The sequence below is a fragment of the Streptomyces sp. 4N124 genome (assembly GCF_052245395.1).
GTDB lineage: Bacteria > Actinomycetota > Actinomycetes > Streptomycetales > Streptomycetaceae > Streptomyces.
In genome coordinates, this window is record NZ_JBQQBS010000001.1 from 339,766 (window position 1) to 397,436 (window position 57,671).

Below are 57,671 nucleotides of genomic sequence, written 5' to 3' on the forward strand. Positions count from 1 at the left end.
GCTGAACCCCGAACACGGCGTCGTGGAGGGCCGGTTCGCCTTCCTGGACGTCTCCCTGTCGGGTCGCTGGGGCGGACTGATCAGCGGGGACCGCGTGTCCGTCGACTTCTCGCCGTGCGACTGCGGCAGGCCCGGACCGGTCGTCCTGCCGGACATCCGGCGCTACGGCGACCTCGGCGGCGACGACAAGATCACCTGCGCCGCGACACTCGACTCCTATGTGCGGGGGATGATCCACGGATGACCACGACGACAAGGGCGAGTGGCACGACCGTGGTCCATGTCGTCCGCGGCGAAGTAGCCGAAGGCGGCCCGTTCATCGACCACGGACGCGGCCATACGGCCTTCAGCGCGCCGGCCCTCGACCTGAACCGCCTGGTATGGCCCCGCACCGAACCCGGCCCGGCCTTCGGCGTACCCAGCGCCGAGATCGTCGACCTGCTCGTGGAGACCGGCGACGCTCTGAAGACGGACCGGCAGGGCCTGCTCGCCGAGGCCCTGGAGTCGATGGTCCGGGTCAGCCCGCTCCCCGCGGAGGTGCTGGAACGCGCCTACGCCGTCCTGTGGCGCAGCTTCCAACCGCCCTCCCTGCGCGCCCAGATCGACCACGATCTCGGCGGCCCGGACGTGCTCGACGGCTGGCGGGAGGTGCGGTTGCCCGAGGGACGGCTCGCGTCCGTGCGCGCCTTCCCGCCGCGCCTGGTGCACGTCATCGCGGGCAACGCCCCCGGAGTGGCCGCCATGTCCGTCGTACGCGGCGCCCTCACCAAGGGCGTGAACCTGCTGAAGCTGCCCTCGAACGATCTGTTCACCGCGACCGCGATCCTGCGCACGATGGCGAAGGTGGCGCCCGGCCACCCGGTCGTGCGGTCGTTCTCCGCCGTGTACTGGCGGGGCGGCGACGCGACCGTGGAGAGCGTCCTGTTCCGCCCGCAGTTCTTCGACAAGCTCGTCGCCTGGGGCGGCGAGGCAACGATCCGTGGTGCCTTGCAGTACGTCGGCCCGGGCTTCGAGCTGGTCTCCTTCGATCCCAAGACGTCCATCTCGATGATCGGCCGCGAGGCCTTCGCGACCGAGGAGGCCCTGACGGAGGCTGCGGACGCCGCCGCGGCGGACGCCACGTTCTTCAACCAGCAGGCCTGCGTGGCCAGTCGCTTCCAGTTCGTGGAGGGCTCCGTCGAGGACGCCGACCGCTATGCCGCGCTGCTGTGCGAACGGCTCGGCGTCGCCCGGGAGTTCAGCTCGGTCGATGGACCGCGGGTGGCTGCCGAACTCCGTGAGGAGATCGACGTACTGCGGTCGATGGAGCCCGACTACCGGGTGTGGGGCGGCTATGACGGCCGGGGCCTGGTGATCCGCTCGCCCGAGCCGGTGGACTTCCACCCCGACGGCAAGATCGTGAATGTCGTCCCGGTCGCCGCGCTGTCGGATGCCGTCGCGCACGCCGGGGTCGCCACGCAGACCGTCGGTGTGTATCCGGACGCGCGCAAGGCGGAACTGCGGGACGCCCTCGCCTGCGCCGGAGTGCAGCGCGTGGTGTCACTGGGCCGGGCGGGCGGTATGCCGCCGGGGCTGTCGCATGACGGGTTCTATCCGTTGCAGCGGCTGATGCGGTGGGTGAACGACGAGTAGATCAGGCGGGTGTGAGGGCCGCTCATGGGGCCTCGATCTCATGGCGCAGGCGCCGCGTCCACGGATGCTCTTCGCCGAACACACGGAGGAAGACCGGCAGCAGTCGGGTGAGTCCGTCGCCACCGACGGAGGGGCGCATCAGCCGTGTGACGCGGTAGCGGTTCAGCAGGGTGTGCGGATGGTCCGGCCCCAGAGCGGCCGTGCGGTCGTGCAGCAGTTCCCTGAAGAGTCTGAGTGCCTCGCCGGGGTGGCCGGTGGCTTCGGTCCAGTGCGCGATGTTGTGGCGGCGGTCGTCGCCCGGAGCCATGTCGTTCAGACAGTGGTGTGCCGTGAGGACATAGCAGGGCGCGAGCAGGAATCCGGCGCCGAGGGGCGTCGTACCCTGGCTGAGGTCGACGGCGTAGTCCGTGCCGGGCATGCGCGCTCCTCAGGCCCGGTCCACGGTGACTGCTCACGCGCCAGCCTTCGCAGGGCTCGACCTGTGCCAGTGAGTCCTGTGCCATCGCCGACGCCGAGACGATCGCCTCGCACAACTCCGCGCGCCGCTCCTCGAGGGGCACGGTCCGGCGGGACCTGCTCCCGATCTGGCGTGAGCCCTTGGCGTCCAACTCGACCGTTTCGACCCGTACCACCGCGTCCGTCATGGAGCCCACCCCCGGGTTCAGCTCATCGCGCGAACGAGCCAGCGCGTTCCCAGGGTAGCCAGCGTCCCTCGCGCCGCGAAGGTGAACGACCGCAACGGCCTGGTCAGTTGGGCACACGGCCCGGCGCACGGTGTCCACGATGCGGGCGGTCCCCTTGACGCCGGTCCGGGGCGGATCGACACTCCAGTCAGGAATCCTAGTGAATCGGTAGGGAAAGATGGCGTGTGTCGAGTCGGTCACCAGCCCGGTGAGCCGTACACCCGCGCGGTCACCGCTGCTGACCTCCCGCCGCCACATCGATCTGCAGCGCGTGTGCAGCGCGATCGACCCGCTGGGCTGACCCGGGCCGCCGCGCTCGCCCCTGGCTCGCCCTTGTCCGTCCGCTGACGCCTTCCGCCGTACGTCCGTCCGTGCGCCCACCCCCGGGAGACTCATGTCCGTCACACCGCTCGCCGCCGTCCCCTCCGAGTCGTTCGCGCCCGTGTTCCGTGGCCGGATCGGGCGGGACGCGCGCAGTGGGCACTACGCCGTGCCGCGCCGCTATCGCCTCCATCTGTCGCCCGCCTGCCCGAACGGACTGCGGATCGCCGTCGTGCACAGCCTGCTCGGGCTCGACGCCGGCTGTCCGGTGACCTTGCTGACCGCCGTGCCCGACTGTCCCGACGGCGGACACTCCGCGCTGCGTCCGCTGTACGAGGCGAGCGCGCACCGGTATCAGGGCGCGGCCGTCGGGCCGGTGCTCAGCGATGACTGGTCCGGACGGATCGTGAGCACCCACGCCCCCGACATCACACGCGATCTGGCCCGGCACTTCGGCGCGGGCCGCCCCCCGCTGTACCCGCGCGGCGCGGACGCGGAGATCGACGCCGTGGAGCGCCTCTGTGCCCAGCGCATCGACGCCGCCGCCCAGCGCGCCGGACGCGCCGGGGCCGATCCGGTGGAAGGGGCCGCCGCCCTCCGCTCACTGCTGGCGGCCCTGAACTCCCTGGAGCACAGGCTCACCGTCGACCCGTACCTACTCGGGCACCAACTCACCGCCGCCGACGTCGAGTTGTGGGTCACCCTGGTCCAGCTCGACACGGTGCACCGCCACCACCTCGACGCCGCCGCCGTCCACCGCATCGCCGACCATCCCGCCCTGTGGTCCCACGCCCGCCGCCTGACCGGCCACCCGTCCTTCGCCCGCCACCTCGACCTCGACGCCATCACCCACCGCCACCACGCCCACTGCCAAGGCCTGGAAGCGGCCGGCGCAGCCGTACAGATCCTGGACTGGGCCGCCCACGCGGGTCAGGGCTGAACGCCTGCGGCGTCCGACAGTGGCGTGGTGGCGGAACGTCACCCTCCCCCGAAGGTGGCGTTCCGCCACCGCTCCCCCGGTGCCGGACAGTGGTCCGACCGTCCGTGAGGGGCGGTCATGTGCTGTCACCAGCACATGACCGCCGTATCCCCCGACCCCCACGTCGAGTGGAGGCGCACACGGACGAAGTAGCGGCGGCCCTTGACGAGCCGGACCTTGATGGCTGCGGTGTGCGGTGTGCCGCCGTCGTCCTGGCCGGAGAGGTAGCGGGGTTCGCCGTTCCGCTCCTCGAAGACCACGACGACGGTGTCGCTGTCGCCGAAGGTGCCCACGCTGTACTCGCGCGTCTCCGGCGGCTCGACGGTGAAGTCGGCCTGCTCGCCAGGGGCGAGGCGGAGCGGCGCCGAGCGGAAGGGCAGCAGCTCGGGTGGCTGCAGCACCTCGGCCGGCGGGTACCAGCGCAGGACGAACTCCTTGTCGGCGGGGGAGAGGCTGCCGGGCGGGTTCAGGCCCGCGCGGTACTGCTCCGGCTCCAGGATCAGCCCGTCCGGGAAGGGGTACTCCATGATCGACTGTGGATCCCAGACGGAGCCGTTGACCTCGTCCGGGTCGAGCTTGCGCAGGATGTTGAAGAAGGTCCTGTCGCGGCTCCAGAAGTTCGGCGGGCCCGCCAGATCGGCGTAGACGGCCTCGTCGTCCCAGTGGATGCCGGCGAACGGGTTCTGGTGCTCGTGCAGCATGCCGAGCGCGTGCCCGATCTCGTGCAGGGCCGTCCCGCGCTCCCCGGGCGCGGTCAGGTCCCAGCCGAAGTTCATGGTCCGCTCACCACGGCCGACCCGCAGCGCGTCCTTGCCGACGGTCGACCAGGACCCGTCACCGAGCTGGAACCCGATACGCAGCTCGGCCTCCGAGCGGTCCCCGACCTCCACGAAGTGGAGACCGATGCCCAGGTCCCGCCACTCCTGGAAGCACTCCCGCACGACGTCCTGCTGCTCCTTGGGGCCGACCCACGACACCCGGCGGCTCTCCCCGGTCCCCGGTACGGCAATGACGGAGCCGTCGCCGTCTCCGTCGAAGAAGTAGTAGTGCAGCACCGTGCCGTTGACCCACATCTGGCGACCGCTGATGAGCGCACTGAGCCGCTCGGCGGTCAGCCCCGGTGCGAAGACGGGAGCCGACTGCTGCGCGAGGGAGCAGTAGCGTGCGGTCATGCGATCAGGTTGCCGTCGACCGCCCCCGGGCGCCTGAGTCGAGGGCTACTCAAGTCCCCCTGTATCAGGTGTGAGTAACATTGCTCTTGTTCACGTGACGACTTACGAACGGGACGCGAAGACCCTTGAGCTGCCCTGGCCGTTCACCGGTCGGGAGAACGAACTGGAACTGATCCGCCGGTCCTTGGGCGCGAGCCGGCACGGCATCGTGGTGACGGGACCCGCGGGCTGTGGCAAGACCCGGCTCGTCACGGAGGCGGTCCGCGGCACCGACTGCGCCAAGGCGGCCGGCACGCCCGAGGCCCGGCACATCCCCTTCGCCGCGTTCGCACACCTGCTGCCCGAGACGGTCACCCTGCACAAGGCGGTCCAACTGCTCTCCGCCGTACGGACCCTGCTGGTCGACGACGCGCACCTCCTCGACGACGCCTCGGCGGCCCTGGTCCACCAGCTGGCGGTGCAGGGCCGCACCCGGCTGCTGGTCGTGGCCACGGACGACGTACCGGTGCCCGGCGCGGTGTCCCGGCTGTGGACCGGTGAGCTGCTGCCCCGCCTCACCCTGGAGCCGCTGCCGCACGAGGAGACGGACCGGCTGGCCGCCGCGGGCGCCGGCGGGCGACTGGAGCCGCTCACCGTGAACCGGCTGCACCGACTGTGCCGCGGCGACCTCCGGCTGCTGCGCGACCTGTCCGGTGCGCTGCGCGAACAGGGCTTGCTCACCGGGGTCCCGGGCTCGGACGAACGGGCCTGGCGCGGCCCGGTACCCCTGACCGCGACCGTGCGCGAACGCACCGCTCACGTCATCCACCGCAGCGACCCCGATGAGCGCGAGACCCTCGAACTCCTCGCCTTCGCCGACCCCCTGCCGCCGACCGCCGACGACTTCGACCTGCGCCTCCTCGAACGCCTGGAGACCGACGGCCTGATCGACATCGACGACCACGGCGCCGTACGACTCGCCCACCCCCTGCACGCCCCGGTGCTGCGGGCCGCGGCCGGCCGACTACGGGCCTGGCGGCTGGCCCGCACCCCGGACCAGTGCGGCCCGGCCCTCAAGGACGAGGCGGTCGAGCTGGCACGGCAGATCGACGAGGCCGACGTACGGACGCTGTGGGCACCCGTGGGGGAGTGGCTCATCGAGGAGGGGGAGCCGGTCCCCGCCGAGTACGCGGCCGTACGCGCGCGTGCCGTGCGGCTGCGCGGCGAACTGCGCGAGGCTGCGGCCTGGGCACGCGAGGGCCTGCGGGAATCGCCCGAGGATCCCTCCTGCCTCCTCGAACTCGCCCTCGCCGCCGCCCAGTCGGGCGAGGTGACGACAGCGCACGAGGCCCTCACCGAACCTGCGGCGCCGGGTGAGGCGGCGACCTGGCTAGCGGCGGCACGCGGCGACATCGACACCGCAGTCCGGTCGATCGCCGGGGACGACATGCTGGTCCTTTACGACGCGGTACGCCTCGGCGCTCCCGAAAAGGCCGCTTCCCGGCTGCCCACGGACAGCGTGTTCGCCGCCCACGCGGACGCGCTCACCCGCGGCGACGGACCGGCCCTGGACCGGGCCGCCGAACGCCTCCAGGAGCGCGGCCTCCTGCTCTTCGCCGCCGAGGCGCACGCCCAGGCCGCACGCTCCCACCGCGACCCACGCGCCGCCCGCACCTCCCGCACCCGCGCCGTCGCCCTGGCCCGCCGCTGCCAGGGCGCCCGCACCCCGGCCCTGTCCGGCCTCGTCCTCGGCGAACTCACCGCCCGCCAACGCCAGATCGTCACCCTCGCGGCAGCAGGCCTCACCAACCGCCAGATCGCAGACCACCTCACCCTCTCCATCCGCACAGTCGGCAACCACCTCTACAGCGCCTACGCCAGACTGGGCGCGAGCGACAGGGAGTCGTTGCCAAACTTGGTGGACGCTGAACCGGCGTGAGTGCAGCGCCCCATAAGGGTGCGGGGAACTGCGCGACAAGCCCCCACCGACCCGCAGCCAAAGAACAACCCACCAGCGGAGCTAAGCCGCCCCGAACGCCGAGAAAGCCCACCCCGTAGCCTGATGCACAGCATCCCCGGGCAGCGCCCCCCGAGCATCCCGCAGGGCTTCGGCCAGCGTCAGACCGACGCTCAGCCCCTTGTGCAAGGCGACCATAAGAGGCACAACCGCCGCGTCATTGACCGGCGCACTGCTCGCAACAACCCCGGCCGTCCCCAGCGGCAACAGCGCCGTGACCAGACCAAGGAGTTCATCCGCACCGACGGACGCCAGCCGCGCGGTGTCGCAGCTGGACAGGATGATCCGATACGGGCTGCGGTCCAGCCGTTCGAAGTCGTGCACGATGAGCGGCCCGTCGGCCATCCGCAGCGAGGAGAACAGCGGACTGTCCGCACGGAAGGTGCCGTGCGCCGCGATATGGGCCAGCGCCGCCCCGTCCAGTTCCTCCAGGACCCGCGGCACGCGCACGTGGTCGTGCTCCAGGACCGTCGACGTGCCGTACCGGTCGGCCAGTTCCGGCACTTCCGCACCGCCGGTGGCGAGCCCTGGTCCGCGCACCAGGACATGACGGCCACCCGGCGGTGGCTCGGTCTCCCGCGCCCGCAGCCAGCTGCTGGCCGACGGCGACACGCTGAGCACCCGCTCCCGCAGCGACGGCAGCAGCGCCCACGGCACCCGGTGCAGCCGGCCCGGCGGCACCACCACGACCGGGCCGGAGCCCAGATGCGCGGCAGCCGGGCCGAGCAGCAGCTCCTCCAGCCGCCGCCCCGCCGCCTCGACCACTGGCAGCCGGCCCTCCGCCCCCGGATGCGCCAGCCGCCGCAGCCCGGCCTGTACGTGCTCGGCCTCGACGACCGCGTCCGCGAGCAGCCCGGCCTCGTACCGCCTGACCCGCCCCTGTCCGCACAGCAGCACATGGACGCGTCCGTCGAGCACCACGAGTTCGACCAGCCGCACCTCGCCGAGCCGCTCCAGCAGCCGGGCCGGGTCGAAGGAGGACCCGTCGCCGGGCGCGTCGCCGCGGATGTGCAGGGTGCGGGAGCGGATCTCCCGTTCCAGCCGCCGCTGTTCACGCTCCAGAGCCGGAACGGGCCGGGCGTCCATGCGGGCGGCCTCCGCGCGTGCGGCGATCTCCCGGTAGGCGGTGAGGCCGCGTTGCAGCGTCGGGTCGGCGGGTGGCCGGGTGGGTGGCGCCGACAGCACGGTGGACCGCCAGCGTTCGCTCCACACCAGCAGCTGCCGCGGCCCGCCGGCGAGCAGACTCGCCTGCTGGGCGAGCGCGGCCAGCTCGGCGCCCTGCGCGGTGGCGCGGGCCCGCAACTCCGAGGCGCCGAGCGTCATCCGATGGTCGTCGAGTACGTCGAGACCGCGCCGGCACGCCTCCAGCACCCGTCGGCCGGAACCGGCGGCCTGCGCGCGCAGGGCCTGTGCCGCCCAGCCTGTCAGCCGCGCCAGCGGCGGCCCGCTGTGCCGGCTGCGGGCCGCGACGGTCAAGTGCCGTTCCGCGTCGGTCCGCCAGCCCAGCTCAAGGGCGATACGGCCCGCGAGCAGGGATGCCTCGGGCGCGGCCGGCGCGCCGAACGCGGCCAGCCGGTCCGCCACCGCGGCGGCGTCCGCGACGAGACGGCCCGAGGCCCGTCCGGCGGCCACCCGCGCCTCGATCAGCACCAGCCGGGCATGCGTCTCCCACCAGGTGCGCCGCTGCGCCGCGAACAGTCGTACGGCCAGATCCGCGCGGGCGATCGCGGTCTGCGGATCACCCGCGAGCCGTGCCGCGCGGGCGGCGGCCAGCAGCAGCTCCGCCTTCCGCGTGGACTGCCCGCCGATGCCGTCGAGCACCCCTATGGCCGTGTCGGCCTCGGCGAGCGCCTCGGGGGCGAGACCGGCCGCCATCAGGACCTCGCAGCGCCGGATGTTGAGCATGAACGTCGGCGTGCCGAGCTTCGCGTACCGCTCTTCGGCCTCGTCCAGGAGCCGTAGCGCGGCCGGCACGTCCCCCGACCGGAACGCGGCCAGCCCCCGGCTCTCCACCGCGTCCGCCTTGTCGTGCTCCTGGCCGGTGGTGTCCCACAGCGCCTCGGCGGCGGTGAAGTCGGCCTCGGCCCGCTCCACCGCGCCGAGCGCCAGATGCACGGTCGCCCGCAGCGTCAGCGCCCGCGCCGTCCAGATGACATCGTCGGCCTGCCGCAGCACGGGGATGGCCCGGCGTACGTCCTCCAGCGCCTCCCGGTGATGGCCCAGCACCCACCAGACGTAGGCCCGGCGGTACAGCACCCGCGCCCGGGTGAGTCCCGTGCCGCGCGCGACACCCCGCTCGAACGCCTCCAGGCCCTGCCGGGTGCTGCCCGCGTGGACGAGCGCCACGCCGAGGGTGCCCAGGACGTCGGCCTCCCGGTCGGCCGATCCGGCGCGTGCCGCCAGATCGCGGGCGCGCCGCAGATGCCGCAGGGCGATCCGCAGGTCGCCGAAGTCCCGCTGCCACATGCCGATCACATGGTGGGCGACACTGGCGTGCAGCGGTGAGGGATCGTCGGCGAGCACCTGTTCCGCCCGCGCCAGAGCCTCTTTGGGTGAGGCGAACACCATCGGCAGCAGTTCGAGAACCGAGTCGCTTCCCGCTGTCACCCAATGGATGGTAGTGGCCGCGGATACACGCCACACGGGTTTGGCGCTGTATCAAGCGACGGCTCAGTGACTCTGACTGACGACCGACGCCTCTGTGGGAGGGGACACGCGATGGCACCTCAGCGATTCCATGAGCAGTTCGACCAGATCCAGCGCTCCATGCCCGACGTGCCGCTGGCGATGGGGCCGGACGACTCCGCCGAGTTCTTCTACGAGAAGGGCGTCGTCCTCGCCCGCGACGGGGAGGAGGCCCGGGTCGTCGAGGAGACCGTGCGCACGCACTTCACCGAGGCCACCGGCCTCACCTCGGAGCGGGTGCGCCGGGCGGGCCCGGAGACCAACCGGTCCGGTATCACCCGCATCCAGGTCGGCGACCCCGGCCACGGGGACCGCCGCGGTGACCGTGCCGTCGCGGGCGCCCTGCGTGCCCTGCGGGGGGCGGAAGAGCGCACCGGGCGCAAGCTGGTCAGCCGTAACCATGTGGTGTCCACGACGGTCAACGCCTGCAATCCGGCGGAGCCCGTGCCCGCCCTGCTCAGCCAGACGCCCAACCCGTCCGCCGCCGAGGCGTCGTACGACCCGGACACGGCCGTCGGCGTGCTGGTCATCGACACCGGCTTGGTGCACGACTACCGCTCCTACCCGCTCATGGCGCATGTGCAGGGGGACGCCCAGATCAAGGAGTGCGACGAGAACGGAATCCTCCAGCAGTACGTCGGCCACGGCACGTTCATCGCCGGACTCGTCGCGGCCCTGTCGCCCAACACGGACATCGACGTCAGCAACACGCTCAACGACGCGGGCGCCATCCTGGAGTCAGAGTTCGGCGAGAAGCTCTTCGACGCCGTCGACCGGCATGGCTGGCCGGACATCATCAGCCTCTCCGCGGGCACGCCGAACGGCACCGCGACCGGGCTGCTCGGCGTGGAGAACTTCATGCAGGCACTGCGGAACCAGCCCCGCACCCTCCTCGTCGCCGCCGCCGGAAACAACGCCAGCGCCACGCCGTTCTGGCCCGCCGCCTACGCCGACCTGCCCGATTACCAGGACGTCGTGCTGTCGGTCGGCGCGCTGCGCAGCGACGGCGAGTTCGGCGCCTGCTTCACCAACCACGGTTCCTGGGTCAAGGTCTACGCCCCCGGCGAGCAACTGACGAGCCCGCTCATCGGCTTCGACGCTCCCGTGCCGTACGTGTACCAGCACACCACGTACGACGCCTGCCGGTTCGGCTTCTCCTACCTGTGCACCTGCGTGCACCCCCGCCACACCGGTGAACTGACCTCGGGTTCGGCCAAGCCCGACCAGGTGATGTTCGAGGGGTTCGCGCACTGGAGCGGGACCTCGTTCGCCACTCCCGTGGCCGCCGGTCTGGTCGCCGCCCATATGACCGCGCACAAGGAGGCCGACGCCCGCGCCGCCCGACGGCAGCTGCTCGCCGCGAACACCGAGTTCGCCGAGGTGCGCGGGGCGCACGTACCGGCGCTGCGTCCGTCGACCTGGCGCCCGGTTCCGGTCGTCCAGCACCCGGCAGGCGCATGACTGCCGGAACCGCCCCTTCCACGGCGTACCATGACGTGCCGTACACGAGGGGTGGGGCCGTGGACCGTGCAGATGTCGGCGCGCTCGTCCAGTCAGCCGTCGACGGCGACGCGGCGGCCTGGAAGGCGCTGGTGGAAGGGCTGAGCCCGCTGGTGTGGTCCGTCGTGCGCGCGCACCGGCTCTCCGACGCCGACGCGCACGAGGTGTACCAGACCGTGTGGTTCCGCTTCGCCCAGCATCTCGGACGCATCCGAGAGCCCCAGAAGGCAGGGGCGTGGCTGGCCAGCACCGCACGGCACGAGTCGCTGAAGGTGCTCAAGAGCTTGAGGCGGCTGACTCCCACGGACGACGCCCAGCTGCTGGACCGGGTCAGCGAGGACCGCACGCCCGAGCAGTCGGTCATCGACTCGGAGGACGCCGCGGCCCAGACCGAGCGCATCCGGCGGCTGTGGCAGGAGTTCGAGGAACTGGGCGAGCGCTGCAGGCAGTTGCTGCGGATGCTGATGGCCACACCGCCGCCCAGCTACCAGGAGGTGTCCGCCGCACTGGGCATCGCCGTGGGCAGCATCGGGCCGTTGCGCCAGCGCTGTCTGCGACGCCTGAGGGCCCGACTCGAGGGAGCGTTGTGAACGAGACCGACGACGAGCGCTTCGGCGACGAAGAAGGGCTGGAAGAAGGGCTGGACGAGGACCTGGCCGACGGCCTGCTGGACGAACTCCGCCAGGCCGCCGCGATCCTCGACCCCGTCCCGGCGGAACTGCGGTGCAGCGCCGTCGAGGCGTACGCGCTGCGCGACCTCGACGCCCGGCTGGCTGAGTTAACGTTCGACTCGCTGATCGACGCGATCCCGGTCAGAGGGGTCACGGACGCGCCGCGGATGCTGACCTTCCGCTCGGGGGACGTGACCGTCGACGTGGAGGTCACCGGGCAGGGGCTGCTGGGCCAGGTGCTGCCGCCGCAGTCGGCGAGCATCGAGGTGCTCAGCGGCCCGTCGGCCGCTCCGCCCACCACACTCACCTCCGACGACATGGGCCGCTTCACCAGCGACGCACCCCCGACCGGCCCGTTCGCCCTGAGGCTGCGGACCGGCGGCGAGGTCGTCGTCACGGAGTGGCTGCGGGCCTGACGGGGTGGGCGGGCGCGCCTCGGGAGAGTCAGGGAGCCGCCCGGCCGGCCGGGCGCGGGCGGGGTCGGGGCGCGATGCCCGGCACGCTCGGAACCGCCCGACTCACCACGCGCACGGCAGGGTCTGCGGCCCGCGGATCATCGTCTTGCGGCGCCAGACGACCTGGTCGGCGGGGACGGCGAGTCGCAGACCCGGCAGCCGGTCCAGCAGTGTGTCGATGAGCAGTTCGGTCTGCAGGCGGGCGAGGACGGCACCGGTGCAGTAGTGCGAGCCGTTGCCGAAGGCCAGGTGCGGGTTGGGGGCGCGGTCGAGGTCGATCCGGTTCGGCTCGGGGAAGACCTCCGGGTCGCGGTTGGCGGCCAGGTAGGAGACGTAGACGGCATCGCCCGCGGCGATGCGCCGGCCGCGCAACTCGACGTCCTCCAGGGCGATACGGGCCAGGCCGACGGAGCTGCGGTGCGGGATGTACCGCAGCAACTCGTCCAGGGCGGCGTCCCGTACCTCGGGCCTGCTGCGCACCCCCTCCATGAGCTCGGGCCGGGTGAGCAGCAGGTAGAGCATCTGGCCGCAGTTGTGGGTGACGGCCTCGCCGCCGATCTGCAGCGGACCGGCGAGGCCCACCGCCTCCGTCTCGCTGATCTCGCCGCGCCCGACGGCGGTGCCCAGCAGCGAGTACACATCGTCGCCCCCGCTGCCACCGCCGCGGATCGTCTCCGTGATCCAGGAGTACATGCCGTTCTTCGCACGATCGGCGGCCTCCGCGCCACCGGACGTGGAGATGATCTGCCGCGTCCAGGCGTGCACCTGCTCCCGGTCGGCGGCGGGTACGCCCATGACCTCGCTGACCAGGTTGATCGGGAAGGGCTCGAGCACCCGCTCGATGAGATCCGCGGGAGGCCCGTCCTGGACGACGCCGTCCACCAGGCCGTCGAGGATCTCCTGCGCCCGGGGCCGCAGCCGCTTCATCGCACCCACGGTGAACGCACCGGCGACTGCCTTGCGCAGCCGGTTGTGGTCGGGCTGGTCGGCGAAGGCGAGCGAACCCGGCCGGGGCTTGAAGTGCGGGGCCATCCGCGTCACCTGACGTTTCGTCACCTCCGCCCGGCCGAACCGCGGATCGTTGGTGATCATCTTCACGTCGTCGTAGCGAGTGGCCAGCCACGCCCACCCCTCGCCGTGCGGCAGCCGGATGCGGGTCAGCGGGCCCTCGCGCATGAGGTCCGCGAGAAACGGGTCGAACTCCGTCCCGTTCAGGTCGAGCGCGGGCCAGTCCCGTACCGGCGGCGGGGCCTGGTCGGTGAGCGTGGTGGTCGTCTCCTCGGTCATGCCCCCACCCTCACCGCCCCCGCCCCGTCTGTCGCGCGGGAGTGCTCCAGCCGGAGGGCCGAAGGGTCGGAGGGTCAGTGCGGCACGGCGTCGACGAGCCGCGCCAGCGCCGAGGCGAGCCGGGACAGCCCGCTCCCCGCAGGCCCGCCCGGCTCCGTCATGTACGTGTCCCGCCGGATCTCCACCATCAGTGCGCTCACCCGCGGCTCGGCCCGGTGGAACTCCAGCGGCACATACGTACCGCTGAACGGGCTGTCCAGTCCCACCTCCCCGAACGCCTCCCGGGCGGCGGCCACCAGCTCGGGCGGCGTGTGGAAGGAGTCGGTACCGAGACAGACGGGCGGCCGGGGCCCCGATCCGTGCAGCTCGTACGGCAGCGGGGCGCTGGGATAGGAGTGCACATCGATGATCACGGCCCGCCCGGCGGCCTCCAGCCGATCCGCCACGCAGTCCGTCATGGCTTGTGCGTACGGTCGGAAGTACGTGTCGATCAAGGGCTCGGGGTCGGTGCCGTCCGCCCGCAGCACACCCCGCTGAGTGGTCCGCGTATACACGGCACCCATCCCCACGGCGAGCATCTCCTCCCGCTCGTCCGGAAACCGCTCCGGATCGACGACCAGCCGGGAGAGCCGATTGACGAACCGCCAGGGCGTACCGGCGCACAACTCGGCCGCCGCGTCCGCGAGTTCAGCCGTGTACGCGTCGGTGATGCGATCGAGCTCCCGCTCCAGCGCGTCATCGTCCAGCACAATGCCCGAGCGCACGTCAGCCGGTATGTCCCGCGCCCCGTGCGGCACATGGAGGATCACGGGGGAGTCTTCGGCACCGGGCAGCAGCTCGAAGGAGGGCGGTGAGTGGCGGGACATCGGGAGACTCCTCACAAGCTGCGGGCATGCGTGCCGCCTGGGGCGGCACGGGTGGGCGCAGGCGGCACCCCGTCAGCGCCGGGCTGCGCGACCCACCCCGCACCCGGCACCGCGTACGGCTCCGCCCCGGCCGGGACACCGACCGGGGCGGAACGGAACACAAGCGGGCCGTAAAACCCCGCCCCTACGTCAGCTCAGCGACGCGAGCGTCTCGTTCCACGTCACGGACGGCCGCATCACCGCCGCGGCCTTCGCCGGGTCGGGCTGGTAGTAGCCACCGATGTCCGCCGGGTTGCCCTGCACCGCGTTCAGCTCCTCGACGATCTTCTGCTCGCTCGCGGCGAGCGTCTCCGCGAGCGACGCGAACGCCTTCGCCAGATCGGCGTCGTCGGTCTGCTTGGCCAGCTCCTGCGCCCAGTACAGGGACAGGTAGAAGTGGCTGCCGCGGTTGTCGATGCCGCCGACGCGACGGGTCGGGGACTTGTCCTCGTTGAGGAAGGTCGCCGTGGCGCGGTCGAGGGCGTCGGCGAGGACCTTCGCGCGGGAGTTACCGGTGAAGTCGGCGTACTGCTCCAGAGACGGCACCAGCGCGAAGAACTCGCCGAGCGAGTCCCAGCGCAGGTAGTTCTCCTTGACCAGCTGCTGGACGTGCTTCGGCGCGGAGCCGCCGGCGCCCGTCTCGAACAGGCCGCCACCCGCCATCAGCGGCACGACCGACAGCATCTTGGCGCTGGTGCCCAGCTCCAGGATCGGGAACAGGTCGGTGAGGTAGTCACGCAGGACGTTGCCCGTCACCGAGATCGTGTTCTCGCCGCGGCGGATGCGCTCCACCGACAGCTTGGTGGCCTCGACCGGGGCGAGGATGCGGATGTCCAGGCCCTCGGTGTCGTGCTCCGCCAGATACGCGTTGACCTTGGCGATCAGCTGCGCGTCGTGCGCGCGGGTCTCGTCCAGCCAGAACACCGCCGGGGCGCCGGTGGCGCGGGCGCGGGTGACGGCCAGCTTGACCCAGTCGCGGATCGGGGCGTCCTTGGTCTGGCAGGCGCGGAAGATGTCACCGGCGGAGACGGTCTGCTCGATGACGGCGTCGCCGTTCTGGTCGACCAGCCGGACCGTGCCGGTGACCGGGATCTCGAAGGTCTTGTCGTGGCTGCCGTACTCCTCGGCCTTCTGCGCCATGAGGCCGACGTTCGGGACGGAGCCCATGGTCGACGGGTCGTAGGCGCCGTTGGCGCGGCAGTCGTCGAGCACGGCCTGGTAGACACCGGCGTAGGAGGAGTCCGGCAGCACCGCGAGGGTGTCGGCCTCCTGGCCGTCGGGGCCCCACATGTGGCCGGAGGTGCGGATCATGGCCGGCATGGAGGCGTCGACGATGACGTCGGACGGCACGTGCAGGTTGGTGATGCCCTTGTCGGAGTCGACCATCGCCAGCTCCGGGCCCTCGGCGAGCTCGGCGTCGAAGGAGGCCTTGATCTCGGCGCCCTCGGGCAGGGACTCCAGGCCCTTGTAGATGCCGCCCAGACCGTCGTTCGGGGTCAGACCGGCGGCGGCGAGCTTGTCGCCGTACTGCGCGAACGTCTTCGGGAAGAAGGCGCGGACCACGTGGCCGAAGACGATCGGGTCGGAGACCTTCATCATCGTGGCCTTGAGGTGCACGGAGAACAGCACGCCCTCCGCCTTGGCCCGGGCGACCTGCGCGGTCAGGAACTCGCGCAGCGCGGCGACGCGCATCACGGAGGCGTCGACGACCTCGCCCTCGAGGACGGGTACGGACTCACGCAGAACGGTGGTGGAGCCGTCGTCGCCCTTGAGCTCGATACGGAGCGAACCGGCCTCGGAGATCACGACGGACTTCTCGGTGGACCGGAAGTCGTCGACGCCCATCGTCGCCACGTTCGTCTTGGAGTCGGAGCTCCAGGCGCCCATGCGGTGCGGGTGGGTCTTGGCGTAGTTCTTGACCGAGGCGGGGGCGCGGCGGTCGGAGTTGCCCTCACGCAGGACGGGGTTGACCGCGGAGCCCTTGATCTTGTCGTAGCGGGCCTGGATCTCCCGCTCCTCGTCGGTCTTCGGGTCGTCCGGGTAGGCCGGCAGCGCGTAGCCATGCGCCTGCAGCTCGGCGATCGCGGCCTTGAGCTGCGGGATGGACGCCGAGATGTTCGGCAGCTTGATGATGTTGGCCTCGGGCGTCTTGGCCAGCTCGCCCAGCTCGTGCAGGGCGTCCGGGATGCGCTGGTCCTCGGTGAGGTACTCCGGGAACACCGCGAGGATGCGGCCGGCCAGCGAGATGTCCCGCGTCTGAACGGCGACACCCGCCTGCGAGGCGTACGCCTGGACCACCGGCAGGAAGGAATACGTTGCCAGGGCCGGGGCCTCGTCAGTGTGCGTATAGATGATGGTCGAGTCAGTCACCGGGTGCTCCGCTCCACGTCTGCAACATTGCTCGACATCAAGATATCTCGTGGTCGACCTCGGCTCGACAGGGGTCCTCGCACGGTTTCGCGGATTCTGTGCATCTTCTGAGCGATCCCAAGCGTCTGATCTTGTGATCGTGCACCTTGATCGCACTTCGATCGCACTTCATCCGACGGCCGGACCTGACCACCCGGCCGCCCGAGCGAAAGCGGACCATGAGATATCGCAGCAGAGTGACCGCCCCGGCCGCCCTGATCGGCACCGCCGCGGCCCTGTCCGTCGGCGCCCAGGCGCACGCGGCCCCGGCAGCCACGGGCACGCCCGGCCCGGAGACGTTGGGGGACCCCGTCTACCCGAGCCTCGGTAACGACGGCTACCGCGTGTCGGCCTACCACCTCGACCTCGCCTACGACGCCACGACGAAGCTCGTCGACGCCACGGCCACCCTGAAGATCACCACCACCCAGGAGCTGACCCGCTTCTCCCTGGACGCCCTCGGCCTGGACATACGCACCGTCACCGTGGCCGGCCGCACGGCCGCCTTCGAGCAGGCCGACGAGAAGCTGCGGGTCACGCCCGCCCGGTGCCTGCCTGCGGGCAAGAAGGTCGCCGTCGCCGTGACGTACACGGCGGACCCGCGCCGCACCCTCGCGCACACGGCGTGGATCCCCACCCCGGACGGCTTCGCCGTCTGCCCCCAGCCGGACTCGGCACACACCGTCTTCCCGTGCAATGACCACCCCTCGGACAAGGCCGACTTCACCTTCCGCATCACCGTGCCGGACGGGCTGCGCGGCGTCGCCAGCGGCCGGCTCGTCCGCACCGAGAAGTTGGACGGCGGCCGGGCCGCGTACACGTACCGCTCTCGCTCGCCCATCGCCACCGAGGTCGTGCAGGTCACCGTCGGCGACTATCTGATCAAGGAACGCCAGGGGCCGCACGGGCTGCCGCTGCGGGACGTCGTCCCCGTCTCGCGGGCCACCGCGTTGGAACCGGCGCTCGCGCTCACGCCCAACCTGGTCGGCTGGCTCGAGGCCCGACTCGGCGCCTACCCCTTCGAGACGTACGGTCTGCTGCCGGTCAACGCCGACATCTCCGAACTCCCCGGTGGGTTCACCGGCCTGGAGACGCAGACCCTCACGGTGTACCGGCCGGGTTACCTCCTCCAGGAGGAGCCCAGGATCGGCTCGCACATGATGCACGAGCTGGTCCACTCCTACTTCGGCAACCTGGTCTCCCCGGCCACCTGGGCCGACCTGTGGATCAACGAGGGCCACGCCGACTTCTACGGGCTGCTCTACCGCTACGAGCGCGGCTGGCCGGACTCCATCGGCATGACCACGATGGAGGCCCGGATGAAGCACACCTACGCGCAGGGCGACCAGTGGCGCCGCGACTCGGGCCCGGTCGCCGCCCCGAACGCGGCCAACCTCTTCGACTCCCAGCGCTACCTCGGCGGCGTCCTCGTGCTCTACGCCCTGCGCAACGAGATCGGGGAGACCGCGTTCAACGCCGTGGAGCGCGCCTTCCTGGACCGCTTCCGCAACTCCTCGGCGTCCACGGACGACTACATCGCCCTCGCCTCGGAGGTCTCCGGCCGTGACCTGTCCGGCTTCCTGCGGGACTGGCTCTACGGCACGAAGACCCCGCGGATGTCCGGCCACCCCGACTGGACGGTGACCCCGCCGAGCTCGTCACTGCGGCGGCCGGAGAACCGGACGGACGGGCACCACGACAACTCGGCCACCCTGTAAGGAATCAGTCGAGTAAGGAATCAGCCGAGCCGGGCGGAGGGGATTTCGCCCGGCTCGACCACGATCTCCGCGCCGCGCTGCTGCGGAATCGACACCGCGCCCTGCTGCAGGGCCACCGTGCGGGTCGGGGAGGGGATGCGGATGCCCTCCTCGTGGTAGCGCTTGTGCAGGCGCTTGATGAACTCGTGCTTGATCCGGAACTGGTCGCTGAACTCGCCGACGCCCAGGATGATCGTGAACCCGATGCGCGAGTCGCCGAAGGTGTGGAAGCGCACCGCCGGCTCATGGTCCGGCATGGCGCCGGTGATCTCGGTCATCACCTCGGCGATCACCTCCATGGTGACCCGCTCCACGTGCTCCAGGTCGCTGTCGTAGGCGACCCCCGCCCCGAGCAGGATGGTCAGGTCCTGCTCGGGGCGGTTGTAATTGGTCATGTTCGTCCCCGCCAGCTGGCCGTTGGGGATGATGACCAGGTTGTTGGAGAGGTTGCGGACGGTGGTCTGCCGCCAGTTGATGTCGGTGACATAGCCCTCCTCGCCGCTGCTGAGGCGGATGTAGTCACCGGGCTGGACGGTCTTCGAGGCGAGGATGTGGATGCCCGCGAAGAGGTTGGCGAGCGTGTCCTGAAGCGCCAGGGCGACCGCGAGACCACCGACACCGAGGGCGGTGAGCAGCGGGGCTATGGAGATACCCAGCGTCTGCAGCACCACCAGGCAGCCGATCGCCATGACCACGACCCGGGTGATGTTGACGAAGATCGTCGCCGACCCGGCGACCCCGGAGCGGGCCTGGGTGACCGTGCGGATCAGGCCGGCGACCATCCGGGCCGCCGAGATCGTCACGACGAGGATCAGCAGAACGGTCAGGCCCTGGTTGACGTTGCGATGAACCGTCCTGGTGAGCGGCAGCGCCGCCGCCGCGGCCGCCGCGCCGGCCACCACCGCGGCCCACGGGACCACGGTCCGCAGCGCGGCGACGATGACCTCGTCGCCAGTCCAGCGGGTGCGGTCCGCGTGCTTGCCCAGCCAGCGCAGCAGCATCCGCAGCAGGAACGCCGCCAGCAGGCCCGCGGCCATCGCGATACCGGCGATGACCAAGTCGTGCATGGTGAGTTCGCGGTTCACCGGTCACCTCCGGTGAGAAGATCCGCGGGGACATTCCTCGCCGACAGCCGGATGTGAAGTCTCGTCACGTGGTCACCTGCTCGCTTCCGTGATGTGCGCCTCGCGCCGGACAGGTCCTTCGATGTCCGGCGCGAGGGCTCATCCTGCCGTATCGGGCACAGGAGTTCGTACCTGGACCGATGCCCGGATCGCGCAGCTCAGACGATTCCCTCGGCCAGTTCGGCCTGTTCCCGGTCGTCGCCGTAGGCCGCTGTGGTGGGCGTTCCGTACGAACGCCGGGCGACGAACCACCACACCGTGGCGAGGACGAGTACGACAGCGAGGGCGACGGAGGCGTAGTTCATTGTGTCGACCGTCACTGGAGACGACTGGGGCAGGCAGAACAGCACCGTCACACAGGCCACCCACGCCACCGCGGTCCAGCCGATGGGCCTGCTCCACCGGCCCAGGTTCCAGGGTCCGGGCTGGAAGCGGTCGCCCGCGCGCAGCCGCAGGAACACGGGGATGACGTAGGCGGGCGTGATGCCGATGACGTTGATGGCGGTGACCGCGCCGTACGCCGTCGCCGAGTACAGGGACGGCAGGGCGAGGACGCAGGCGACCGCCACCGACAGCCAGACGGCGGCGACCGGGGTCTGGGTGCGGCTGCTGACCTTGCGCCACAGCTGGGAGCCCGGCAGCGCGCGGTCCCGGCTGAACGCGAAGACCATGCGGCTGGCCGCGGCCACTTCCGCGTTGCCGCAGAACAGCTGGGCGACGATCACCACGAGCAGCAGGGCGCTCGCTCCGTCCGTGCCGAGGCCGTCGAGCAGGATCTGCGCGGGCGGCACGCCGGTCTCGCTGGCGCGTGTGGCGTCGTAGTCCTGGATGGCGAAGGTGAGGCCCGCGAGCAGCACGAAGCCCGCGATCCAGGAGACCCAGATGGCGCGCACGATGCCGCGGGCCGCCGACACCGAGGCGTTGGAGGTCTCCTCGGAGAGGTGGGCGGACGCGTCGTAGCCGGAGAAGGTGTACTGCGCGAGCAGCAGGCCGATCGCGGCGACGTAGACGGGGTTGGACCAGCCGGTGTCGTTGACGAACTCGGTGAAGACGAAGGACGGCGACTGGTGGTGGTCGGGGACGATGGCCAGCGCGCCGACGATGACCGCCACACCGGCGAGGTGCCACCACACGCTGATGGAGTTGAGGACACTGACCAGCCGGACGCCGAACAGGTTCAGCGTGGCGTGCAGCAGCAGGATCACCATGAAGATCAGGAACGTCTTCTCCGGCGTCGGCTCGAAGCCCCACTGGAGGTTCATGAACGCGCCGGTGAACAGGGCGGCCCCGTAGTCGATGCCGGCGATCGCGCCCAGCAGACCGAGCAGATTCAGCCAGCCCGTGTACCAGCCCCAGCGCCGGCCACCGAGCCGGTCGGCCATGTAGTACAGGGCGCCCGAGGTCGGGTACGCGCTCGTGACTTCCGCCAGCGCGAGTCCGACACACAGCACGAACAGGCCGACACCGGCCCAGCCCCACAGCATCACGGCGGGACCGCCGGCGCCCATGCCGAAGCCGTACAGGGTCATGCAGCCGGACAGGATCGAGATCACGGAGAAGCTGATGGCGAAGTTGCCGAAGCCGCCCATACGACGGGCGAGCACGGGGCGGTAGCCGAGTTCACGCAGGCGCTGTTCCTCGTCGTGGGGCGGGACGCCGGACGGAGCGGGGGTGCGGGACATGCGGAACCTACCTCCGGGAGAGGACGGGGTCAGGGGTGTGGGCGTAAGTCGTCCGCGGCCGACCGGGTGCGGGCGCGCGCCTGGAGGAAGACCTCCACCGCCTGGCTCCGGTCGCCCCCGTCGGAGGTGCGGTAGGCCCAGGGGACAGGCGTCCAGTACGGGCCCAGCGCGTCGAACACCCGGGCGGCGTCCGGGAACCGGAGCGCGCCCCACAGGGCGTGGGCAAGGTGGTTGAGGTCCAGCAGGGAGCGCTCGGCAGGACGGCTGAGTTCAAACCAGGAGCGGAACGCCTGGCGTGCCTCGCGGGTGGCGTCCTCCGCCACCCAGTGCAGATCGAGCGCGGCGTCCCGCCCACCCGAGCGGCGGTAGCGCTCCACCCGCACATACAGCGGCAGGACATGCAGCGCCGAGCCCGGCGGCGCCGAGTCCGCGGCCCAGTGCGCATACCCGGACGCCTCCGCCAGCCGCCCGTTGGCGCCGCGCCCGTAGAGGAACTGCAGCATCCGGTGGTGGGCCTCGCGGTTGTACGGGTCACGCTTGTCGGCCTCCGCGAGCAGCCCCCACGGGCCCGGCGGCAGCATCGGCTCGGGCGGTTCCCAGCGGTGCTCGGACCAGCGCCGGCCCCGGTCCAGCTGGGCCAGCGCCAGCAGGCACACCCAGGGGACCGGGTCGTGCGGTGCGGTGCGCGTCGCCGTCTCGCACGCCTGCCATGCCTCCTGCCACAGCTCGTGCGTACGGCGGTGCTCCTCCCGGTGTGCCCGCAGGGCGCGTTCCACGGTGACCCGGGCGTGCATCACGACGGCCGGGACGCTGTGCGGCTCCTCGGACAGCCAGGCCCGCACCACGTCGGTGCCGGCCGCCGCGGTCGCGAGGACCTGGGTGCGCTGCGTCCACTGCCACCACTCCCTGGTCTCCAGCAGGAGACCGCGCATCGCCATCCAGCGGCCGGTGCGCAGCTCCTGGAGGGTGGCGCGCAGCGCGGAGTCGTGGCCGGCGGGATCGTAGGCGGGGCGTGCTCCTTCTCTGGCCATCAGTCGCCCGTCCCCGGAAGAGGGCAGGTCGGGACGGCAGACTGGAGTAACAACAGCCCTCCTCCGGGCGGCAGTTGAGGAGTCGCGCGGTTCGGCGGTCACTATAGAGGCGGAGATTCCGCATCGCTGACGGTTTCGTGATCCTCTCGAACTCCATTGCGAGGATGGCCGGTTCACCATGGGTCGGCCCTGCTTGACGGGACGTGCGGAGCGGCGGCAGGCTGGCGCACGGTGATCGCCCAGCGCTTCGACGGGATTCGACGGGAGAGGTGCGATGACAGGTCCGGTCCTCGCCGTCGACCAGGGCACCTCCGGTACCAAGGCCCTGGTGATCTGCCCCGAACGCGGCGTCATCGGCACCGGCTTCGCCGCCGTACGACCCCGCCATCTGCCCGGCGGGCTGGTCGAGGTCGACCCCGGCGAGCTGTACGCCTCCGTCGTCGAGGCCGCGAGCGGCGCCCTGGCCGAGGCACGGGAGCCGGTCACCGCGCTGGGCCTGGCCAACCAGGGCGAGACCGTCCTCGCCTGGGACCCGGACACCGGCCGCCCGCTGACCGACGCGCTGGTCTGGCAGGACCGACGCGCCGAGAGCGTGTGCGCCGAACTCGCCGACCACGACGAGGAGTTGCGGGAGCTGACCGGGCTGCCGCTCGACCCGTACTTCGCCGCGCCCAAGATGGCGTGGATACGACGGCACCGGACCGCCGAGGGAGTCGTCACCACCTCCGACGCCTGGCTGGTGCACCGGCTCACCGGCGCGTACGTCACCGACGCGGCCACCGCGGGCCGCACCCAACTGCTCGACCTCGACCGCACGTCCTGGTCACCGCGCGCCCTCGACCTCTACGGGCTGTCGGACGAACGGCTCCCCGAAGTCGTCGACGTCGCCGGACCGGTGGGCACGACCACCGCCTTCGGCCACGCCATCCCGCTCACCGGCCTCGTCGTCGACCAGCAGGCCGCCCTGCTCGCCCAGCGGATCACCGAGCCCGGCGGCGCCAAGTGCACCTACGGCACCGGGGCGTTCCTGCTCGCCCACACCGGCGACACCCCGCGCCGGGGCACCTCCGGGCTGGTCAGCTGTGTCGCCTGGCGCCTCGGCGGACACACCAGCTACTGCCTCGACGGCCAGGTGTACACGGCCGCGTCCGCCGTACGCTGGCTCACCGACCTGGGCGTCATCAAGGGCGCCGCGGACCTTGATCCGGTGGGCGGTTCGGCGCCTGACAGCGGCGGCGTCACCTTCGTCCCGGCGCTGGCCGGACTCGCCGCCCCATGGTGGCGCGGCGACCTGCGCGGCTCGCTCACCGGACTCGGCCTCGACACCACCGCCGGGCACCTGGTGCGCGCCCTGTGTGAGGGCATCGCCGCGCAGGTCGCGCAACTCGCCGAGGCCGCCGCGCTCGATCTGGGCGAGTCCCTCTCGGTACTCCGCGTCGACGGCGGTCTGACCCGCTCCACCCTCCTCATGCAGACCCAGGCCGACCTGCTGCAACGCCCCGTCGAGGTGTCCGCCCTGCCGGACGCGACCGCGCTCGGCGTGGGCGCGCTGGCCCGGCTGGGCGCCGAACCGGGGCTGACAGTCGCCGAGGCGCTGCCCGACTGGAAACCGTCGGCCGTGTACGAGCCACAGATCAGCGCGGACGAGGCCGCCGAACGGCTCTCCGGGTTCCGCCGGGAAGTCGCGGCGCTGCTCGACCGGGGGCCGACGTGAGCCGATGCGCTCCGCGGGGGGTGGGGCGATGGGCCGTCGAGCGTCTGCGGGCGCGTTGTGGCTGGTCGCGCAGTTCCCCGCGCCCCTTCGGGCGCTGCCTGACGCCGGCGTCAGCGAGCAGAGCGCCCGCATGACCGGGCCGCTGCCCTCGCTGACCTACGACGTCGCGATCGTCGGCGCCGGTGTGGTCGGCTGCGCCATCGCCCGCGCACTAGCCCGCCACCCCCACCTCCGCGTCGCCCTCGTAGAGGCCCGGGACGACGTCGGCGACGCCACCTCGAAGGCCAACACCGCGATCCTGCACACCGGGTTCGACGCGGCGCCCGGCTCCCTCGAAGCCCGGCTCGTACGCGAGGGCTCCCGTCAACTCGCCGCGTACGCAGCCGAGTCCGGCATCCCCGTCGAAACGACCGGCGCCCTCCTCGTCGCCTGGGACCAGGAACAGCTCGCCGCGCTGCCCCGACTCGTCGAGAAGGCCGAACGCAACGACTACCACGCCACCCGCATCCTCGGCCCGACGGACCTCTACGAACGCGAACCGCACCTCGGCCCCGGCGCACTCGCCGCGCTGCACGTGCCCGGCGAGAGCATCATCTGCCCCTGGACGACGACACTCGCCTACGCCACCCAGGCCGTCCGGCACGGAGTAGACCTGCACCTCAACTGCCGTGTGGAGAACCTGAGCCGGCAGAACGACACGCACGTCCTCGGCACCGACCGGGGCACACTGAGCGCCCGTTGGCTGGTCAACGCGGCCGGACTGCACGCCGACACACTCGACCGGCAGCTCGGCCACGACGACTTCACCGTCACCCCGCGCCGCGGCCAGCTCATCGTCTTCGACAAGTTCGCCCGCGGCCTGGTCGGCCACATCCTGCTGCCCGTCCCCACAGCGCTGGGCAAGGGCGTGCTGGTCGCCCCCACCGTCTACGGCAACGTGCTCCTCGGCCCCACCGCCGAAGACTTGGACGACAAGGGAGCCACGCACTCCACCGCGGACGGGCTTCAGCTACTACGCGACAAGGGCCGCCGCATCCTGCCCGAACTGCTCGACGAGGAGATCACCGCCGTCTACGCCGGGCTGCGCGCCGCCACCGAGCACGACGACTACCGCATCCGTGCCTACGCAGGGCAGTCCTACGTCACGGTCGGCGGCATCCGCTCCACCGGCCTCACCGCCTCGCTCGCCATCGCCGCCCATGTCACCAAGTTGCTCACCGACATCGGCCTCGATCCGGGTCCGGCACGGGAGTTGGAGCCGGTGCGCATGCCGAACCTCGGCGAGGCCTTCCCCCGCCCGCACCAGCGGCCCGAACTCATCGCCGCCGACCCGGAGTACGGCACCCTCGTCTGCCACTGCGAGCGCGTCTCCCGAGGCGAGATCCGCGACGCCCTCGCCAGTACGATCCCGCCCCGCAGCATGGACGGACTGCGCCGCCGTACCCGGGCCAGGGCGGGCCGCTGCCAGGGCTTCTACTGCGGTGCGGCCGTACGGGCGCTGTTCGAGGGAGCCGGCGCATGACGTCCGAGCGCTGGATCGATGTCCTGGTCGTCGGCGCGGGCCCCGCCGGACTCGCGGCAGCCGCCCGTCTCACCGCCGCCGGCGTGGGCCACGTCGAGGTGCTGGAGCGCGAGCAGCAGGCGGGAGGCGTACCCCGGCACTGCGCGCACGGCGGCTTCGGCACGCTGCTGCATCCGCTGACCGGGCTGGCGTACGCCCGCCGGCTCACCGACGCCGCGACCAGAGCCGGAGCCGTCGTACGGACCGGAGTGACCGCCCTCGACTGGACCGGCCCGCTCACGCTCACCGCGGTCGGCCCGCACGGACCGGAGACGATCACCGCACGGGCGGTCGTGCTGGCCACCGGTGCCCGCGAACGCCCGCGCACCGCACGGCTGGTGCCCGGCACCCGGCCCGCCGGCGTCTACACCACCGGCGAACTCCAGCAGGCCGTCCACCTGTACCGGCAGCGGATCGGCACCCGGGCAGTCGTGGTCGGCGCGGAGGACGTCTCGTATGCCGCCGCCGACACCGTACGGGCCGCGGGAGCCGACGTCGTCGCCATGGTCGCGGAACTCCCGCGTGCCCAGACGGCCCCCGTCCGCGCCCAGGACGCCAGGCTCCGCCACGGCATCCCGCTCCTCACCGGCACCACGGTCACCGAACTCCTCGGCCACGGGCGCCTGTCCGGCGTCCGGGTACGCCACCGCGACGGCCGTACGGCCGTGCTGCCCGGCGACACGGTCGTGTTCACCGGTGACTTCGTACCCGACCACGAACTCGCCCGCCGCGGGGGAGTGCCGCTCGATCCCGGCACACGCGGGCCCGCCGTGGACGGGGCGCTGCGCACGGAGCGCCCGGGCGTGTTCGCCGTCGGCAGTGTGCTGCACCCCGTGGAGAGCGCGGGTACGGCGGCCCGCGAGGGTGCGCATGCGGCAATCGCCGTCCGGTCATGGCTCGCGGGCGAGGAGTGGGCCGAAGGCGTCCCCCTCGTGGTCGACCCGCCCCTGCGCTGGATCGCCCCGAACCGCGTCACCCCGGCCGACCGCCTCTCATACGTCCTGCGCGCGACGGCCCCGCTCATCCGCCCTACCCTGCACATCACGCAGGACGACCGCATCCTGTACCGAGCGGTCCTCCTGAACCGCCGACTGACCCTCACCGCACGCTGGACCCACCGGATCGACCCGAAGGGCGGCCCGGTGCGCGTGAGAGTCCGGTGAGGGCAGCGCCCCGAAGGGGCGCGGGGCTGTATCTATATGCGGCTCCGCCGCGTGGGCGCGACCAGCCACGACGAGCCCGCAGACGATCAACGACCCGTCATGGCGCTATCTCAGATGACCTTCATCCGCACCAGCGCCCCCAGCGTCAACGCCCCCGGCACGATCGGCACCCAGACGGTGATGATCCGGTACGCGAGCACCACAGCCGTGGCCACGGCGACCGGTCCGCCCGCCGCGACCAGGGCGACGATCAGCGCCGCCTCGACGGAACCGATGCCGCCGGGCGTCGGTATCAGCGCGACCGCGACCGTCGCCGCCAGATACGCGACCACCATGTACGCGGGCGGCACCGGCAGCCCCAACGCCAGCCCCACCGCGACCAGTCCGGCCGCCTGCAGGGCGGGGAAGGCGAGCGAGCCGCCCCACAGGGCCACCGCGCGCCAGGGCCGGGTGTGCACGGCCCTCGCCTCGCCCAGCGCGGTCCGCAGGAAGGTGAAGACGACGGTGCGCAGCTTCCGTACGAGCAGCAGGACCAGCAGCGCGACGGCGGCCACCACGCCGATGCCGATCAGCAACGGGCCCACCGCGCCTTCCGGCAGGAGCGAGCCGAGTTGCAGCGCGTGCGGGAAGGCGATCAGCAGGGCCGCCAGCATGCCCACACGGGCGATCGACTCCGCCAGCAGATAGAGGGCGACCGCGGCCGAGGAGCGGGCCAGCGGAACACCGCACACCGCCATGAACCGCAGATTGACCGCGCTCGCCCCGAGGCCGGTCGGCAGCAGGTGGTTGGCGGCGCCCGCCGCGAACTGCGTGGCCAGCAGCCGCCGTACCGGCAGCCGCTCGACGAGCGCGCCCTGCCGGGCGGCGGACGCGGCGACCCAGGTGCCGCAGGTGGCCGCGCCGGCGGCCAGCAGCCACGGCCACTCGGCATGGCGCAGATGTCCGAAGCCCGCCACGAGCACGGACCAGTGGCGCACGGCGACCCACAGCACGAGCGCGAGCGGGACCAGCATCAGTATCTGCCGGTACGGGAGGCGCTTGAGGCCTCGGGGAAGACGCACGACCATCACATCGTGAGAGGTTCTCCGCGCCAGGACAACGGCAGGTTGCGGGAGTGGGGACGGAGGCTGACACCCCGGGCACGGCCTCGCATCCGTTGTGTGCCCGGACGGTGCCGATAAGGCGTTGACCTCAAGGATGGTTGAGGTCCTACGGTCCCTCTCATGAGTATGGAGATCACAGCCTGGACACAGCTGCAGAGTGTCATGAGCGCCCAGCAGGAGCGCCGTCCCCTCGCCCGTGCGACGCTGCGCCGTATCGGCGCGTTCGCCCGCCCGCACCGTGTGCGCATCGTTCGCTTCGTGGGACTCGGGGTGGTCACGGCCCTGCTCGCCGTCGCCACACCCGTCCTGGCCGGCTACGTCGTGGACGCGATCGTGACGGGCGACGACGAGGGAACCGTCGTACGCCTCGCGCTCCTCATCGCGCTCATCGCGGTCGTCGAGGCGGTACTCGGCATCCTCGGCAGACGGTTGTCGGCGACGCTCGGGGAGGGGCTCATCCTCGATCTGCGGACGGCTGTGTTCGATCATGTGCAGCGCATGCCGGTCGCGTTCTTCACACGCACTCGTACGGGGGCGCTCGTCAGCCGTCTCAACAACGATGTGATCGGCGCGCAGCGGGCGTTCAGCAACACCCTGTCCGGCGTGGTCAGCAACCTGGTCACCCTCGTGCTCACGCTCGCCGTCATGCTCACCCTGTCCTGGCAGATCACGCTGCTCTCGCTCGTCCTGCTCCCGGTGTTCGTCGTCCCCGCTCGGCGGATGGGCAGCCGCATGGCCCGGATGCAGCGGGAGGCCGCGACGCTCAACGCGGCGATGGGCACCCGGATGACCGAGCGGTTCTCGGCGCCGGGTGCCACCCTGGTCAAGCTCTTCGGCCGCCCGGAGGAGGAGTCCGAGGAGTTCGCGGCCCGCGCCCGCCGGGTCCGGGACATCGGCGTACGGACGGCCACGGCGCAGTCGGCGTTCATCACCGCCCTCACCCTGGTGTCGGCCCTCGCACTCGCCCTCGTCTACGGCCTCGGCGGCTGGTTCGCCCTGCGCGGCACGCTGGAGCCGGGCGCCGTCGTCGCGCTGGCGCTGCTGCTGACCCGCCTCTACGCACCGCTGACCGCGCTCGCCGGCGCCCGCGTCGAGGTGATGAGCGCCCTGGTCAGCTTCGAGCGGGTCTTCGAAGTCCTCGACCTGAAGCCGCTGATCGAGGACAGACCGGACGCACGGCAGGTGCCCGACGGCCCGGTCGCCGTCGCCTTCGAGAACGTCCGCTTCGCCTACCCCTCCGCCGACAAGGTCTCCCTGGCCTCCCTGGAAGAAGTGGCATCGCTCGACACCCGCGGCGGCGACGAGGTCCTGCACGGCATTTCCTTCCGCGCCGAACCCGGCCAGACCGTCGCCCTCGTCGGCTCCTCCGGCGCCGGAAAGTCCACGATCGCCCAACTGCTGCCGCGCCTGTACGACGTCGACGAGGGCGCCGTACGCATCGGCGGCGTCGACGTCCGTGACCTGACCGCCGACTCCCTGCGCTCCACCCTCGGCATGGTCACGCAGGACGGCCACCTCTTCCACGACACCGTCCGCGCCAACCTCCTCCTGGCCGCCCCCACGGCGACCGAGGACGACCTGTGGGACGCCCTGCGCCGCGCCCGCCTGGCCGATCTCGTACGATCCCTTCCCGACGGCCTCGACACGGTCGTCGGCGAGCGTGGCTACCGCCTCTCCGGCGGCGAACGCCAGCGCATGACCATCGCGCGGCTCCTCCTGGCCCGCCAGCGCGTCGTCATCCTCGACGAAGCCACCGCCCACCTGGACAACACCTCCGAGGCCGCCGTCCAGGAGGCGTTGACGGAGGCACTGGAGGGCCGAACCGCCGTCGTCATCGCTCACCGGCTGTCCACGGTGCGGGCGGCGGACCTGATCCTGGTCGTCGAGGCGGGTCACATCGTGGAACGCGGCACGCACGAGCAACTGCTGGCTGAGGAGGGACGCTACGCGGAGCTGTACCGGACTCAGTTCGAGTCCGGTGATGTGACGCCCGTAGACGCAACCGATGATGTTGTAATGAGCGTCCAGCTGTAGTGCCACGCTGAGCAGGGGGACGAAACGATCATGGAGAACTTGCGGCCGGGCGATCCCGCGCAGGTCGGGGAGTACCGGTTGCTCCGACGGCTCGGGGCCGGGGGCATGGGACAGGTGTTCCTCGGCCGGTCGCAGCGGGGGCGCACGGTCGCCGTGAAGCTGGTCCATGCGCAGTTGGCGTACGACGCCGAGTTCCGCAGCCGGTTCCGCGCCGAGGTGGCGGCGGCGCGGCGGGTGGGCGGGGAGTGGACGGCTCCGGTCCTGGACGCCGACACCGAGGCGGAGACGCCCTGGGTCGCCACCGGGTATGTCGCCGGCCCCACATTGCACCAGGCGGTGACCGAGATCAGCGGGTCGCTGCCGGAGCGGTCGGTGTGGCACCTGGCCGCCGGTCTGGCGCGTGCGCTGCAGAGCATCCACGGCTGCGGACTGGTGCACCGGGACCTCAAGCCGTCGAACGTCATGCTGACGGTCAACGGACCCCGGGTGATCGACTTCGGTGTCGCCCGCGCGGCGGACGCCAGCGTGCTGACCCGCACCGGTGCGATGGTCGGCTCTCCCGGGTACATGTCGCCCGAGCAGATCCTGGGCGGCGAGATCACCGGGCTGAGCGACGTGTTCAGCCTCGGCCTGGTGCTGGTGTTCGCCGCTACAGGCCGACAGGCATTCGGCGGCCCGGACAGCGGCGCCCACGCGCTCATGCTGCGGGCGACCGAGGACGACCCGGACCTGGAGGGGATGCCCGAGCCGCTGGCCGAGTTGGTGGGACGGTGCCTCGCCAAGCAGCCCGGGGACCGGATCACGCTGGCCGAGATCGTGGCGACGGCAGACGCGGCCACTGCGGATGCCCCCTCGGACGCGTGGCTTCCGGGCGACCTGATCGCGGAACTCGGCCGGCACGCCGCCGGCCTCCTCGACCTCGAGGAGCCGCCGCCGACCCAGGTCGACACCCCGGCCGCGGGTCGGGGCGGGGACAACGTGCACGCCCTGCCGACCATGCAGGGCGGGCGCGTCCCGCCTCCGCCGCCGGGCACTCCGACGCCGGTACCGATGCCTCCGGTACCCACGCCGACCTCGACACCCATGCCGCCGATGCCGGCACCACGGATGACGGCGACCACACCGCAGATGCCGCCAGTACCGGGCGGCTTGCAGCCGGGCGGCCGTCGCAAGAGCCGGGTCGGCCCCGTGCTCATCGTGGCCGCCGTCGCCGTACTCGGCATCGTCCTGGCCGTGAACCTTCCCGGAGGGAACGAGAACTCGGCCAACTCGGGGGCGTCCGGGGCAGGTTCCTCCACGAAGTCCCCGAAGGCGTCCCCGGCCGACTACAAGGGCAAGTGGACCGGGAACGTGCGCGAGGGGGACGGCGGCCTCTACTCGATCAAGGTGAACTACACGGGCGGGAAGCTCAGCGATCAGGTGGCCACCGTCGAATACCCGTCGCTGCAGTGCAGCGGCCGATGGATCCTCACCATGGACACCGGGACCTCGGTACAGGTCCGAGAGGAAATCACCGAGGAGAGCAGCCCGTTGAACTGCGTCGACGAGGTCGACATCGTCCTGACCCCCTCGGAAGACGGCAGCCTGCGCTACAAGGTGACGAGTGTGGAGGACACCGGAACGCTGCAGCGCAGCAAGTGACGTCAGTCCGGCAGAGGCAGTGGAGGAAGCTGCTGGTACTCGGACCGGCCCCGGTTGAGTACGGAGATCGTCGCGGCGGTCAGCCATGGCACGGTCGGCCCGGCCAACCGCATCGGCTCCCACTGCTGGTAGTCGGTGAACAGCGCCCACTGTTCGAGCACGGGAAGAAAGCTGATGATCTCGTGGTGCCGCACCGTCACCCAACGGTTCTCGGCCGCGACATGCAGCAGCATGCGACGGTCGGTGAGAATCGCGCGGCAGGGGGAGAAGTCGCGCCATTGCGCCTGAGCCATCGCCTGCGCCCGGTTGCGGGCGCTGTTGTTGGCGAGCGCGTCGCCGACCAGCCCGGCGGCGACGAACATCGGTGACCCGAAGTAGAAGCCCGAGCGCTGGTTGTAGGTCACATTCGTGCCGTAGAAGCGCGAGTAGTCCGCCGATACGTCGCCGTACGCGATCTCACCCACTTCGAGCAGCACGCCTGGAGTGGGGATCGCGGCCAACTCTCCTCCGCTGCTCAGGTGCCGGTGCAGAGAACACGCGGCCTCCCAGCCCTGCTGGTGAAGGGCGTGCAACTGATCATCACCTGAATTCGGACGTGCCAATGCCCCTCGCCCCCCACTGCGACCCAGAACGGGTGGATCTCCGTTCGCCCTCATAATGCCAGGTGACGACGGATCGGGAGAACGAGCCGTTGTAAGGTGAGAAAACAGCCCTTGACCTGCAAAAGCAGGCAGGGAGCGAACTCAGGGAGTGCTGAATGCTGCGTACTCTGTTCAAATCCAAGATCCACCGGGCCACCGTCACCCAGGCCGACCTGCACTATGTGGGATCGGTGACCATCGACGCCGATCTGCTCGACGCCGCCGACCTGTTGCCCGGCGAGCTCGTCCATATCGTCGACATCACCAACGGCGCCCGGCTGGAGACGTACGTCATCGAGGGGGAGCGCGGCTCCGGGGTCGTCGGCATCAACGGGGCCGCCGCTCATCTCGTGCACCCCGGCGACCTGGTGATCATCATCAGTTACGCTCAGGTCTCCGACGCCGAGGCGCGGGCGCTGCGGCCGCGGGTCGTGCATGTGGACCGCGACAACAGGATCGTGGCCCTGGGCGCCGATCCCTCCGCACCGGTGCCGGGCTCCGACCAGGAGCGCAGCCCGCAGGCCGTACAGGCCTGACCGCGTCGGCCGCACATTTCGGACCAGGAGCGTGCCCATGAGCGAGATCGAGATCCGCGACGACCGGGCGGCGGGCCGCCTGGACGCCCTCGGCGGCGACGGCGAAGTCGTCGGCCACATCGAGTACTTCGTCCTCGAAGCGCCGGGGCGCGCCCTGGTCCCCGTGCACACCATCGTGGAACCGGCCCACGAGGGACAGGGCATCGCGGGCTCCCTGGCGCGCGAGCTGTACGCCATCGCCGAGCGCGAGGGCATCGCCGTGGCCCCGCTCTGCCCGTACGTCGTGAAGTGGGCGGAACGCCACCCCGAGGAGGCCCCGGCGGCCGACCCGGACCTGCTGCGGGCGGCGATGGACTGGCTGGCGGCCCACCCCGACCGATTCTGAGGCCCAGCACCTTGCTCGCACTCCTGCACACCTCACCCGTCCACATCCCCGTCTTCGACGCCCTGCGCGACGAGGACCACCCAGGCCTGGAGCTACGGCACTTCGTCGACGAGTCGCTCCTGGACCGCGCCCGCGCCGAAGGCCCCGAGGCGGTGGTGGACGACGTGCGTGCCGTCCTGCAGCGGGCCGCCGCCGACGGCGCCCGGGCCGTGCTGTGCACCTGCTCGACCCTCGGCGGCGTCGCCGAGTCGGCCGGCGCCGGGATCGGGGTGCCCGTGCTGCGCGGCGACCGTCAGATGGCGGCCGCCGCGGTGGCCACGGGGGCCCGGGTTGTCGTCCTCGGCACGGTGGAGAGCACATTCGGGCCCACCGTTTCGCTGATCGAGGAGGAGGCCCGCCGCGCCGGGCACCCCGTGGACGTACGGACCCGTCTGGTGGCGGACGCCTGGCGGCGCTTCGAAACGGGCGACCTGGACGGATACGCCCGACTGATCGCGACCACGGCCGACGAGGTCACGGACGCCGACGTGATCGTCCTCGCCCAGCCGTCCATGGCTCCGGCCCGGCAGCTGACGACGACCTCGGTCCCGGTCCTGTCCAGCCCCCGACCGGCCCTCGCGGCCGGGGCGGAGGCGGCGGGCCACCTGGCCCCGTCGGTTGACTCCGGCGAGTGAGTGGCCGTACCGCGCCCGGGTACGCGGGGGAGTAGTCCAGAGCCGACGTTTCACCACTGGCCGGAGGACACCATGACCAACCCGAACCCCGACCCCGTCCCCCCGGGCCCGACCCCGGGTCCCACGCCCGGCCCGGACCCTGCCCACCCCGAGCCACCACCGTCCCCGGTCCCGACACCGGAGCCCCCGCCGGTACCCGGCCCCCCTGCACCACCCCCGGGCCCACCACCGGGCCCCAGCCCGGTCCCCGGCCCGGACCCGTCCCCGGTCCCGCCGGGCCCAGAACCGGTACCAAACCCAGAACCGGGCCCACCACTGACGTGAGCAGGACAGACGAAAACGGTGGGCGACGCAAAACGCCGCCCACCGCAACGCCCCGTCAGGGGCGCGGGGAACTGCGCGACCAGCCCCCACGCCCCCGCACCCGCGAGCGAACCGAACCCTCGAACCGACTAGGCGGAAACCTCCGACCGATCCCCACCCCACAACGTGTGGAACGACCCCTCCCGATCGGTCCGCCGATACGTGTGAGCCCCAAAGAAGTCCCGCTGCCCCTGCGTAAGCGCCGCAGGCAACCGCTCAGCCCGCAACGCGTCGTAGTAGGCCAACGCCGCCGCAAACCCCGGCGTAGGCACCCCCTGCCGCGTCGCAGCGATGATCACCTCACGCCAGTCGTCCTGAGCCGCGCCGATCTCCTGCGCGAACGTGTCGTCGGACAGCAGGCTCGGCAGATCGGCTCGAACGTCGTACGCCGCACGAATACGATCCAGGAACGCCGCGCGAATAATGCAGCCACCGCGCCAGATGGAGGCGACGGCACCGAGGTCGATGTCCCAGCCGTACTCGTCGCGGGCCGCGTCGATCTGATGGAAGCCCTGCGTGTACGACACGATCTTCGAGGCGTACAAGGCCTGCTCCACCCGGTCGGCAAAGGCCCCGGCATCCGCCTCGCTCAGCGGCGACGCCTTCGGCCCCGCCAGCCCGCGTGACGCCTCGCGGAGCGCCTCGTGCCCGGACAGCGACCGCGCGAAGACGGCCTCGGCGATACCCGACACCGGGACACCCAGGTCGAGCGCGATCTGCACGGTCCACCGCCCCGTGCCCTTCTGCTCCGCCTGGTCCACCACCACGTCCACGAACGGCTCGCCCGTCGCCGCGTCCACATGCGACAGCACCTCGGCCGTGATCTCGATCAGGTACGAGTCCAGCCGCCCGGTGTTCCAGGTGCGGAAGATCTCCGCGATCTGCGCGGGGGAGTACCCGGCGACATCACGCAGCAGCTGATACGCCTCGCCGATCAGCTGCATGTCGGCGTACTCGATGCCGTTGTGCACCATCTTCACGAAGTGCCCGGCGCCGTCGGGACCGACGTGCGTGACACAGGGAGCCCCGTCGGCGGCCTTCGCGGAGATCTTCTCCAGCATCGGGCCCAGCGAGTCGTACGACTCCTTCGGGCCGCCCGGCATGATGCTCGGTCCGTGCAGCGCGCCCTCCTCGCCGCCGGAGACGCCCATGCCGACGAAGTGGATGCCCTGCTCGCGCAGGTCGCGCTCGCGGCGGCGGGTGTCGGCGAAGTGCGCGTTGCCACCGTCGATGATCATGTCGCCGGGCTCCAGGAGCGGGGCGAACTCCTGGATCACCGCGTCCGTCGGCTCACCGGCCTTCACCATGATGACCAGGCGCCGCGGCCGCTCCAGCGCCGCCACGAACTCCTTCGCGGTCTCGGCCGCGACGAAGTCGCCCTCACTCCCGAACTCCTCGACCAGGGCGTGTGTCCGCGCCGACGTCCTGTTGTGCACCGCGACCGTGTAGCCGTTGCGCGCGAAGTTCCGGGCGAGGTTGCGGCCCATGACCGCGAGACCCGTGACGCCGATCTGGGCTGAATTGCTCATTGCGTTGGCTCCTAGTGACCTCGATAGCAGCGGTGCCGGTCCTGCATGCCCGCCAGTATTGCCCCATCGTCCACCCTGACGTGCCGGTACGCCGACCGCACACCCGGATGCCGCGACGCGGCGATGTCGCGCAGGCACATACGCACAGGACGGTCCACCGCACTCAGCCGTCCCGGATGGTGGATCAACGCGCGCCGATTCCTCGCCACTTGGCGTGACCAAGCGGCTGATTGCTGTCTTGTCATGGCCTGTTCGCGGCGCTTACTTTTGGCCCTCCTGACGCATGTCGAGGGGGCTTTTCATGGCCGTACGCGGCCGGCACCGCCGGTATCAGCCGAACAGGATCAACCGCGCCTCACTGACCGTCACGGCGGGCAGCGCCGGAATGGCGATACCGCTCATCGGCACCGGTGCCGCACACGCCGCGGACGTCGACACCTGGAACAAGGTCGCCGCCTGCGAGTCGACCAACAACTGGAGCATCAACACCGGCAACGGCTACTACGGCGGACTGCAGTTCGCGCAGTCGACCTGGGAGGCCTTCGGCGGCACCCGGTACGCTCCGCGCGCGGATCTGGCCACCAAGGACCAGCAGATAGCCATAGCCGAGAAGGTGCTCGACGGACAGGGGCCCGGCGCCTGGCCGTCCTGCTCGGTCAAGGCCGGGCTGACCCGGGGCGGCGACACACCCGACATCAGCCCGGGCGGCACGACACCGCGCACCACCAAGAGTTCCCTGGCCGACGTGCAGCCGCAGAGCACGCCCCAGTCCCGGGCGGGCACCGCCGAGATGTACACCGTCCTCAGGGGCGACACCCTCTCCGGGATCGCCGACAAGAAGGACGTACGCGGCGGTTGGCGCGGGCTCTACGCCGCCAACCGGCAGACCATCGGCGCGGACCCCGACCTGATCCTGCCCGGCCAGCGGCTCAGCCTGCGCGGCAAGGCGGCCACGAGGACGACGGCCGAGCCGGCACCCAAGGCGCCCCCCTCGGAGAGCAAGGCCCCGGACAGGAAAGCCTCGGAGAACAAGCCCAGGACCGAGACACGCAAGAGCGGCCTCGTCGCGCCGGTGAGTGCCGCGACCGGTACGCCGTACCACAAGGCGGGCTCCGCCTGGTCCTTGGGCTATCACACGGGCGTCGACTTCGCCGTCCCCACCGGGACCTCCGTGAAGGCCGTCGCGGACGGGCGGGTCGTCAGCGCCGGCTGGGACGGCTCCTTCGGCTACCAGGTGGTGATCCGGCACGCCGACGGCCGCTACTCCCAGTACGCGCACCTCTCGGCGATCTCCGTGAAGACCGGGCAGGGCGTGGGCGCCGGACAGCGCATCGGCCGCTCCGGGTCCACGGGCAACAGCACGGGCCCGCATCTGCACTTCGAGGTGCGGACGGGGCCCGGCTTCGGCACGGACATCGACCCGGTGGCGTACCTCCGGGCCGGTGGCGTCAGGATTTGATACGTGTGCGGTGCCGGTCCAGGACCGGCCTCGGGATGTAGGGGCCGATGTAGAGGGGGCCGTACAGCAGCGGGGGCACGTCCGCGTGCGGCTGCTCCTCCTTCTCGAGGTCCGGCGCCGACGCCGGCGTCGGGACCACGGCCTCCGCCGGGAGTTCCGCCGCGGGCCGCTCAAGAAGCTCCTTGACGGCTTCCGGGGAGTCGCCGGAGTGCTCGGCGAGCACCTTCTCGACAGGCGTCGGTTCGGCCGCGGGCACGGATTCCGGCTGCGTCCGCCCGATCCGCTCCGTCGTCAGCAGGATCAGCCCGCCTGCCGCCACGACGCCGCAGCTCAGGGCGAGCGCGGTGCCCGTGGTGCCGTACCGGAAGGTTTCGCCGAACATCGTGATGCCGACCGCTGCCGCCAGCACGGGGTTCACGACCGTCAGGGTGGCCAGCGGGGCCGCGAGTCCGGCGCCGCGGTAGGAGGCCTGGGAGAGCATCAGTCCGGCCGTGGCGAAGACGCCGATGGTGGCCAGGGACGGCAGGTCCGACGCCGAGACGCCGCCGCTCCAGTCGACCGCGACCGTCTTGGTGAACACCGAGGACATGCCGAAGGCTATGCCGGACGCCGTGGCCAGCAGCACGCTGCGCACCGCCGGATGCCGGTGCGCCGCCCGGCCCGCGATCATCAGCGCCACGACCGCACCCGCGGTGACCAGGGCCACGCCCGCCCGCTCGGCGGAATCCAGCGACTGCGTGTCGGCGGTGCCGACCAGAGAGAGAAGACCCGCGAGTCCGACCGTCGCCATGATCGCGCCCCGCCAGGCGGTCGCCCCGGCCTTGCGGCCCACGAACAGCGCCGCCATCGGCAGCGCGAACACGATGGTCAGGGCGCCCAGCGGCTGGACCACGCTCAGCGGTCCGTACGCCAGGGCCACCACGTGCAGCAGACCGCCGAGGCCGTTCAGCGCCACCGCCGCCCACCAGCTCGGCCGGCGCAGCGGCGCGTAGTCGGGGGAGGACTCCGCGACGCGCTCCTGCACGATCGCGCCGCCCGCGTACGCCACAGCGGAGATCAGCGACAGCACCACGGACAACGCGAGGGCACTCATGAGCTGCTCCTCTGCGTGAGGCGGGGGGCCGGGGCCCGACGCGGCGATCGGTCGTCTTCCATAGCCAACACGATGCCGCGAAAAACCCTTCCCGTCGTCGTACCTGAGCACTCATTGAGTCCTACTGCCGATGGAGTACGACCGGACCTCCATCCTCCCTCAGGCGGGTGACACCCCTAGCAGACCCCCTGGTGGCGCCCCCTACGGGCCTTGGTACTACTGCTCTTCGTGGAACTCGACCCCGATCTCGCCGCGCTCCGCCCACTCGGCGGCTTCTTCGTACTACGCACCACAGGAGCGCCTCATCGGCCACTGCCGACACTCGCGGAGGCATACGCCGAAACAGCATCGGATGTCTACCGGGATTCCCTGATTTTCCGCATCCACAAGGTCGCCGACGCCCTGCACGCCCCCGAGCCGCGGATCGCCGCCTCCATCGCCCAGCAGGGGCTCGCGGCCCGGCTGTGGTCGGCGGCGCTCGGCTGCGCGGCCCTGTACGGCCGGGTCCCCGACCTCGATCCGCGGCTGCTGCGCTGGGACCCCGACGGCAGCGCCCCCGACGACCTCTGGCTGACGGAGGTGCGCCCGCTGCCCGCAGACGCGGCGACTCTCGCCGACACCGTGCTCCACGCCCACCTCGAACCGCTGACGGCGGCCCTGCACACCCGTCACCGCGTCGCCACCGGCCTGCTGTGGGGCAACGCCGCCTCCGCGCTGGCGGGAGCCGCCCGGCAACTGGACCTCTGGGCGCGGACCGACGGCCGCCCCGAAGTCGCCGCCCGGGCCCGCACCCTGACCACGGCGCTTCTCGGCCACCCCCGGCTCGCGGGCGCCGGAACCCTCACCGGCACCGCCTTCCGGCGCCGTAGCTGCTGCCTCTACTACCGCGTGCCCGGCGGAGGCGTCTGCGGCGACTGTTGCTTCACACGACCCCCGCGCTCTTCCCCGGGCGCCGCATCTGGGTGACCATGAAGGGGCCGGGCGTTGAGACAGGGGGTTGCGGGTGCGAGTGGGACTGCTGACCCGGGAGTACCCCCCGGACGTGTACGGCGGCGCGGGTGTCCATGTGGAGTTCCTCGCACGGGAGTTGCGCGACCTCGTCGACCTGGACGTGCACTGCTGGGGCGAGGGCCGCGCGGAGGGCGTGCTGCGGCACCGCCCCTGGTCCGGCCTCGACACCGCCAACGACGCGCTGCGCACCTTCTCCGTCGACCTCGCCATGACCGCCGCCCTCGAGGGCCGCGAACTCGTCCACTCCCACACCTGGTACGCCAACCTCGCCGGCCACCTCGGCAAGCTCCTGTATGGCATCCCGCATGTGATGACCGCCCACTCCCTGGAGCCGCTGCGCCCCTGGAAGGCCGAGCAACTCGGCGGCGGATACGCCCTGTCGAGCTGGGCCGAGCGCACCGCGATCGAGGCCGCCGACGCGGTGATCGCCGTATCCGGAGCCATGCGCGAGGACATCCTCGGCTGCTATTCCACGCTGGATCCGGCGAAGGTCCACGTCGTCCACAACGGCATCGACACCACCCTCTACCGCCCCGACCACGGCACCGAGGCCCTCACACGCATCGGCCTCGACCCCGACCGCCCGTATGTGCTGTTCGTCGGCCGTATCACCCGCCAGAAGGGCGTGCCCCATCTGCTGCGGGCGATCCGGCACATCGACCCGGCCGCGCAGGTCGTGCTGTGCGCGGGCGCCCCCGACACCCCGGAGATCGACCGGGAGTTCCGCGACCTGTTCCAGGAGCTCAGCAGCGTGCGGGAGGGCGTGCACTGGATCCCGCAGATGCTGCCGCGCGCCGACGTGATCCAACTCCTCACCCACGCGGCCGTGTTCGTCTGCCCCTCGGTGTACGAACCCCTCGGCATCGTCAACCTTGAGGCGATGGCCTGCGGAACTCCCGTCGTGGCCTCCAGGGTCGGCGGCATTCCGGAGGTCGTGGAGGACGGCAAGACCGGCGTACTGGTCTCCGTGGACGACGACTTCGAGACGGGGCTGGCGCAGGCGCTGGACTCGGTCCTCGGCGACCCGGAGGGGGCGCGGCGGATGGGCGAGGCCGGACGGGAGCGGGCGGTGGGGGAGTTCGGTTGGGACGCCGTCGCCCGCCGGACGGTTCAGCTCTACCGGGAGATCCTCAAACAGGCTTAGTGTCCCCTGATCAAGGGCACATCATGGTCAACCAGGGTGAGGGGAGCGGCCATGCGGCGTGGCGGACCTTCGGTGCTCGGCATCGTACTGGCGGGCGGAGAAGGCAAGCGGCTGATGCCTCTGACCGCGGACCGCGCCAAACCCGCGGTCACCTTCGGCGGCACATACCGCCTCGTCGACTTCGTCCTGTCCAACCTCGTCAACGGTGACATCCTGCGCATCTGCGTCCTGACGCAGTACAAGTCGCACTCGCTGGACCGGCACATCACCACCACCTGGCGCATGTCCAGCCTGCTCGGCAACTACGTCACCCCGGTCCCGGCGCAGCAGCGGCTCGGCCCGCGCTGGTTCCTGGGCAGCGCGGACGCGATCCTCCAGTCGCTGAACCTCATCTACGACGAACGTCCCGAGTACGTGGCCGTGTTCGGCGCCGACCACGTGTACCGCATGGACCCGCGCCAGATGCTGGCCCAGCACATCGAGAACGGCGCGGGCGTGACGGTGGCCGGGATACGCGTCCCGCGCAGCGAGTCGTCGTCCTTCGGCGTGATCAGCTCCGGCTCCGACGGCCGTACCGTGGAGCAGTTCCTGGAGAAGCCCGCCGACCCACCGGGCCTGCCCGACGACCCCGAGTCCGTCTTCGCCTCGATGGGCAACTACATCTTCACCACCAAGGCCCTCATAGAGGCGCTCCAGCGTGACTCCGAGGACCGCAACTCCGTGCACGACATGGGCGGTTCGATCCTGCCGCAGCTCACCGACCGCGGCGAGGCCCAGCTGTACGACTTCAGCGACAACCACGTCCCCGGCGAGACCACCCGCGACCAGGGCTACTGGCGCGACGTCGGCACGCTCGACGCCTACTACGACGCCCACATGGACCTCATCGCCGAGCGCCCCGCCTTCAACCTCTACAACCGCCAGTGGCCCATCTACACCCACTCCGGCCAGCTCTCCCCGGCCCGCTTCAACGCGGGCGGCATCGCGGGGGAGTCCATCATCAGCGCCGGTTGCCTGATCCGCGGGCAGGTCACGCGGTCCGTGCTGTCGCCGGGTGTCGTGGTCGACCCGGGAGCGGTCGTCCAGGGCTCGGTGCTGCACGACAACGTCCACATAGGCCGGGGCGCGGTCGTCCGCGGCGCGGTGCTGGACAAGAACGTCGAGGTGCCGCCGGGCGCGACGATCGGCGTCAACCCGGACCGGGACGCGGAGCTGTACACGGTGTCCAAGGGCGGGGTGATCGCGCTGGGGAAGGGACAGTTGGTGCCGTAGACCGCGGATTCGGTGGAACGGTCCCGGGCGAGCAGGCGTTCGCCCGGGACCGTTGTCATGTCCCTGGACAGGGAAGCGGAAGCCGTGTTGTCATGCCAACTGCCGTTGATTGCAACGATGTAAATCGCAAGAGCCGCCACACGTCCTCAACAAGGAGGATCCGTGCGACACCTCAGATCCCGCTTCGTGTTACTGCTCGCCGCAGCCCTCGCCTTCGCGGGGCTCACCGCCCCGTCGCCCGCCACCGCGGCGGCCGACGACCCGGTCGAGGTCCAGGGCCTGAAGGGCGAGTACTACACCCACTCCGCCCCGGGCACCTTCGACTTCCACGAACTGAAGGCCACCGGCTTCGACCAGAACCTCGACTTCGACAACCTGGAGCCGCGCCTGCGCTTCGCCACCGGTCAGGACAACGATGTCAGTGTCCGCTGGACCGGAAAGATCGTGCCGGAGAAGACCGGCCCCACCACCTTCTCGATCATCGGTGACAACGGCTTCCGGCTCTGGATCGACGGAAAGCCGGTCATCGACCACTGGGTGGACGACTGGGACCGCGAACAGACCGCCGAGCCCGTCGAACTGACGGCAGGGCAGGCCTACGACTTCAAGCTGGAGTACTTCGAGCACTACGGCGGCTCCAACCTCCACCTCCGCTGGACCCCGCCCGGCGGCAGCAAGGCCGCCGTCCCGCAGTCGGCCTTCCGGCTCCCCGACGGCTACGACTACGACGGCGCCATCGCCACCACCGTCCTCAAGGACGGCCGTACGCTCAAACTCGACTTCGCACACGAGCTGTCCGCGCCCCCGGCCTCCGTCACCGACCACATCGAGGCGGTGATCGGCGGCGCCAAGTGGCCCCTGACCACGGCCCGGTTGGACCCGTCCAACCCCAAGTCCCTGCTCGTGGGCCTCAAGGAACCGGTCGTCGGCAACAAGACCGGCACCGCACGCGGCACCGCGGAGGTCCGCTACGACGGCCAGGGCGGACTCACCGCCGACGGCGAGGAGATCGGCTCGTTCTGGAGCAGCGGCCCCAACCGCTCGACGTACGAACTGCGCACCCCCTGGGCCAAGGAGGTCGGCCCGGACAACGCCCTCCCCGAGTACCCGCGCCCGCAGCTGACCCGCGACGCCTGGCGCAACCTCAACGGCCGCTGGCAGTTCGCGGCGGCCGAGGCCGGGGAGCGGCCGCCCGTCGGCAAGAACCTCGCCGAGCGTATCCTCGTCCCGTACCCCGTGGAGTCCCAGCTCTCCGGCATCCAGCGGCACGAGGACCGCATGTGGTACCGCCGCACGTTTACGGTCCCGGCGGACTGGAGCATTGGCTCCGGCCAGCGGCTGCAGCTCAACTTCGGTGCCGTCGACTGGCAGTCCGAGGTGTACGTCAACGGCAAGAAGGTCGCCGCACACAAGGGCGGCTACGACAAGTTCAGCGCCGACATCACCGACGCGCTCAAGCCCGGCCGCACCCAGGAGCTGATCGTCGGCGTCTACGACCCGACCGACGCGGCCGACGGTGAGAACCCGCCCATCGGCAAGCAGCGACTGGACCCCAGCGGCATCTGGTACACGCCGAGTTCGGGCATCTGGCAGACGGTGTGGATGGAGCCGGTCGCCCGCGACCACGTCGACTCGCTCAAGGTCACGCCGGACGTGCCGAACAGCCGCGTCACCGTCGAGGCGAAGGGCGTCCGTGACGGCGTACCGATCACGGCGACGGCGTACGACGGCAAGCGGAAGGTCGCCACGGCGCGCGGCCGGACCGGGCAGCCGCTGACGCTGACCATCGACGACCCGCATCTGTGGTCGCCGGACGACCCGTTCCTCTACGACCTGAAAGTGAGCGTCGGCTCGGACCGCGTCGGCAGCTACTTCGGGATGCGTTCCATCGCCGTGGAGAAGATCAATGGCGTCCCGCGCACGATCCTCAACGGTGAGCCGATCTTCCTGATGGCCACCCTCGACCAGGGCTTCTGGCCCGACGGCCTGCACACCGCACCGACCGACGACGCCCTCGCCTACGACCTGAAGGTGCACAAGCAGCTCGGCTTCAACTCGGTGCGCAAGCACATCAAGGTCGAGCCGGACCGCTGGTTCTACTGGGCCGACAAGCTGGGCCTGATGGTCTGGCAGGACATGCCGGCGATGACCGCCGGGGTGACCCCGAACGCCGCCTCGCGCGCCGAGTACGAGCGCGAGATGAAGGAGATGATCGACGAGCACATCAGCAGCCCGTCGATCGTCATGTGGGTGACCTTCAACGAGGGCTGGGGCCAGTACGACATCGGCCGCATCGCCGAGCAGGCCAAGGCCTGGGACCCGACCCGGCTGGTCAACGGCCAGTCCGGACTGAACCTCGGGGCCGATGGAGGCACCGGCGACATCATGGACGAGCACGGCTATCCCAGCCCTGCCCTGCCACCCCAGCCGGACGGTGAACGCGCCCTGGTCAGCGGCGAGTACGGCGGCCTCGGCCTCGCGGTCCCCGGACACGCCTGGTCCGTGCAGCAGTCGTACGTCGATGTCGACCCGGCGACCTACACCGACGACTACCTCACCAAGCTCGACGAGGTGCGCGCCCTGGCCTGCCGGGGCGGCAACGGCGCCGTCTACACCCAGATCGCCGATGTCGAGGGCGAGCTCAACGGCCTGCTGACCTACGACCGCAAGGTCCTCAAGCCGGACGTGGCCCGCGTGAAGGCCGCGCACGAGGCGCTGATCCGTGACATCTCCCGGCCGGTGCCGGCCGGTTGCCCGTAACCCCTTGGAGGACTCGCAGGATGAGATGGACCCGGCACCTGCGCCTGTGGCTGGCCGGGGCGGTGGCAGCGTCCGCGCTGTGCACCGTCCCGGCCGCCCGGGCCGCCGAGCCGCACGACGGGCACCTCACCGATCTGGTCAACCCGTTCATCGGCACCGAGAACGAAGGCAACACCTACCCCGGCGCCGCCGTGCCGTTCGGCATGGTGCAGCTCTCGCCCGACACCGGCCACAACACCGGCTACGACTACTCTCATGACCGCATCCGCGGCTTCTCCCTGGTCCACCTGTCGGGTGTCGGCTGCGGTCTCGGCGGCGATCTGCCCGTGCTGCCGACGACGGGTGACGTCGCACAGACGGACTACGCGGCCTACGCCGCCGGGTTCAGCCACGAAGACGAGAAGGCGAGCCCCGGCTACTACAAGGTCGGGCTGTCGTCCGGCATCGACGCCGAACTCACCGCGACCGAGCGCACCGGCGTGCAGCGCTACACCTTCCCGGCCACCGGCAAGGCCAACGTCCTGCTCAACGCGGGCCAGTCGCTGCACAAGACGGTCTCCACGAAGGTCGAGATCCTCGACAGCCGTACCGTGCGCACCGCCATCACCGGCAGCGGCTTCTGCCAGGACACCGAGCCGTACACCGTCTACACGATCACCCGCTTCGACCGGCCCTTCACGGCGTACGGCACCTGGGACGGCAGCGCGGTGACCGCGGGCTCGAAGGCCGGACGGGACGGCGCGTACGTCCGCTTCGACACGACGCGGGACCGCACGGTCGAGGCCACCACCGCGCTGTCGTACGTCGACGCACGCGGCGCGGCGGTCAACCTCAGGGCCGAGGGCGGGCGTTCGTTCGACTCCGTGCGTGGCCGAGCCCAGCAGGCATGGGAGGACCGCCTGGACGACGTACGCGTCCAAGGCGGCGGCGACACGCTGCGCCGTACCTTCTACTCCTCGCTGTACCGGTCGTTCCTCGCACCCAACATCGGCAGCGACGCCGACGGCCGCTACACCGGCTGGGACCAGAAGATCCACCGCGCGAAGGGCTTCACGTACTACCAGAACTGGTCCCTGTGGGACACCTACCGCACCCAGTCGCAGCTCCTCTCGCTGCTGGCGCCGCGCGAGGCCCGGGACATGGCGATCTCGGTGATCAAGATCGACGAGGAGAGCGGCTGGCTGCCCAAATGGGGCTACGGCACGGTCGAGACGAACATCATGACCGGCGACCCGGTGACGCCGTTCCTGACCAACGCGTATCAGCAGGGGCTGCTTCACGGGTATGAGGAGCGGGCCTACCGGGCGCTGAAGAAGAACGCCGACGGGGTGCCGCCGGCGGACTCGCCCGCGGTGGGGCGGGAGGCCAACGAGGAGTACCTCGCCGAGGGCTTCGCGCCCTATATCAAGGGCCGTCCGCATGTGAAGCCCGGAGACTCGGACTACGACCACGGGGCCTCGGCCACGCTGGAGTACGCCCTGTCGGACGCGATGCTCGCGCAGATGGCAAGAGAACTGGGCCACTCGGCGGACGCCGCGCGCTATGCCGCCCGCGCCCAGAGCTACCGGAACATCTTCGACTCCTCGACCGGCTTCTTCCGGGCCCGTGACGCGTCCGGCGCCTTCACCGGCCCCGCCGACCCGGCGCAGAGCGAGGGCTTCCACGAGGGCACGTCCTGGCAGTACCAGTGGCTCGTACCGCAGGACCTGCCGGGCATGGTCGACCTGATCGGCGGAACGCGGGCCACCAACGACCGGCTCGACTCCTTCTTCGCCTACGAGCAGCTCCTGGCGGACCCGGCGAAGACCGCGCGCGAGGTGTGGGTGAACGGGCCCTACGACTACTACAACGCCGACAAGTACAACCCGCAGAACGAACCCGACCTCATCGCCCCGTACACCTACCTGTCCACCGGTCAGCCGTGGAAGACCACCGACGTGGTGCACGCCGCGCTGACCCTGTTCACCGACACGCCGACCGGCATGACCGGCAACGACGACCTCGGGACGATGTCCGCCTGGAACGTGCTGTCGTCGATCGGGATCTTCCCGGTCCAGCCCGGCTACGACACCTGGGGCCTGTCCACGCCCGTCTTCGACCGCGTCGACCTCACCCTGGACCGCCGCTACTACCCGAGGGGCGGGCTCACGATCACGGCGCCCGGCACCTCGGACACCGACCGCTACACCCAGTCGGCCCGGACGGACGGGTCGGCCTACGAGCGGACGTATCTGACCACCGCCACTCTGAGGTCTCTTCGGTCGCTCGATTTCACGGTCGGCTCGCGCCCGTCTGAGTGGGGAACGTCGGCGGAGGCGGCGCCACCCGCACTGAAATAACCCCAGACGCCTCATGAGTCCCGCCCCTTTCACGAGGGGCGGGACTTAATCTCTTGTTAACTGTGCGTAGCTTGATCGTACTTGACCGTAATCGGTCGAGGGAGGTTGACTGCTGGCTCACCCTTCGTCGACGCGAGGCAAGCCATTGACTTCTGACCTGCTCGCACCTCTCGACCTGGCGTTCTGGAACATCGAGTCCGACCGGAACCCCATGCACCTGGGCGCGCTCGGCGTCTTCGCCGCGAACTCGCCCACCGCCGGTGCCCACGCGGCCGATCTGCTCGCCGCCCGGGCCGCCGCCGTGCCCGGACTGCGGATGCGGATCCGGGACGTCTGGCAGCCGCTGACGTTCCCGCCGACGTTCACGTCCGCCTTCGGTGGCGCCGCCCGTGTGCCCGCCGCCGACTTCGACCCGCTGGACCACATCCGGCTGCATGCCCCGACCGCGGACTTCCACGAGATGGCGGGGCGGCTCATGGAGCGCCCGCTGGACCGCGCCCGCCCACCGTGGGAGGCGCATGTGCTGCCCGGGGAGGACGGCGTCTCGTTCGCCGTGCTGTTCAAGTTCCACCACGCGCTGGCCGACGGGCTGCGGGCACTGACGCTCGCCGCAGCGGTCCTGGACCCGATCGACCTGCCCGAGCGCCGGCCTCGCCCCGAACCGCCGAGGCGCGGCCTGCTCCCGGACGTGCGCAAGCTGCCGGGGCTGGTGCGGGGCGCCCTGTCCGACGTGGGCCGGGCCCTCGACATCGGCGCCTCCGTCGCCCTGTCCAACCTGGGCGTGAGCTCCTCGCCCGCGCTCACCACCGAGCCCAGCGGCACCCGCAGCACCGCCGGTGCCGTCATCGACATCGACGATGTGCACATCGTCCGCAAGGCCGTCGGCGGAACCGTCAACGACGTGCTGATCGCCGTCGTCGCGGGCGCGCTGCGCCGCTGGCTCGACGAGCGCGGCGACGGCAGCGAGGGCGTCGCGCCGCGCGCCCTGATCCCCGTCTCCAAACGCCGCCCGCGCACCGCCCACCCCCAGGGCAACCGGCTCTCCGGCTACCTGATGAGGCTCCCCGTCGGCGACCCCGACCCGCTCGGCCGGCTCGGTACGGTCCGCGCGGCCATGGACCGCAAGAAGGACGCCGGACCGGGCCGGGGCGCCGGTGCCGTCGCGCTGCTCGCCGACCACGTCCCGGCGCTCGCCCACCGGCTCGGCGGACCCTTGGTCAGCCAGGGCGCGCGCCTCTGGTTCGACATCCTCGTCACCAGCGTCCCCCTGCCCGGCCTCGGCCTGAAGCTCGGCGGACACGCCCTCACGGAGGTCTACCCCTTCGCCCCCCTGGCCCGCGGCCAGTCCCTCGCCGTCGCGATCTCGACGTACCGCGGCCGCGTCCACTACGGCCTGGTCGCCGACGCGGAGGCCGTCCCGGACCTGGACCGCCTCGCCGCCGCCCTCTCCGAGGAGGTGGAGGCATTGATCACGGCTTGCGCGCCGTGAGCGGTGGGGTGGGGTTCACGGCTTGGGTGCTTGGCCGTGGCGGGTGTGGTCGCTGCGCGCGGTGCGTGATTGTGGTCGGTGTGGTCGCTGCGCGCGGTGCGTGGCCGGCGCGGGTGCGATCGCGCCTGGGGGCCGTGACCACCGTAGGTGCGGGTGCTGCCTGCGGTGCGTGACTGTCGTGGATGCAGTCGCTGCGTGCGAGCTGTGGCTGGCGTGGGTGTGATCGGTGCTTGCGGGCCGTGTCACCGTGGGTGTGGATGCTGCCTGCGGTGGGTGGCTGTCGTGGGTGTCGTCGCTCCGCGCGGTTCGTGACCAGCCGGGAGCTTTGCGCCTGCGGGCCGTGGCTCTGACGGACGTGACGGGCCCCTGTGGTCCCCCCCGCAGGGGCGTGTGGACCTCTTCGGTTCGATCACCGTCCGCCGTCCATGATCACCGCAGGTTTGGCGTGTGGCCCGGTGCTCCGTAAAATTCCTCGTTCGAAAGCGGACTCGACCGGAGCGCCGCGCGGTGGATCAGGAAACGGCAGCGGCGATGACGGTGACAGAGGACGGCTCGGCGACCACGGACGAGGTCGTGTACGGGCCCGGCATCGACCCTGAGCGGCTGGCCGTCTGCCTCAGCGTGCTCGAGGAACTCGACAAGCTGGAGGTCGACCACCCCGACGCGATCGCGGTGCGCCGGGCCACGGCCGGCGTCTACCGCACGGTCAAGCAGCGCCGCCGTCAGGAGCGCCGGGCCGCGAAGACCGCGCACGACAAGGCGGTCACGGAGGCCACGGCGACCGGCTCCGCCGAGCGCATCGACGACGAGACCGAGGGCCTGCTGCCCTCCTCGCGCACCGAGGAGGGCAGGATCGCGGGGATACTCCAGCGCCCGCGCTCCTGCTACACCTGCAAGACCCGGTACGTCGAGGTCGACTACTTCTACCACCAGCTCTGCCAGCAGTGCGCCGCCCTCAACCGGGCCCACCGCGACTCCCGCGCCGACCTCACCGGCAGGCGCGCCCTGCTCACCGGAGGCCGGGCCAAGATCGGCATGTACATCGCGCTGCGGCTGCTGCGGGACGGCGCGCACACCACGATCACCACGCGGTTCCCGAAGGACGCCATCCGCCGCTTCAAGGCGATGGACGACTCGGCGGACTGGATCCACCGGCTGGAGGTCGTCGGCATCGACCTGCGCGACCCCGCCCAGGCCGTGGCCCTGGCCGACCAGATCGCCGAGCAGGGTCCGCTGGACATCCTGATCAACAACGCGACGCAGACGGTACGCCGCCTGCCTGCCCTCCGCGTACGCCGCGCTGGTCGAGGGCGAGAGCGCCCCGCTGCCCGCCGGTGAACTGCCCGCCCACCACGTCATCGGCGCCTTCAACTCCGGCGCCGTCGACGGCCTCGCCGCACTCCCCGTCGGCGTCACCGGCCTCGACGCGCAGAAGGTGGCCGATCTCGCCCTGGTCGCCGGCAACGCCAGCGTGGAGCGGCACCGCGACGGCACCGCCATCGACGCGGGCGGCCTGGTCCCCGATGTCGTCGACTCCAACACGTGGGTCCAGTCCATCGAGCAGATCTCCCCGGTGGAACTGCTCGAGACGCAGCTGTGCAACTACACCGCGCCGTTCATCCTGATCAGCAAGTTGCGGTCGGTGATGGCCGAGGCCGCGCGCAAGGCGCCCAGCAAGCGCGCGTACGTCGTCAACGTCTCGGCGATGGAGGGCGTGTTCGGCCGCGGCTACAAGGGCGCGGGCCACCCGAACACCAACGCCGCCAAGGCGGCCATGAACATGGTGACGCGGACCAGCGCCCAGGAGATGTTCCAGACCGACGGCATCCTGATGACCTCCGTCGACACCGGCTGGATCACCGACGAGCGCCCGCACTACGACAAGCTGCGCCTCGCCGACGCCGGCTTCCACGCACCCCTCGACCTGATCGACGGCGCGGCCCGCGTCTACCACCCGATCGTCAGCGGCGAACAGGGCGAGGACCTGTACGGCGTCTTCCTGAAGGACTACGCGCCGGGCAAGTGGTGAGGCCCGGGGGGTGGGGAAGGGGCCGTCAGTCGACGGCCCCGAGCCGCGAGTTGCGGGCGGCCACCAGCTCCAGCACCGTGCGCCAGTCCTCCAGCACCCCGGCGTCGAACCCGGCGCTGCGGCCCTCCTCCTCGGCCTGACGCAGGCTGACCAGGTCGTCGTCCACGGGGGTGCCGAGCCGGGAGTGGCGGCGTATCAGGCGGGCGACCCGTTCACCGAGCAGGCCCCGCACCGCGTCGGCCGTACGGTCGTCGTGCCCGGCCGTGTCACCGGGCCACAGCAGCCGGCCGATGGGCTGCACCAGGCCCGCGACTTGGAGCTCCTTGTCGGCGGGACGGCTGCGGCGCAGCAACGCGGCGGTCCGCAGGGCGTGATCGTGCAGATCGACGCGGTCGCCGGGGCGCTGCCTGCTGTCCCACGTGCCCCTGCACGCGTTCAGTAGATCCATCAGCTCCTCGACGCTGCGCAGCTCCATGCGTCAGTCCTCCCGCGAGACAGCCGTTGTCTGACGGCAGCAGATCATGGCGAGCTTTCGGCTCAGCCAACGGGACTTGAACTGCGCGACGACCGATACGGCTGTCTCGAATACGTCGTCGCCGATGTAGGCCGAACGGGTGATGTTCGCATAGGGCATCTCATAACAAAGCGGCGGATTTCATGACCCACCGAACACGGGCGACTTGTGATGGTTACCCCAAGTTTTCAGCCCCATCGAGCGGACCCCCGCTCATTTGGGTACTCTGGAGGGGACGGACAGCAGCACGGGGTCCTACCCAACACCCAGAGTCCGTCCCGGGGACGAGCCGGATATCACAGCCTGCTCCCACCTGAGTTACCGGCGCCACCGCGTCCGAACAGTTCTCGACCCAGACCCGAGCGGGCGTCAGGCGCTCAGCAGCAGAGTGGCCGGTATGCCCCGAGGGTGACCCGACACATAAGGAGTGCGCGGTGACACCGGAGAAGACGAATCGCGAACAGCGCCCCAAGGAACGCACGGAGCGCGCGGGCCGACGGCCCGGGGAGATCGGCAGCCTCGACGTGTGGGCCCGTTCGGCCCCCATCCGCCTGGCCGGCTACGAGGACGACCTCGCCGAGCCCCACATCCTGCCCAGCGTCGACTGACGCCCTCAGTCAGGCCCCTTCGCGATCGCAGCCGCAGGGGCGTGTGAACGCCCCTGCGGACCAGAGCAGCCGCGGCCGACGACCGGCCGCGGTTTCGGCTTTGCAGGACCTTGGGTGGGCTGAGCCGGTCGGGCGAAGTCCGCTGCGGTTCGGCAGCGCCCTAAGGGGCGCGGGGCACTGCGCGACCAGCCACAATGGCGCCGCAGACGACCGACGGCCCATCGCAGCACTTCCAGGAGGACTTAGTCCAGCGGTGCCGTCCGCTGCCACGGACGCAGTTTCTCCACCTGTTCCGCCAGTTCCAGCAGCACCGCCTCCGACCCCGGCCGCCCCGCGAGTTGTACGGCGCAGGGGGCGCCCGAGGGCAGTGAGCCGAACGGGACGGCCAGTGCGGGCCAGCCGGTCAGGTTCCACGGCGGAGTCAGCGGCGAGTAGTTGGTGTCGGCGAGCACATTGCGCAGCCAGCCCCGCTCGTGCCAGGCCACGGCCTTGGGGGAGCGGCGGGCCAGCGCCGGAGTGAGCACCACGTCGTGCTCGGCGAAGAACGGCTCCAGCCTCCTGCGCAACTGCTCCCTGCTGTCCCCGGAGGTGACCCGGCCCACGAAGCGCCGCCCCACGGCGGCGTGCACCCGAGTGCGCCGGGTCAGCAGACGCGGGTCGTAGTCCCTGGCGTCCACTGCCGTGCCCGCCGTCCAGTGCGCGAGCGAGGTGAAGCTCAGTGACAGCGGATACGGCGGATCGGCGCGCCGGATCTGATGCCCCGCCTTGGCCAGCACCCCGGCCGCCTCCCGGGTCGCCTCCGCATACGGCTTGCTGATGGTGACGCCGGCGAGCGGGCTGCGCAGGGACACGGCGACCTTGCGCGAGGCCGGCTCGTGCGGTCGTACGGCATCGGTGTCGGCGAGGACCGACAGCATCAGGCGGGCGTCCTCGACGGTCGTCGCCAGCGGGCCGTTCTCGGACATGCCGAACCAGTCGCCCTCGCCGATCCCCGCGGGCACGACGCCGTGGCCCGGCTTGATGGTGACGAGGCCGCAGTTGGCCGCCGGGATACGCAGCGAGCCCATGCCGTCGTTGCCGAGGGCGATCGGCACCAGCCCCGCGGCGACCGCCGCCGCGCTGCCGCCCGAGGAGCCGCCCGCCGAGCGGGAGGTGTCCCACGGGTTGCGGGCCATGCCGTGGACGCCCTCGCTGGTACCGAAGACACACAGCTCCGGCACATTCGTCAGACCCACCACCACCGCGCCCGCCGCCCGCAGCCGGGCCACGGTGACATGGTCGTGCTCGGCGAGGGTGTCCGAGGTCGCGGCCGAGCCGATGCGGTTCGACTCGCCCCGCACGGCGAGGTTGTCCTTCACGGCCACCGGCACACCGGCGAGCGGCAGTTCGGCCAGATCCCCGCGCGCCGCCACCTCGTCGGCCTCGGCGAGCGCCGCCTGAGCGCGGACCACACGGAACGCCCCGACGCGGCCGTCGAGCCGCTCGATCCGGGCCAGGTGCTCGGCCACCACCTCCCGGGGTGTGGCCCGCTTCTCCCGTACGGCGGCGGCGATCTCGACGGCGGTCCGGCCGGTCCAGTTGGTCACGTGCGCTCCTTCACAGTGCGTCTACCGGCGAGTATGTAGGGAGAACTGTGCCCGGGACCGCGCGGCACGTCGAGAGGGAGCGTGTCTTGGACATTTGGGCGGCGGTTCTTGGACTTTTCGCGCGGGTGTGCTCAAGAGTCGCCCGCTGAACAGCAGGTCCTCCGATCAATCGCTCAACTCTCCTGCCGTTCCGCCCCATTGACAGGCTCAGAGGCCCGCTCAATCATCGGACATCCGATGAATTGGAGCCGCTCATGAGTACGTATCCAAGACGTCTGGTCCTGGGTGTCGCGGCCGGCGTAGCCGCTTCCGCCGCCCTTCCGCTCACCGTGACCGCCGAGGCGCACGCCGCCGGTCAGTGGGTTCCCGTGCCCGACCCGGTCCCCGTCCCGCTGGACGGGCTGTACGACAACGACGGCATCGACACCGCCTCCGCCCGCGGCGGTGACTTCGACGGCTCGGGCTACACCTTCCCGGGCGAGGAACTGCCCTCCGGCCGAGTCGAGGTCGACGGCATCCCCTTCCTCTTCCCGTCCGCGGACGCCGCGAACAACGTTGTCGCGCTCGGCCAGCGCATCGAACTGCCCAAGGGCCGCTACCTTTCGGCCTTCTTCCTCACCGCCGGCAGCTACGGCAACGCCTCGGGCAAGGCCACCGTCCACTACGCCGACGGTACGACCACGACGGCAGGACTCAGCGGCGCCGACTGGTACGCGGCGGGCGGTTCACTGTCGGCGCCGTACCGCTACGGGCCGGACGGGACGAAGGACGAGCACAGCGTCGGGATCGGCACGTCGGAGGTGTGGCTCGACCCGCGACGGGAGGCGGTCGCCGTCACCCTGCCCGTCACCAACCCGGCGGAGGCGAACAAGGCGTCCCTGCATGTCTTCGCCCTCTCCCTCCAACCCGTCGCGCAGGGCCGGGCGTTGGCCCTCCGAGACGCCCGTTCCACGAACTCCCTGCTGGAGGAGATAGGCGCCCAGAGCGTCGAGGCCACGATCGTCAACGCGGGCACTGTCGCCGTACTCGCGGCAGACGCCGTGTCGGTACGCGTCGACGTACCCGGCGCCCGCACCGTCGAGCCCGCCCGGATCCGCCGTCTCGACCCCGGCGAGCAGGCCAGGGTCCGCATCGGCATCCGCAACCGCGCGGGTACGGCACCCGGCACCGTCCGGGACGGCTCGGTGGCCGTGAACGGGCGAGGGACGCAAGTCGCCTCCAGAACAGGCAAGTTGAACCTCGGGGTGGCCGACTACCAGCCCACCGAGGCCTCCCTCTCCGGGCATCAGGCGCCGTACTGGTTCCACTCCGCCAAGTTCGGCATCTTCATCCACTGGGGCGTCTACTCGGTGCCCGCGTGGTCGCCCGTCGGCAAGCAGTACGCCGAGTGGTACTGGAACCACATGCAGGACCCCGCGAACGCCGTGTACGCCTACCACCGCGAGACCTACGGCGAGGACTTCGCGTACGACGACTTCATCCCGATGTTCACGGCGGAGAGGTTCGACCCGCGCGCGTGGGTCGAGCTGTTCCGGGACGCGGGCGCCCAGTACCACGTCCTCACCTCGAAGCACCATGAGGGCTTCGCGCTGTGGGACACCAAGGTCTGCGACCGCAGCTCGGTGAAGATGGGCCCTCGACGGGACCTGATCAAGGAGCTGTTCGAGGCGTCCCGCCGCTACACGCCCGAACTCCACCGGGGCCTGTACTTCTCCATGCCGGAATGGTTCAACCCGGACAATCCCTGGATGGGCCACGCCCCGCGCGATCCGTACACCCTCGAACCGGTGCCGTACACCGGCTACACGGCCGGCAAGGACTATGTGACGGACTACCAGGCACCGCAGATGCTGGAGCTGATCCACGGCTACGACCCGTCGGTGCTGTGGTGCGACATCGGCGGCGTCAACGACAGCGTCCATGTGCTCGCCGAGTACTTCAACCACGCCAAGAACCGCGCCCGGCCGGTCGAGGTCACCGTCAACAACCGCTCGGGCATCGGCTTCCACGACTTCACGACCCCCGAGTACACGACGTACGAGAACACGGTCGTCGCCAAGTGGGAGGCCAGCCGCGGACTCGACCCGTTCAGCTACGGCTACAACAAGGCGACCCCCGACGACGCCTATATGACGGCCGAGGAGGTCGTACACAGCCTCGTCGACATCGTCTCGAAGAACGGCAACTTCCTCCTCGACATCGGCCCGCGCGCCGACGGCACCATCCCGGAGATCATGCAGACCCGGCTGCGCGAGACGGGCCGTTGGCTGCGCACCAACGGGGAGGCGATCTACGACACCACGTACTGGTCGCGGATGGCACAACTCGGCGAGGACCTCAGGTTCACGGTCCGCCCGAACGAGGCCTTCTACATCCACTCCCTGGCCCGGCCGGGCGCCCGGCTCACCGTCGAGGCGCCGGTCCCGGTCCGCGGTGGCGACAGGGTGACGATGCTCGGCCACGACCGACCCCTGACCTGGACCGTACGGAACGGAGCACTGGTGATCGACGTACCCGAGGCGGCCCGGAAGGCGGGTCGTTACGCGTGGGTGTTCAAGGTGGAGTGGCATGGCTGAGCGCGGGAAGAGACGGTTCGCACTGATCGGGCTCGTCGCAGTGCTGATGCTCTTCGGGGTACCGGCGCAGGCGGCGCCGAAGGAGGAAGTGCCGCCGGTGACCGTGCCCGCGCTGGCCAACTGGATGGCAGAGGCGGGGAGTTATGCCTACGGGAACGGGACTCGTCTGGTCGCCGGCTCCGGGGCCGAGCGCCGGGTCGCCCAGACCCTCGCCGACGATCTGCGGGCCGCGGGACACGGCACGGTTGCTGTCGTACGGGGTGGGGCGCGAGCCGGCGACATCGTGATCGACGTACAGTCCGGGAGGACCTCGCTCGGCAGGGAGGGCTACGAACTCCACGTCGGCAAGCGGCTGTCGGTGACCGGAGCGACCGAGACCGGCGCCTTCCACGGCACCCGGACGGTCCTGCAACTCCTCGCGCAGGGCGACAGGATCCCCGCCGGACGCACGGTCGACGTGCCGCGGTACCGGGAGCGGGGCGTCGGCGTGTGCGCCTGCTACATCCACATTTCCATGCCCTGGCTGGAAAACCTCGTCCGCGAGATGGCGTACCACAAGCTCAACCAGCTGCTCCTCGAACTGAAGGTGAAGAGCGACGCCCACCCCGAGGCCAACACCTGGGGCTACTACACCAAGGACGAGATACGCCGCCTCGTCGCCCTCGGCGCCAAGTACCACGTCGAGATCATCCCTGAGATCAACTCCCCGGGCCACATGGACCCGTGGATAGAGAACCGCCCCGATCTGCAACTCACCGACACCGACGGCAACAAGCAGCCCTCGCGCCTCGACATCACGCGGCCGGAGGCCTTCGCCTACTACACGAGCCTGATCGACGAATACGCGCAGGTCTTCACGTCCACGTCCTGGCACATGGGCGCCGACGAGTACATGCTCGGCTCGGACTTCGCCAAGTACCCGCACATCTTGGAGTACGCGCGGGAGAAGTACGGCGCCGACGCCACACCGCAGGACGCGTTCGTCGACTTCGTCAACCGCGTCCACGCCTACGCGGCAGCCAAGGGCAAGAAGCTGCGCATCTGGAACGACGGGCTCACCGGCGCCAACACCGTGCCCGTGGCGGCGGGCACGACGGTCGAGCACTGGCTGAACGTGGCCGTGAAACCGAGCCAACTCATCGGTCAGGGCTACCCGTTGATGAATGCCGCCTACGCCCTGTACCTCGTCCGCGGCGGCTTCCACTCCGACACCCAGGGCTTGTACGAGCAGCGCTGGGATCCGCGCAGCTTCGAAGGCGAGAAGCTCGCCTCGGCCAACGGCATCACCGGCGCGAAGATCAGTCTCTGGCCCGACAACGGCCGCGGGGAGACGGAGAACGAGGTCGCCGAGTGGCTGTGGCCCGCGCTGCGCCATATCGCCCAGGCCACCTGGGGCGATCCCCACCCCGACGCCACGTACGGCGAGTTCACCGCGCGCGGTGCGGCCGTGGGGCACGCGCCCGGGTGGCGGGACCTGACTCGGACGCCGGTGGCGGACGGGACGTACACCTTCCGGACGGACGGGCTGCCGTTCACGGCTCAGGTGAAGCGCACGGCCGACGGCTATCTGACCTTGAGGACCGCGGACGGCTGTCTGGAGGTGCGCGGCGGCAAGCTGACGCTCAACGTGCCGCTCCAGCCGGGCGTCGAAGCGACCGCGCAGGTCTGCGATGCCACGAACACCCTGCAGCGCTGGGAGTTGGAGCCGGTCGCCGGCGGCTACCGGCTCGTCAACGCCATCACGCGGATGACCCTGAGCCCGGACGACGGCCGGCTCGCGCAGTACCCGCCCGACCGACTTCCCTCCGCCGTCTGGCACTTGAGCTGAGGAGTCTCACCGATGACTGTCTCCAGACGCCTCTTCGTCACCGGAGCAACCGCCGTCACAGCGCTCGCCGTGACCGGAATCCCCGCGGTGGCCGCACCCGCCGAGGCCGAAGACCCCTTCTACCGCATCCCCGTCTCCCCGGACGACACCGAGGCTGACCTCGTCCGCAAGGCATCCCAAGTCCGGCCCACCGCACGGCAGATCGCCTGGCAACAGCTGGAACGGACCGCGTTCCTGCACTTCGGCGTGAACACCTTCACCGGGCTGGAGTGGGGCACCGGCGACGAGGACCCCGATGTGTTCCAGCCGACCGGCCTCGACACCGACCAA

General features: G+C 71.1%; 44 protein-coding genes and 1 pseudogene (2 of these 45 only partly in view). 29 read left to right on the top strand and 16 right to left on the bottom strand.

The window, feature by feature from the left end:
• Positions 1–244: the 3' portion of a hypothetical protein gene (locus tag ACTWQO_RS01545; RefSeq protein WP_443235344.1), read on the top strand. It extends 1,100 nt beyond the left edge of the window; 244 of the gene's 1,344 nt are visible here — the last part of the coding sequence; its start codon lies off the left edge, out of view; the stop codon is at positions 242–244.
• Positions 241–1,632 carry an acyl-CoA reductase gene (locus tag ACTWQO_RS01550; RefSeq protein WP_443235345.1) on the top strand — a complete coding sequence of 464 codons (1,392 nt, stop codon included), beginning with the start codon at positions 241–243 and terminating at the stop codon, positions 1,630–1,632. Before ACTWQO_RS01545 ends, ACTWQO_RS01550 begins: the two co-directional genes overlap by 4 nt.
• Positions 1,633–1,654: 22 nt before the next feature.
• Here ACTWQO_RS01550 and ACTWQO_RS01555 read toward each other — a convergent pair whose 3' ends face one another.
• Positions 1,655–2,050: a tetratricopeptide repeat protein gene (locus ACTWQO_RS01555; RefSeq protein ID WP_443235346.1), complete on the bottom strand. Its 396-nt coding sequence runs from the start codon at positions 2,048–2,050 to the stop codon at positions 1,655–1,657.
• A gap of 443 nt (positions 2,051–2,493) precedes the next feature.
• On the opposite strand from ACTWQO_RS01555, the gene ACTWQO_RS01560 reads away from it, so the two are divergent.
• A complete protein-coding gene (locus ACTWQO_RS01560; RefSeq protein WP_443235347.1) occupies positions 2,494–2,616 on the top strand; it encodes a putative leader peptide in 123 nt (40 codons plus the stop codon).
• 93 nt (positions 2,617–2,709) lie between these two features.
• Positions 2,710–3,576 carry a glutathione S-transferase C-terminal domain-containing protein gene (locus ACTWQO_RS01565; protein WP_443235348.1) on the top strand — a complete coding sequence of 289 codons (867 nt, stop codon included), beginning with the start codon at positions 2,710–2,712 and terminating at the stop codon, positions 3,574–3,576.
• Positions 3,577–3,701: 125 nt separating this feature from the next.
• On the opposite strand, the gene absR1 is transcribed toward ACTWQO_RS01565, so the two are convergent.
• A complete protein-coding gene (gene absR1 / locus ACTWQO_RS01570; RefSeq protein ID WP_443235349.1) occupies positions 3,702–4,787 on the bottom strand; it encodes a beta-glucuronidase AbsR1 in 1,086 nt (361 codons plus the stop codon).
• Positions 4,788–4,881: 94 nt separating this feature from the next.
• Here absR1 and ACTWQO_RS01575 point away from each other — a divergent pair, with 94 nt between their 5' ends.
• Positions 4,882–6,705, top strand: a complete 1,824-nt coding sequence (locus ACTWQO_RS01575) for a LuxR family transcriptional regulator AbsR2 (RefSeq protein ID WP_443235350.1) — start codon at positions 4,882–4,884, stop codon at positions 6,703–6,705.
• Positions 6,706–6,786: 81 nt separating this feature from the next.
• Here the strand turns inward: ACTWQO_RS01575 and ACTWQO_RS01580 are convergent, their stop codons facing one another.
• Positions 6,787–9,390 carry a CHAT domain-containing protein gene (locus ACTWQO_RS01580; protein WP_443235351.1) on the bottom strand — a complete coding sequence of 868 codons (2,604 nt, stop codon included), beginning with the start codon at positions 9,388–9,390 and terminating at the stop codon, positions 6,787–6,789.
• Positions 9,391–9,501: 111 nt separating this feature from the next.
• On the opposite strand from ACTWQO_RS01580, the gene ACTWQO_RS01585 reads away from it, so the two are divergent.
• From ACTWQO_RS01585 to ACTWQO_RS01595, 3 genes are read left to right on the top strand one after another with little or no spacing between them, the layout of a single operon-like run.
• Positions 9,502–10,929 carry a S8/S53 family peptidase gene (locus ACTWQO_RS01585; protein WP_443235352.1) on the top strand — a complete coding sequence of 476 codons (1,428 nt, stop codon included), beginning with the start codon at positions 9,502–9,504 and terminating at the stop codon, positions 10,927–10,929.
• Complete coding sequence (locus ACTWQO_RS01590; RefSeq protein WP_443235353.1) at positions 10,926–11,558, top strand: RNA polymerase sigma factor; 633 nt, start codon at positions 10,926–10,928, stop codon at positions 11,556–11,558. Before ACTWQO_RS01585 ends, ACTWQO_RS01590 begins: the two co-directional genes overlap by 4 nt.
• A 38-nt stretch (positions 11,559–11,596) precedes the next feature.
• Positions 11,597–12,055 carry a hypothetical protein gene (locus ACTWQO_RS01595; protein WP_443235420.1) on the top strand — a complete coding sequence of 153 codons (459 nt, stop codon included), beginning with the start codon at positions 11,597–11,599 and terminating at the stop codon, positions 12,053–12,055.
• 102 nt (positions 12,056–12,157) lie between these two features.
• On the opposite strand, the gene ACTWQO_RS01600 is transcribed toward ACTWQO_RS01595, so the two are convergent.
• From ACTWQO_RS01600 to ACTWQO_RS01610, 3 genes are all read right to left on the bottom strand, one after another.
• Entirely contained in the window at positions 12,158–13,381 is a 1,224-nt protein-coding gene (locus tag ACTWQO_RS01600; RefSeq protein ID WP_443235354.1) for a cytochrome P450, read from the bottom strand.
• Between the two features lie 74 nt (positions 13,382–13,455).
• Positions 13,456–14,247, bottom strand: coding sequence for an N-formylglutamate amidohydrolase (locus tag ACTWQO_RS01605; RefSeq protein WP_443235355.1), 792 nt, complete (start codon positions 14,245–14,247; stop codon positions 13,456–13,458).
• Positions 14,248–14,436: 189 nt separating this feature from the next.
• Positions 14,437–16,656, bottom strand: coding sequence for an NADP-dependent isocitrate dehydrogenase (locus tag ACTWQO_RS01610; protein WP_443235356.1), 2,220 nt, complete (start codon positions 16,654–16,656; stop codon positions 14,437–14,439).
• Positions 16,657–16,874: 218 nt separating this feature from the next.
• Here ACTWQO_RS01610 and ACTWQO_RS01615 point away from each other — a divergent pair, with 218 nt between their 5' ends.
• A complete protein-coding gene (locus tag ACTWQO_RS01615) occupies positions 16,875–18,413 on the top strand; it encodes a M1 family metallopeptidase (RefSeq protein ID WP_443235357.1) in 1,539 nt (512 codons plus the stop codon).
• A gap of 20 nt (positions 18,414–18,433) precedes the next feature.
• Here ACTWQO_RS01615 and ACTWQO_RS01620 read toward each other — a convergent pair whose 3' ends face one another.
• From ACTWQO_RS01620 to ACTWQO_RS01630, 3 genes are all read right to left on the bottom strand, one after another.
• On the bottom strand, positions 18,434–19,537 hold the full coding sequence (locus ACTWQO_RS01620) for a mechanosensitive ion channel family protein (RefSeq protein WP_443235358.1): 1,104 nt from the start codon (positions 19,535–19,537) through the stop codon (positions 18,434–18,436).
• Positions 19,538–19,734: 197 nt separating this feature from the next.
• On the bottom strand, positions 19,735–21,258 hold the full coding sequence (locus ACTWQO_RS01625) for an amino acid permease (RefSeq protein ID WP_443235359.1): 1,524 nt from the start codon (positions 21,256–21,258) through the stop codon (positions 19,735–19,737).
• 29 nt (positions 21,259–21,287) lie between these two features.
• Positions 21,288–22,289 carry a hypothetical protein gene (locus ACTWQO_RS01630; protein ID WP_443235360.1) on the bottom strand — a complete coding sequence of 334 codons (1,002 nt, stop codon included), beginning with the start codon at positions 22,287–22,289 and terminating at the stop codon, positions 21,288–21,290.
• Positions 22,290–22,563: 274 nt separating this feature from the next.
• Here ACTWQO_RS01630 and ACTWQO_RS01635 point away from each other — a divergent pair, with 274 nt between their 5' ends.
• From ACTWQO_RS01635 to ACTWQO_RS01645, 3 genes are all read left to right on the top strand, one after another.
• Positions 22,564–24,003, top strand: coding sequence for an FGGY family carbohydrate kinase (locus ACTWQO_RS01635; protein WP_443235361.1), 1,440 nt, complete (start codon positions 22,564–22,566; stop codon positions 24,001–24,003).
• Between the two features lie 130 nt (positions 24,004–24,133).
• Complete coding sequence (locus ACTWQO_RS01640) at positions 24,134–25,525, top strand: FAD-dependent oxidoreductase (RefSeq protein ID WP_443235421.1); 1,392 nt, start codon at positions 24,134–24,136, stop codon at positions 25,523–25,525.
• Positions 25,522–26,727, top strand: coding sequence for an NAD(P)/FAD-dependent oxidoreductase (locus ACTWQO_RS01645; RefSeq protein WP_443235362.1), 1,206 nt, complete (start codon positions 25,522–25,524; stop codon positions 26,725–26,727). Before ACTWQO_RS01640 ends, ACTWQO_RS01645 begins: the two co-directional genes overlap by 4 nt.
• Before the next feature lie 110 nt (positions 26,728–26,837).
• On the opposite strand, the gene ACTWQO_RS01650 is transcribed toward ACTWQO_RS01645, so the two are convergent.
• Complete coding sequence (locus ACTWQO_RS01650) at positions 26,838–27,794, bottom strand: lysylphosphatidylglycerol synthase transmembrane domain-containing protein (protein ID WP_443235363.1); 957 nt, start codon at positions 27,792–27,794, stop codon at positions 26,838–26,840.
• A gap of 162 nt (positions 27,795–27,956) precedes the next feature.
• On the opposite strand from ACTWQO_RS01650, the gene ACTWQO_RS01655 reads away from it, so the two are divergent.
• Positions 27,957–29,864, top strand: coding sequence for an ABC transporter ATP-binding protein (locus tag ACTWQO_RS01655; protein ID WP_443235422.1), 1,908 nt, complete (start codon positions 27,957–27,959; stop codon positions 29,862–29,864).
• 30 nt (positions 29,865–29,894) lie between these two features.
• Complete coding sequence (locus ACTWQO_RS01660) at positions 29,895–31,505, top strand: serine/threonine-protein kinase (RefSeq protein WP_443235364.1); 1,611 nt, start codon at positions 29,895–29,897, stop codon at positions 31,503–31,505.
• 2 nt (positions 31,506–31,507) lie between these two features.
• On the opposite strand, the gene ACTWQO_RS01665 is transcribed toward ACTWQO_RS01660, so the two are convergent.
• Positions 31,508–32,077 (bottom strand): hypothetical protein, encoded by a 570-nt coding sequence (locus ACTWQO_RS01665; protein ID WP_443235365.1) that lies wholly within the window; start codon positions 32,075–32,077, stop codon positions 31,508–31,510.
• A gap of 185 nt (positions 32,078–32,262) precedes the next feature.
• Here ACTWQO_RS01665 and panD point away from each other — a divergent pair, with 185 nt between their 5' ends.
• Genes panD through ACTWQO_RS01680 form a run of 3 tightly spaced genes read left to right on the top strand, consistent with a single transcriptional unit; the run spans position 32,263 to position 33,741 of the window.
• Complete coding sequence (gene panD / locus ACTWQO_RS01670; protein ID WP_443235366.1) at positions 32,263–32,682, top strand: aspartate 1-decarboxylase; 420 nt, start codon at positions 32,263–32,265, stop codon at positions 32,680–32,682.
• A 37-nt stretch (positions 32,683–32,719) separates the two neighbouring features.
• Positions 32,720–33,067 (top strand): GNAT family N-acetyltransferase, encoded by a 348-nt coding sequence (locus ACTWQO_RS01675; protein ID WP_443235367.1) that lies wholly within the window; start codon positions 32,720–32,722, stop codon positions 33,065–33,067.
• An 11-nt stretch (positions 33,068–33,078) separates the two neighbouring features.
• Positions 33,079–33,741 carry an aspartate/glutamate racemase family protein gene (locus tag ACTWQO_RS01680; RefSeq protein WP_443235368.1) on the top strand — a complete coding sequence of 221 codons (663 nt, stop codon included), beginning with the start codon at positions 33,079–33,081 and terminating at the stop codon, positions 33,739–33,741.
• Between the two features lie 452 nt (positions 33,742–34,193).
• Here ACTWQO_RS01680 and gndA read toward each other — a convergent pair whose 3' ends face one another.
• On the bottom strand, positions 34,194–35,633 hold the full coding sequence (gene gndA / locus ACTWQO_RS01685; RefSeq protein ID WP_443235369.1) for an NADP-dependent phosphogluconate dehydrogenase: 1,440 nt from the start codon (positions 35,631–35,633) through the stop codon (positions 34,194–34,196).
• Between the two features lie 301 nt (positions 35,634–35,934).
• On the opposite strand from gndA, the gene ACTWQO_RS01690 reads away from it, so the two are divergent.
• Positions 35,935–37,092: a transglycosylase family protein gene (locus tag ACTWQO_RS01690; protein ID WP_443235370.1), complete on the top strand. Its 1,158-nt coding sequence runs from the start codon at positions 35,935–35,937 to the stop codon at positions 37,090–37,092.
• On the opposite strand, the gene ACTWQO_RS01695 is transcribed toward ACTWQO_RS01690, so the two are convergent.
• Positions 37,082–38,185, bottom strand: coding sequence for a DMT family transporter (locus ACTWQO_RS01695; RefSeq protein WP_443235371.1), 1,104 nt, complete (start codon positions 38,183–38,185; stop codon positions 37,082–37,084). The two genes, ACTWQO_RS01690 and ACTWQO_RS01695, sit on opposite strands and share 11 nt — an antisense overlap.
• Positions 38,186–38,395: 210 nt before the next feature.
• On the opposite strand from ACTWQO_RS01695, the gene ACTWQO_RS01700 reads away from it, so the two are divergent.
• The 7 genes and pseudogenes from ACTWQO_RS01700 (at position 38,396) to ACTWQO_RS01730 (ending at position 50,229) form a co-directional block, all read left to right on the top strand.
• Positions 38,396–39,151 carry a (2Fe-2S)-binding protein gene (locus tag ACTWQO_RS01700; protein WP_443235372.1) on the top strand — a complete coding sequence of 252 codons (756 nt, stop codon included), beginning with the start codon at positions 38,396–38,398 and terminating at the stop codon, positions 39,149–39,151.
• Positions 39,152–39,188: 37 nt separating this feature from the next.
• Complete coding sequence (gene glgA / locus ACTWQO_RS01705) at positions 39,189–40,340, top strand: glycogen synthase (RefSeq protein ID WP_443235373.1); 1,152 nt, start codon at positions 39,189–39,191, stop codon at positions 40,338–40,340.
• A 51-nt stretch (positions 40,341–40,391) separates the two neighbouring features.
• Positions 40,392–41,612 (top strand): glucose-1-phosphate adenylyltransferase, encoded by a 1,221-nt coding sequence (gene glgC / locus ACTWQO_RS01710; RefSeq protein WP_443235374.1) that lies wholly within the window; start codon positions 40,392–40,394, stop codon positions 41,610–41,612.
• Positions 41,613–41,774: 162 nt separating this feature from the next.
• Positions 41,775–44,372, top strand: coding sequence for a PA14 domain-containing protein (locus ACTWQO_RS01715; RefSeq protein WP_443235375.1), 2,598 nt, complete (start codon positions 41,775–41,777; stop codon positions 44,370–44,372).
• 20 nt (positions 44,373–44,392) lie between these two features.
• The gene (locus ACTWQO_RS01720) at positions 44,393–46,711 is read left to right on the top strand and encodes a GH92 family glycosyl hydrolase (protein WP_443235376.1); all 2,319 of its coding nucleotides are present in this window, start codon (positions 44,393–44,395) and stop codon (positions 46,709–46,711) included.
• 145 nt (positions 46,712–46,856) lie between these two features.
• Positions 46,857–48,200, top strand: coding sequence for a wax ester/triacylglycerol synthase family O-acyltransferase (locus ACTWQO_RS01725; RefSeq protein WP_443235377.1), 1,344 nt, complete (start codon positions 46,857–46,859; stop codon positions 48,198–48,200).
• Positions 48,201–48,731: 531 nt separating this feature from the next.
• Positions 48,732–50,229, top strand: a pseudogene (locus ACTWQO_RS01730) (SDR family NAD(P)-dependent oxidoreductase).
• Positions 50,230–50,254: 25 nt separating this feature from the next.
• Here the strand turns inward: ACTWQO_RS01730 and ACTWQO_RS01735 are convergent.
• Both ACTWQO_RS01735 and ACTWQO_RS01740 read right to left on the bottom strand, forming a co-directional pair.
• Entirely contained in the window at positions 50,255–50,704 is a 450-nt protein-coding gene (locus ACTWQO_RS01735) for a hypothetical protein (RefSeq protein ID WP_443235378.1), read from the bottom strand.
• Between the two features lie 3 nt (positions 50,705–50,707).
• Positions 50,708–50,863: a hypothetical protein gene (locus tag ACTWQO_RS01740; protein ID WP_443235379.1), complete on the bottom strand. Its 156-nt coding sequence runs from the start codon at positions 50,861–50,863 to the stop codon at positions 50,708–50,710.
• A 314-nt stretch (positions 50,864–51,177) separates the two neighbouring features.
• Here ACTWQO_RS01740 and ACTWQO_RS01745 point away from each other — a divergent pair, with 314 nt between their 5' ends.
• Positions 51,178–51,351: a hypothetical protein gene (locus ACTWQO_RS01745; protein ID WP_107082809.1), complete on the top strand. Its 174-nt coding sequence runs from the start codon at positions 51,178–51,180 to the stop codon at positions 51,349–51,351.
• 242 nt (positions 51,352–51,593) lie between these two features.
• On the opposite strand, the gene ACTWQO_RS01750 is transcribed toward ACTWQO_RS01745, so the two are convergent.
• Positions 51,594–52,937: an amidase gene (locus tag ACTWQO_RS01750; RefSeq protein ID WP_443235380.1), complete on the bottom strand. Its 1,344-nt coding sequence runs from the start codon at positions 52,935–52,937 to the stop codon at positions 51,594–51,596.
• Positions 52,938–53,191: 254 nt separating this feature from the next.
• Here ACTWQO_RS01750 and ACTWQO_RS01755 point away from each other — a divergent pair, with 254 nt between their 5' ends.
• The 3 genes in view from ACTWQO_RS01755 to ACTWQO_RS01765 are tightly spaced (at most 12 nt apart) and all read left to right on the top strand, a layout consistent with a single transcriptional unit that may run on beyond the window.
• Positions 53,192–55,513 (top strand): alpha-L-fucosidase, encoded by a 2,322-nt coding sequence (locus tag ACTWQO_RS01755; RefSeq protein WP_443235381.1) that lies wholly within the window; start codon positions 53,192–53,194, stop codon positions 55,511–55,513.
• Positions 55,506–57,341 (top strand): family 20 glycosylhydrolase, encoded by a 1,836-nt coding sequence (locus ACTWQO_RS01760; protein WP_443235382.1) that lies wholly within the window; start codon positions 55,506–55,508, stop codon positions 57,339–57,341. Before ACTWQO_RS01755 ends, ACTWQO_RS01760 begins: the two co-directional genes overlap by 8 nt.
• A 12-nt stretch (positions 57,342–57,353) precedes the next feature.
• Positions 57,354–57,671, top strand: partial view of an alpha-L-fucosidase gene (locus ACTWQO_RS01765; protein WP_443235383.1) — the beginning only. It continues 1,227 nt past the right edge of the window; the window shows 318 of its 1,545 coding nt (coding positions 1–318); its start codon is at positions 57,354–57,356; its stop codon lies off the right edge, out of view.

Excerpts from the sequence above, each read along its gene's own strand:
- ACTWQO_RS01625 (WP_443235359.1), bottom strand. The coding sequence starts at position 21,258 with ATGTCCCGCACCCCCGCTCCGTCCGGCGTCCCGCCCCACGACGAGGAA.
- ACTWQO_RS01650 (WP_443235363.1), bottom strand. The coding sequence starts at position 27,794 with ATGGTCGTGCGTCTTCCCCGAGGCCTCAAGCGCCTCCCGTACCGGCAG.
- ACTWQO_RS01690 (WP_443235370.1), top strand. The coding sequence starts at position 35,935 with ATGGCCGTACGCGGCCGGCACCGCCGGTATCAGCCGAACAGGATCAAC.
- ACTWQO_RS01660 (WP_443235364.1), top strand. The coding sequence starts at position 29,895 with ATGGAGAACTTGCGGCCGGGCGATCCCGCGCAGGTCGGGGAGTACCGG.
- gndA (WP_443235369.1), bottom strand. The coding sequence starts at position 35,633 with ATGAGCAATTCAGCCCAGATCGGCGTCACGGGTCTCGCGGTCATGGGC.
- ACTWQO_RS01560 (WP_443235347.1), top strand. The coding sequence starts at position 2,494 with ATGGCGTGTGTCGAGTCGGTCACCAGCCCGGTGAGCCGTACACCCGCG.
- ACTWQO_RS01695 (WP_443235371.1), bottom strand. The coding sequence starts at position 38,185 with ATGAGTGCCCTCGCGTTGTCCGTGGTGCTGTCGCTGATCTCCGCTGTG.
- glgC (WP_443235374.1), top strand. The coding sequence starts at position 40,392 with ATGCGGCGTGGCGGACCTTCGGTGCTCGGCATCGTACTGGCGGGCGGA.
- ACTWQO_RS01585 (WP_443235352.1), top strand. The coding sequence starts at position 9,502 with ATGGCACCTCAGCGATTCCATGAGCAGTTCGACCAGATCCAGCGCTCC.
- panD (WP_443235366.1), top strand. The coding sequence starts at position 32,263 with ATGCTGCGTACTCTGTTCAAATCCAAGATCCACCGGGCCACCGTCACC.
- ACTWQO_RS01630 (WP_443235360.1), bottom strand. The coding sequence starts at position 22,289 with ATGGCCAGAGAAGGAGCACGCCCCGCCTACGATCCCGCCGGCCACGAC.
- ACTWQO_RS01635 (WP_443235361.1), top strand. The coding sequence starts at position 22,564 with ATGACAGGTCCGGTCCTCGCCGTCGACCAGGGCACCTCCGGTACCAAG.
- ACTWQO_RS01555 (WP_443235346.1), bottom strand. The coding sequence starts at position 2,050 with ATGCCCGGCACGGACTACGCCGTCGACCTCAGCCAGGGTACGACGCCC.
- ACTWQO_RS01550 (WP_443235345.1), top strand. The coding sequence starts at position 241 with ATGACCACGACGACAAGGGCGAGTGGCACGACCGTGGTCCATGTCGTC.
- ACTWQO_RS01590 (WP_443235353.1), top strand. The coding sequence starts at position 10,926 with ATGACTGCCGGAACCGCCCCTTCCACGGCGTACCATGACGTGCCGTAC.
- ACTWQO_RS01720 (WP_443235376.1), top strand. The coding sequence starts at position 44,393 with ATGAGATGGACCCGGCACCTGCGCCTGTGGCTGGCCGGGGCGGTGGCA.
- ACTWQO_RS01655 (WP_443235422.1), top strand. The coding sequence starts at position 27,957 with ATGGAGATCACAGCCTGGACACAGCTGCAGAGTGTCATGAGCGCCCAG.
- ACTWQO_RS01565 (WP_443235348.1), top strand. The coding sequence starts at position 2,710 with ATGTCCGTCACACCGCTCGCCGCCGTCCCCTCCGAGTCGTTCGCGCCC.
- absR1 (WP_443235349.1), bottom strand. The coding sequence starts at position 4,787 with ATGACCGCACGCTACTGCTCCCTCGCGCAGCAGTCGGCTCCCGTCTTC.
- ACTWQO_RS01740 (WP_443235379.1), bottom strand. The coding sequence starts at position 50,863 with ATGCCCTATGCGAACATCACCCGTTCGGCCTACATCGGCGACGACGTA.
- ACTWQO_RS01615 (WP_443235357.1), top strand. The coding sequence starts at position 16,875 with ATGAGATATCGCAGCAGAGTGACCGCCCCGGCCGCCCTGATCGGCACC.
- ACTWQO_RS01760 (WP_443235382.1), top strand. The coding sequence starts at position 55,506 with ATGGCTGAGCGCGGGAAGAGACGGTTCGCACTGATCGGGCTCGTCGCA.
- ACTWQO_RS01600 (WP_443235354.1), bottom strand. The coding sequence starts at position 13,381 with ATGACCGAGGAGACGACCACCACGCTCACCGACCAGGCCCCGCCGCCG.
- ACTWQO_RS01735 (WP_443235378.1), bottom strand. The coding sequence starts at position 50,704 with ATGGAGCTGCGCAGCGTCGAGGAGCTGATGGATCTACTGAACGCGTGC.
- ACTWQO_RS01605 (WP_443235355.1), bottom strand. The coding sequence starts at position 14,247 with ATGTCCCGCCACTCACCGCCCTCCTTCGAGCTGCTGCCCGGTGCCGAA.
- ACTWQO_RS01755 (WP_443235381.1), top strand. The coding sequence starts at position 53,192 with ATGAGTACGTATCCAAGACGTCTGGTCCTGGGTGTCGCGGCCGGCGTA.
- ACTWQO_RS01675 (WP_443235367.1), top strand. The coding sequence starts at position 32,720 with ATGAGCGAGATCGAGATCCGCGACGACCGGGCGGCGGGCCGCCTGGAC.
- ACTWQO_RS01640 (WP_443235421.1), top strand. The coding sequence starts at position 24,134 with ATGACCGGGCCGCTGCCCTCGCTGACCTACGACGTCGCGATCGTCGGC.
- ACTWQO_RS01645 (WP_443235362.1), top strand. The coding sequence starts at position 25,522 with ATGACGTCCGAGCGCTGGATCGATGTCCTGGTCGTCGGCGCGGGCCCC.